56 protein-coding genes (2 of these 56 running past the window's edge) are annotated in these 56,511 nt (G+C 71.7%); 16 read left to right on the plus strand and 40 right to left on the minus strand.

All coding sequences use genetic code 11. From position 1 onward, the window contains the following. On the minus strand, positions 1-88 hold the 5' end (the start) of the coding sequence (gene leuS / locus B1759_RS17375; protein WP_095516352.1) for a leucine--tRNA ligase. 2,729 nt of this gene lie to the left of the window's left edge; the window shows 88 of its 2,817 coding nt (coding positions 1-88); the start codon lies at positions 86-88; its stop codon lies beyond the left edge, outside the window. A gap of 203 nt (positions 89-291) precedes the next feature. Here leuS and B1759_RS17380 point away from each other — a divergent pair, with 203 nt between their 5' ends. After that, complete coding sequence (locus B1759_RS17380) at positions 292-1,071, plus strand: DUF5995 family protein (protein WP_095516353.1); 780 nt, start codon at positions 292-294, stop codon at positions 1,069-1,071. A 6-nt stretch (positions 1,072-1,077) separates the two neighbouring features. Here the strand turns inward: B1759_RS17380 and B1759_RS17385 are convergent, their stop codons facing one another. Together B1759_RS17385 and B1759_RS19480 are read right to left on the minus strand one after the other, a co-directional pair. Next, positions 1,078-1,845 (minus strand): phosphatase PAP2 family protein, encoded by a 768-nt coding sequence (locus B1759_RS17385; RefSeq protein ID WP_143537464.1) that lies wholly within the window; start codon positions 1,843-1,845, stop codon positions 1,078-1,080. Next, entirely contained in the window at positions 1,842-2,453 is a 612-nt protein-coding gene (locus B1759_RS19480; protein WP_143537465.1) for a hypothetical protein, read from the minus strand. The genes B1759_RS17385 and B1759_RS19480 overlap by 4 nt, the downstream gene beginning before the upstream one ends. Positions 2,454-2,497: 44 nt before the next feature. On the opposite strand from B1759_RS19480, the gene B1759_RS17390 reads away from it, so the two are divergent. Both B1759_RS17390 and B1759_RS17395 read left to right on the plus strand, forming a co-directional pair. Next, positions 2,498-2,920 carry a CoA-binding protein gene (locus tag B1759_RS17390; RefSeq protein ID WP_095516355.1) on the plus strand — a complete coding sequence of 141 codons (423 nt, stop codon included), beginning with the start codon at positions 2,498-2,500 and terminating at the stop codon, positions 2,918-2,920. A 139-nt stretch (positions 2,921-3,059) separates the two neighbouring features. Further along, a complete protein-coding gene (locus B1759_RS17395; protein ID WP_095516356.1) occupies positions 3,060-4,796 on the plus strand; it encodes a sulfatase-like hydrolase/transferase in 1,737 nt (578 codons plus the stop codon). 7 nt (positions 4,797-4,803) lie between these two features. Here the strand turns inward: B1759_RS17395 and B1759_RS17400 are convergent, their stop codons facing one another. The 17 genes from B1759_RS17400 to B1759_RS17480 form a co-directional block, all read right to left on the minus strand. Continuing rightward, entirely contained in the window at positions 4,804-5,475 is a 672-nt protein-coding gene (locus tag B1759_RS17400) for an HD domain-containing protein (protein WP_095516357.1), read from the minus strand. Beyond that, positions 5,472-7,178 carry a bacillithiol biosynthesis cysteine-adding enzyme BshC gene (bshC, locus tag B1759_RS17405; protein WP_095516358.1) on the minus strand — a complete coding sequence of 569 codons (1,707 nt, stop codon included), beginning with the start codon at positions 7,176-7,178 and terminating at the stop codon, positions 5,472-5,474. Before bshC ends, B1759_RS17400 begins: the two co-directional genes overlap by 4 nt. Before the next feature lie 3 nt (positions 7,179-7,181). Beyond that, positions 7,182-7,769, minus strand: coding sequence for a bifunctional nuclease family protein (locus tag B1759_RS17410; protein WP_095516359.1), 588 nt, complete (start codon positions 7,767-7,769; stop codon positions 7,182-7,184). A 94-nt stretch (positions 7,770-7,863) separates the two neighbouring features. Beyond that, positions 7,864-9,126 carry a tyrosine--tRNA ligase gene (gene tyrS, locus B1759_RS17415; protein WP_095516360.1) on the minus strand — a complete coding sequence of 421 codons (1,263 nt, stop codon included), beginning with the start codon at positions 9,124-9,126 and terminating at the stop codon, positions 7,864-7,866. Between the two features lie 129 nt (positions 9,127-9,255). Next, a complete protein-coding gene (locus B1759_RS17420; protein ID WP_095516361.1) occupies positions 9,256-10,350 on the minus strand; it encodes a histidinol-phosphate transaminase in 1,095 nt (364 codons plus the stop codon). 70 nt (positions 10,351-10,420) lie between these two features. Then, complete coding sequence (gene hisD, locus B1759_RS17425; RefSeq protein ID WP_369811383.1) at positions 10,421-11,704, minus strand: histidinol dehydrogenase; 1,284 nt, start codon at positions 11,702-11,704, stop codon at positions 10,421-10,423. A 127-nt stretch (positions 11,705-11,831) separates the two neighbouring features. After that, entirely contained in the window at positions 11,832-13,496 is a 1,665-nt protein-coding gene (locus tag B1759_RS17430; RefSeq protein WP_095516363.1) for a serine protease, read from the minus strand. A 43-nt stretch (positions 13,497-13,539) separates the two neighbouring features. Further along, entirely contained in the window at positions 13,540-14,373 is an 834-nt protein-coding gene (locus B1759_RS17435; RefSeq protein WP_095516364.1) for a purine-nucleoside phosphorylase, read from the minus strand. 99 nt (positions 14,374-14,472) lie between these two features. Next, positions 14,473-14,862, minus strand: coding sequence for a hypothetical protein (locus B1759_RS17440; protein WP_143537466.1), 390 nt, complete (start codon positions 14,860-14,862; stop codon positions 14,473-14,475). Continuing rightward, a complete protein-coding gene (locus B1759_RS17445; protein ID WP_095516366.1) occupies positions 14,859-15,575 on the minus strand; it encodes a regulatory protein RecX in 717 nt (238 codons plus the stop codon). The genes B1759_RS17440 and B1759_RS17445 overlap by 4 nt, the downstream gene beginning before the upstream one ends. Before the next feature lie 88 nt (positions 15,576-15,663). Continuing rightward, positions 15,664-18,192 (minus strand): TonB-dependent receptor, encoded by a 2,529-nt coding sequence (locus B1759_RS17450; protein WP_095516367.1) that lies wholly within the window; start codon positions 18,190-18,192, stop codon positions 15,664-15,666. Positions 18,193-18,259: 67 nt separating this feature from the next. Then, positions 18,260-19,393, minus strand: coding sequence for a FecR family protein (locus B1759_RS17455; protein WP_095516368.1), 1,134 nt, complete (start codon positions 19,391-19,393; stop codon positions 18,260-18,262). An 11-nt stretch (positions 19,394-19,404) separates the two neighbouring features. Next, on the minus strand, positions 19,405-19,968 hold the full coding sequence (locus B1759_RS17460; protein ID WP_095516369.1) for an RNA polymerase sigma factor: 564 nt from the start codon (positions 19,966-19,968) through the stop codon (positions 19,405-19,407). A 313-nt stretch (positions 19,969-20,281) separates the two neighbouring features. Further along, positions 20,282-21,091, minus strand: a complete 810-nt coding sequence (locus B1759_RS17465) for an outer membrane protein assembly factor BamD (RefSeq protein ID WP_095516370.1) — start codon at positions 21,089-21,091, stop codon at positions 20,282-20,284. Positions 21,092-21,333: 242 nt separating this feature from the next. Next, positions 21,334-22,737 carry an ABC transporter substrate-binding protein gene (locus B1759_RS17470; RefSeq protein ID WP_095516371.1) on the minus strand — a complete coding sequence of 468 codons (1,404 nt, stop codon included), beginning with the start codon at positions 22,735-22,737 and terminating at the stop codon, positions 21,334-21,336. 101 nt (positions 22,738-22,838) lie between these two features. Beyond that, on the minus strand, positions 22,839-23,207 hold the full coding sequence (locus B1759_RS17475; protein WP_095516372.1) for a CrcB family protein: 369 nt from the start codon (positions 23,205-23,207) through the stop codon (positions 22,839-22,841). Positions 23,208-23,292: 85 nt separating this feature from the next. After that, positions 23,293-24,318: an extracellular solute-binding protein gene (locus tag B1759_RS17480; protein WP_198948998.1), complete on the minus strand. Its 1,026-nt coding sequence runs from the start codon at positions 24,316-24,318 to the stop codon at positions 23,293-23,295. Positions 24,319-24,426: 108 nt separating this feature from the next. On the opposite strand from B1759_RS17480, the gene B1759_RS17485 reads away from it, so the two are divergent. Next, positions 24,427-26,253, plus strand: a complete 1,827-nt coding sequence (locus B1759_RS17485; RefSeq protein ID WP_095516373.1) for a M61 family metallopeptidase — start codon at positions 24,427-24,429, stop codon at positions 26,251-26,253. A gap of 3 nt (positions 26,254-26,256) precedes the next feature. Here the strand turns inward: B1759_RS17485 and B1759_RS17490 are convergent, their stop codons facing one another. The 9 genes from B1759_RS17490 to purD all read right to left on the minus strand — a co-directional run bounded on the left by B1759_RS17490 (position 26,257) and on the right by purD (position 38,274). Then, positions 26,257-26,463 (minus strand): hypothetical protein, encoded by a 207-nt coding sequence (locus B1759_RS17490; protein WP_095516374.1) that lies wholly within the window; start codon positions 26,461-26,463, stop codon positions 26,257-26,259. Between the two features lie 107 nt (positions 26,464-26,570). Further along, positions 26,571-28,112 (minus strand): transglycosylase SLT domain-containing protein, encoded by a 1,542-nt coding sequence (locus tag B1759_RS17495; RefSeq protein WP_095516375.1) that lies wholly within the window; start codon positions 28,110-28,112, stop codon positions 26,571-26,573. Positions 28,113-28,178: 66 nt separating this feature from the next. Beyond that, positions 28,179-29,033, minus strand: a complete 855-nt coding sequence (locus tag B1759_RS17500) for a hypothetical protein (protein ID WP_095516376.1) — start codon at positions 29,031-29,033, stop codon at positions 28,179-28,181. Between the two features lie 75 nt (positions 29,034-29,108). Further along, entirely contained in the window at positions 29,109-30,305 is a 1,197-nt protein-coding gene (locus B1759_RS17505) for a Na/Pi symporter (RefSeq protein ID WP_095516377.1), read from the minus strand. Between the two features lie 82 nt (positions 30,306-30,387). Further along, positions 30,388-31,053: a PhoU domain-containing protein gene (locus B1759_RS17510; RefSeq protein ID WP_095516378.1), complete on the minus strand. Its 666-nt coding sequence runs from the start codon at positions 31,051-31,053 to the stop codon at positions 30,388-30,390. A gap of 21 nt (positions 31,054-31,074) precedes the next feature. Further along, positions 31,075-32,112, minus strand: coding sequence for a hypothetical protein (locus B1759_RS17515; protein ID WP_143537467.1), 1,038 nt, complete (start codon positions 32,110-32,112; stop codon positions 31,075-31,077). Positions 32,113-32,255: 143 nt separating this feature from the next. Next, complete coding sequence (locus B1759_RS17520) at positions 32,256-35,804, minus strand: hypothetical protein (protein ID WP_143537468.1); 3,549 nt, start codon at positions 35,802-35,804, stop codon at positions 32,256-32,258. 104 nt (positions 35,805-35,908) lie between these two features. Then, positions 35,909-36,766 carry a hypothetical protein gene (locus tag B1759_RS17525; RefSeq protein ID WP_095516381.1) on the minus strand — a complete coding sequence of 286 codons (858 nt, stop codon included), beginning with the start codon at positions 36,764-36,766 and terminating at the stop codon, positions 35,909-35,911. A 221-nt stretch (positions 36,767-36,987) separates the two neighbouring features. Further along, positions 36,988-38,274 carry a phosphoribosylamine--glycine ligase gene (gene purD, locus B1759_RS17530; RefSeq protein ID WP_095516382.1) on the minus strand — a complete coding sequence of 429 codons (1,287 nt, stop codon included), beginning with the start codon at positions 38,272-38,274 and terminating at the stop codon, positions 36,988-36,990. A gap of 66 nt (positions 38,275-38,340) precedes the next feature. Here purD and B1759_RS17535 point away from each other — a divergent pair, with 66 nt between their 5' ends. The 7 genes from B1759_RS17535 to B1759_RS17565 all read left to right on the plus strand — a co-directional run bounded on the left by B1759_RS17535 (position 38,341) and on the right by B1759_RS17565 (position 45,178). Continuing rightward, positions 38,341-39,633, plus strand: coding sequence for a hypothetical protein (locus B1759_RS17535; protein WP_095516383.1), 1,293 nt, complete (start codon positions 38,341-38,343; stop codon positions 39,631-39,633). Between the two features lie 73 nt (positions 39,634-39,706). Then, positions 39,707-40,243 carry a hypothetical protein gene (locus tag B1759_RS17540; protein ID WP_095516384.1) on the plus strand — a complete coding sequence of 179 codons (537 nt, stop codon included), beginning with the start codon at positions 39,707-39,709 and terminating at the stop codon, positions 40,241-40,243. A gap of 74 nt (positions 40,244-40,317) precedes the next feature. After that, a complete protein-coding gene (locus B1759_RS17545) occupies positions 40,318-41,283 on the plus strand; it encodes a lysylphosphatidylglycerol synthase transmembrane domain-containing protein (RefSeq protein WP_158225334.1) in 966 nt (321 codons plus the stop codon). Further along, a complete protein-coding gene (locus tag B1759_RS17550; protein ID WP_095516386.1) occupies positions 41,280-42,500 on the plus strand; it encodes a glycosyltransferase in 1,221 nt (406 codons plus the stop codon). The genes B1759_RS17545 and B1759_RS17550 overlap by 4 nt, the downstream gene beginning before the upstream one ends. Positions 42,501-42,580: 80 nt before the next feature. After that, positions 42,581-43,270 (plus strand): polysaccharide deacetylase family protein, encoded by a 690-nt coding sequence (locus tag B1759_RS20505; protein WP_158225335.1) that lies wholly within the window; start codon positions 42,581-42,583, stop codon positions 43,268-43,270. Continuing rightward, a complete protein-coding gene (locus B1759_RS17560; RefSeq protein ID WP_095516388.1) occupies positions 43,267-44,370 on the plus strand; it encodes a glycosyltransferase in 1,104 nt (367 codons plus the stop codon). The genes B1759_RS20505 and B1759_RS17560 overlap by 4 nt, the downstream gene beginning before the upstream one ends. A gap of 280 nt (positions 44,371-44,650) precedes the next feature. Then, the gene (locus B1759_RS17565; RefSeq protein ID WP_095516389.1) at positions 44,651-45,178 is read left to right on the plus strand and encodes a hypothetical protein; all 528 of its coding nucleotides are present in this window, start codon (positions 44,651-44,653) and stop codon (positions 45,176-45,178) included. Positions 45,179-45,184: 6 nt separating this feature from the next. Here the strand turns inward: B1759_RS17565 and B1759_RS17570 are convergent, their stop codons facing one another. After that, the gene (locus tag B1759_RS17570; RefSeq protein WP_198949000.1) at positions 45,185-45,685 is read right to left on the minus strand and encodes a gluconokinase; all 501 of its coding nucleotides are present in this window, start codon (positions 45,683-45,685) and stop codon (positions 45,185-45,187) included. A 67-nt stretch (positions 45,686-45,752) separates the two neighbouring features. Here B1759_RS17570 and B1759_RS17575 point away from each other — a divergent pair, with 67 nt between their 5' ends. Further along, positions 45,753-46,031 carry a hypothetical protein gene (locus tag B1759_RS17575; protein WP_095516391.1) on the plus strand — a complete coding sequence of 93 codons (279 nt, stop codon included), beginning with the start codon at positions 45,753-45,755 and terminating at the stop codon, positions 46,029-46,031. Positions 46,032-46,036: 5 nt separating this feature from the next. On the opposite strand, the gene B1759_RS17580 is transcribed toward B1759_RS17575, so the two are convergent. The 5 genes from B1759_RS17580 to B1759_RS20380 all read right to left on the minus strand — a co-directional run bounded on the left by B1759_RS17580 (position 46,037) and on the right by B1759_RS20380 (position 49,454). Then, complete coding sequence (locus B1759_RS17580) at positions 46,037-46,513, minus strand: hypothetical protein (protein WP_095516392.1); 477 nt, start codon at positions 46,511-46,513, stop codon at positions 46,037-46,039. A 247-nt stretch (positions 46,514-46,760) separates the two neighbouring features. Continuing rightward, complete coding sequence (locus B1759_RS19875) at positions 46,761-46,901, minus strand: hypothetical protein (RefSeq protein ID WP_158225336.1); 141 nt, start codon at positions 46,899-46,901, stop codon at positions 46,761-46,763. A gap of 119 nt (positions 46,902-47,020) precedes the next feature. Further along, positions 47,021-48,553: a flotillin family protein gene (locus B1759_RS17585; RefSeq protein WP_095516393.1), complete on the minus strand. Its 1,533-nt coding sequence runs from the start codon at positions 48,551-48,553 to the stop codon at positions 47,021-47,023. Between the two features lie 20 nt (positions 48,554-48,573). Beyond that, entirely contained in the window at positions 48,574-49,161 is a 588-nt protein-coding gene (locus tag B1759_RS17590) for a protease (RefSeq protein WP_095516394.1), read from the minus strand. A gap of 170 nt (positions 49,162-49,331) precedes the next feature. Beyond that, positions 49,332-49,454, minus strand: coding sequence for a hypothetical protein (locus B1759_RS20380; RefSeq protein ID WP_255380578.1), 123 nt, complete (start codon positions 49,452-49,454; stop codon positions 49,332-49,334). 278 nt (positions 49,455-49,732) lie between these two features. On the opposite strand from B1759_RS20380, the gene B1759_RS17595 reads away from it, so the two are divergent. Continuing rightward, a complete protein-coding gene (locus B1759_RS17595) occupies positions 49,733-50,074 on the plus strand; it encodes a hypothetical protein (RefSeq protein ID WP_143537469.1) in 342 nt (113 codons plus the stop codon). Here the strand turns inward: B1759_RS17595 and B1759_RS17600 are convergent. Further along, on the minus strand, positions 50,071-50,667 hold the full coding sequence (locus B1759_RS17600) for a gamma carbonic anhydrase family protein (protein WP_095516396.1): 597 nt from the start codon (positions 50,665-50,667) through the stop codon (positions 50,071-50,073). The two genes, B1759_RS17595 and B1759_RS17600, sit on opposite strands and share 4 nt — an antisense overlap. A 122-nt stretch (positions 50,668-50,789) precedes the next feature. On the opposite strand from B1759_RS17600, the gene B1759_RS17605 reads away from it, so the two are divergent. Genes B1759_RS17605 through B1759_RS17615 form a run of 3 tightly spaced genes read left to right on the plus strand, consistent with a single transcriptional unit; the run spans position 50,790 to position 52,205 of the window. Further along, complete coding sequence (locus B1759_RS17605; protein ID WP_095516397.1) at positions 50,790-51,071, plus strand: polyhydroxyalkanoic acid system family protein; 282 nt, start codon at positions 50,790-50,792, stop codon at positions 51,069-51,071. An 11-nt stretch (positions 51,072-51,082) separates the two neighbouring features. Then, positions 51,083-51,784, plus strand: a complete 702-nt coding sequence (locus B1759_RS17610) for an EcsC family protein (RefSeq protein WP_095516398.1) — start codon at positions 51,083-51,085, stop codon at positions 51,782-51,784. Positions 51,785-51,818: 34 nt separating this feature from the next. Next, positions 51,819-52,205, plus strand: coding sequence for a hypothetical protein (locus B1759_RS17615; RefSeq protein ID WP_095516399.1), 387 nt, complete (start codon positions 51,819-51,821; stop codon positions 52,203-52,205). A 48-nt stretch (positions 52,206-52,253) separates the two neighbouring features. Here B1759_RS17615 and B1759_RS17620 read toward each other — a convergent pair whose 3' ends face one another. The 4 genes from B1759_RS17620 to B1759_RS17635 form a co-directional block, all read right to left on the minus strand. After that, complete coding sequence (locus tag B1759_RS17620; RefSeq protein WP_095516400.1) at positions 52,254-52,754, minus strand: GreA/GreB family elongation factor; 501 nt, start codon at positions 52,752-52,754, stop codon at positions 52,254-52,256. 96 nt (positions 52,755-52,850) lie between these two features. After that, on the minus strand, positions 52,851-53,096 hold the full coding sequence (locus tag B1759_RS17625; protein WP_095516401.1) for a hypothetical protein: 246 nt from the start codon (positions 53,094-53,096) through the stop codon (positions 52,851-52,853). Positions 53,097-53,295: 199 nt separating this feature from the next. Next, positions 53,296-55,992, minus strand: coding sequence for a DNA mismatch repair protein MutS (gene mutS, locus B1759_RS17630; RefSeq protein WP_095516408.1), 2,697 nt, complete (start codon positions 55,990-55,992; stop codon positions 53,296-53,298). Positions 55,993-56,184: 192 nt separating this feature from the next. Continuing rightward, positions 56,185-56,511, minus strand: the 3' portion of a protein-coding gene (locus tag B1759_RS17635; RefSeq protein ID WP_143537470.1) for a hypothetical protein. The gene runs 633 nt beyond the window's last position; only the last 327 of its 960 coding nucleotides appear in the window; its start codon lies off the right edge, out of view; it ends in the stop codon at positions 56,185-56,187.

Below are 56,511 nucleotides of genomic sequence, written 5' to 3' on the forward strand. Positions count from 1 at the left end.
CGCCGGGTCCGGGCTGGCGGAACGTCTCGTGCTCGGCCCAGAAGGCCTGCCAGCGGGTCTCGATGTCGTCGTGCGGGTATCCGGCCATGCCTGGGAGCGGTCTGTAGAGGAGGCTCGAAGCTACCGCCCGCCTCGGCCGGAGATCCCCTGCGCCCGGCCCGGGGCGGTCCGCCTCGGCGTCTTCGGCGGGGGTTCGCGCGGGCAGCGGCCTGTCGCGCCCGGTCGGTGGATGATGCCTGGGGACCGGATTCGTCGTATGCAGGGGTGAGCCGCCTTCCGCCCCTGCCCCTCGTGTTCTCCTCTCCCGCTGCCACGACCGCCCCAGCACCTGCCGCCGACATCGACGGCGTCGTCCACGCGCTCGACGGCATCGTGGATGACTGTCGCACCCGCGGGTGCCGCCTCGGGCTGTTCGCGGCGCTCTACCGTCGCGTGACGGTCGAGGTGAAAGGGCGCATGGACAAGGGCCAGTTCCGAGACGCCGACCGGATGGAGCGGCTCGACACGCAGTTCGCCAACCGCTACCTCGTCGCCTACGGACAGCACCGCGCCGGGGACACGCCGAGCCGCGCCTGGACTGCCGCCTTCGCCGCCCGCGACGACGATGGCCTCATCGTCCTCCAGCACCTGCTGCTGGGGATGAACGCCCACATCCTGCTCGACCTCGGCGTGACGACGGCCGAGATCGCACGAGCCCACGGCACTGCGGACCTCAAGCACGACTTCGACGCCATCAACCGGGTGCTGGCGGACCTCGTGGACGAGATCCAGGACGAGATCGGGCGAACCTCCCCCCTGCTCCGCACGCTGGACCGCCTCGGCGGCCGGCTCGACGAGCGCCTCCTGGGGTACGGCCTCGCTCGCGCCCGCCGGCGCGCCTGGCGCCACTCGCTCGCGCTCCGCGCCGCGCCGGAACGCGTCGGGCCTCACCTGATCGAGCGAATCGACGGCCGCGTGGAGCGGATCGCGTCCGGCATCCGCACGCCGCCACGCCGGGTCCGCATCGCGCTGGAGACCCTCCGCGAGGCCGAGCGGGAGCCCGTCCGCACCCTGATCGACCGGCTGGCCTGAGGCTGGCTACGCGGCCGAGCCGTGTGGCTGCGGATCTGCGTCATCCGGCCGGTTCCGCTCCTCGCGCACCTCCGACCGGCTCCGATACCGGGTCTCGACGACGTCGATCACGAGCAGGCAGGCGCCGAGCCACGTCGCGCCCGCCAGCCATCCGCCCAGCACGTCGGACAGGTAGTGGACGTTGAGGTAGACCCGGGACAGGCCGACGGAGAGAATCATCAGCGGCCCGATCACCACGGCCATCGCGCGAGCCCACGTCCGCTCGGTGAGGCGGAAGACGAGGTAGACCATCATGCCATAGAACACGGTCGAGGCGAACGCGTGGCCGCTGGGGAAGCTGAAGCCGGTCGCCTGGATGATCTGGTCGGCGGGCCGGTCGCGAGCGAACAGCGCCTTCAGTCCGAGCACGACCAGCCCGCCCAGCCCCGACGCCGCAACCACCCGCAGCGCCGCCCAGTACCGACGCGCGAGCACCAGCGCCAGCGCAACCCCCACCACGAAGCCGATCAGCGTCGCGTTGTTGCCGAACCACGTCACGGCGAGCCCGAGGCGGGGCGACGCGCCGAACGTGTCGTACACGACCTCGTGCGCCATCGCGTCGAAGCGCGCGAGGTCGTCCGCCTCGGTGACCGCGTCGACGACCGACACGAAGCCTGCCAGGGCTGCGATCACGACCAGGAAGGCGACCGTGAAGCCGAGGCCGTACGGCACGCCGCGCGCGATCCGGCGGCGGAGGAACGGGACGATCGGGTGCGGGGGCCGGAGGTCGCTCAAAACAGCAGCACCAGCGCCGCGACGAGCCCGCCCGCGATGACGAGCCCGTTGAGGGCGACCGCCCCCAGCAACGCGAGGGCGAACGGCAGGCTCGCCAGCCGCACGAACCGGAGCGCGCCGACCGCCTTCATCCATCCGCCCTTCGTCAGCAGCGCCAGGCCGCGGGCGGCCCAGAGCGAGCGCACGAGGCGCCCAATGCGGCTCCCCTTGATCCGCCCGGCCGACGCGTCGGCGCGACCGGTCGCCGCCAACGCGGCCTGCTTGACCTGGCCGGGCAGGCTGGCGAGGTCGGCGAGGGTCCAGCCCGCGAGCGCGGTCGCCGCGGCGGGCAGCGCCAGGATCGCGCCGATCAGCGCGAGCGCGCCCGGCGTCAGAGGGGCCACCGCGTCGGCCAGCGCGGCGACGATCACGCCGACCGAGACGAGGCTGACGGCGGCCAGCCGGTACGCGAACCGCACGAGCGCGTCGATGCCGGGCAGCAGGCGCCCCAGCCGGGACAGCGCGCCGGACGAGTCCTCAGGGACGGCAGGGGCGAGGAGTCCCTCCTCGGCCTCGGTGGCAGGGGCGGGCGAGGAAGCGGAGACGGGACGGACCGAGGTGGAATCCACGAGGCGAGTGGTGGGGTTGATGGGACTTCAACGCCACGATGCCCATGCCGAGTTCGCCCGACCTCACCGCCGCCCTCCGCGACGCCCGCACCATTGCTGTGGTCGGGTGCTCGCCGCGCGGCTTCCAGACCAGCCACCGCATCGCGCGCTACATCCAGAAGGTCGGCTACCGCATGATCCCCATCAACCCGAACCACGACGAGATCCTGGGCGAGACGGCGTACCCCTCCCTGGACGCCGTCCCGGACGACGTGGTGATCGACATCGTGGATGTCTTCCGCCGCCCGGAGTTCGTGGCCGACGTGGTGCGCGACGCCATGGAGCGTGCGGGGCGAACCGGCCGCCTGCCGCTCATCTGGACCCAGATCGGCGTCCACTCCGACGAGGCCCGCGACCTCGCCGAGGCGGGCGGGCTACCCTACGTCGCCGACCGCTGCCTGATGGTGGACCACGCCGCGCTGGTCTGACCTCGCGACCGGCAGGGCATCCGGAATGGATCGTGGGTACTCAGACCCTCGTCCTGAATGAGCGGAAAGGGCACGCAGGCGTCCCTCTCGCCCGGAATACAGGGCGCTAAGTTAGCCCAAACTCATCCAGGCCGACTCGATGCCCGACCGCCGTCAGTTCCTCACGTCTCTTGGAGGCGCCGCTATCGGCTCCGCACTCGCGTTCCGCCCAGCGCCGTCGGGCTCTGGGAAGCCGCGCACGGACCCGCCGAACGTGTTCTTCCTGTCGATCGACGACATCAACGACTGGATCGGGGTGTACGGGGGCCACCCGCAGGCGTACACCCCCAACCTCGACGCGCTTGCGCAGCGGTCGACGATGTTCACGAAGGCGTACTGCTCGGTCCCGCTGTGCCACCCGTCCCGGATCGCGACGATGACGGGCATCCGGCCGCACAATTCGGGGGTCTACGTGGCCCAGGTCGGGTGGCAGGAGCAGATCCCTGGCGCGGTGCACCTCGCCGACCACTTCCGGCAGCACGGCTACGAGACGCTGGCCGGGGGCAAGGTGTACCACCACACCGACCGGTTCGGCCCGCCGGGAGAGACGTGGCTCTGGGACCAGCAGCTGTTCCCGCCCCGCCTGGAGCACAACCCCAACATCGACGGCTCGCTCAACGGCATCCCGGCGGTCCGCGGCTTCGACTGGGGCACGCCCCAGGTGCCGATCGAAGAGTACGGGGACGAGAAAGTCGTTGCGTGGTGCCTGGATCGGCTCAACGAGCCCCGCACCAAGCCGTTCTTCTTTGCGGCCGGCATCTTCAAGCCTCACCTGCCGTGGTACGCCCCCCAGGAGTTCTTCGACCGCTTCCCGGTCGAGGACGTCATCCTGCCCACGATCATCGAGGACGACCTGGTCGACGTGCCCCGCATCGGGCGCAACTTCGTCGACCGGTACACGCGGACGGAGCACATCGCCGAGCACGGGATCTGGGACGACGCCGTGGCCGCCTACCTCGCCACGATCTCCTACGCCGACGATCTGGTCGGCCGCCTGCTCGCGGGGCTGGCGGCGAGCCCCTATGCCGACAACACCATCGTGGTCGTGTGGAGCGACCACGGGTTCCACCTCGGTGAGAAGCTGCACTGGGAAAAGAACGCGCTCTGGGAGGAGGCGACCCGGATCCCCCTGTTCATCCAGGTCCCGCCCTCGTTGGGCGGCAGCGGAATCGCGCCCGGTCGGGGCCAGGCGTCCGGGCGGACGGTCGAACTGGTGGACCTCTTCCCCACCCTGACCGATCTCTGCGGGCTCCCGACGCCAGAGCAGTGCGACGGCCGCTCGCTCGCGCCGCTCCTGGCCAACCCCGAGGCGGAGTGGGACCGCCCGGCGGTGTCGACCTGGATGTACAAGAACCACTCGCTCCGGACCGAGCGCTACCGCTTCATTCAGTACCGCGACGGGACCGAGGAGCTCTACGACCACGAGGTGGACCCGCTGGAGTGGACCAACGTGGCGGGCGACCCGGCCTACGCAGCCGTCCGTGACGCGCTCGTGGCGCGGCTCCCCCAGACCAACCGGCCCGTCGACATCGACCCGGACCTGGACCCCGAGACCGGCGAGAACCTGAGCCTGAAGAGCTACCCCAACCCGTCCGCAGGTCCTGTCAACATCGAGTTCGTACTCCGCGAGCCGACCGAGGTCTCGGTGACCATCTTCTCGATGCTCGGCCGCGAGGTCCGCCAGCTCGCCGACGGCCGCTCCTTCGCCCCCGGCGTCCGCTCGATCCCCTGGGACGGCACCGACGACACAGGCGCCCGCCTGCCAGGGGGGATGTACCTCTGCGTCGTCCGGACGCTCGAGACCCACGAGACCCGGCGCATCGTTCTGCTGCCCTAGGCCCGCCTTAGCCCAGCCCGGCCTGGGCGACGAATCGGTCCACCTCGGCCTGAAGGCGGTCGCGGAGCGCACCCAGCCGGGGGTCGTCCCGCGACCCGCTCTCGGCCAGCACGGCCTCGAAGAACCAGCGCTGGTCGGCCGCGCCTGCCGACAGGCCTCGGCGGCCCGGGGCGGACGTGAAGATGTCGATCCCGCACGCCAGGCTCGACGCCATCGAGTAGGCGTTGTGGAGCTTGTCGGCCAGCGACACCGCGACGGCCTCGGTGGGGCCGGCGGCGAGGGACGCCAGGTAGGCCTCCTTGCGAACGCGCCACGGCAACCACCCCCCGTCCGCGTCCACCTTCGGCTCGCTGACGGCCTCGACGATGCGGACGACAGACTCTCCGACCATCGCCTGGAGGGTCTCCCGATCGAGCGTCTCGCCCCGGCCGTTGGGGTCTTCCAGCGCGTCGTGGAGGAATGCGGCGGCGACCGCCTCATCGTTCCACCCGGTCCGTTGCACGGTCATGGCGACGGCGGTGACGTGGGCCATGGCCGGCACGCGAGCAGGCCGCCCGTCGGCGTCGAGGACGCAGGGGTCGGTCCATCGGCCTTTTCGGTAGGTGCCATCGTGCCACTCAGCGGCGATCTCGATGGCGCGTTCGACCAGCGGGGAGAACGGGGCGATGGGGTCGGTCACGTGTGGACGACGTGGTGGAGAGTGGCGTCCAGCGGCACGGCATCCGCCAGTTCCGTCAGGGCGTGGGCGCCGTGTCGGGCGACCACCCCGAGCGGACCGAGCGAGCGCTCCTGAAGCGCGCCCTCCGGCCAGAGCGCCGCCTGCGCCCGCGCGAGCCGCGCCCGCACGTCGTCGTGGTGCCGCTTCTCGACGCGGACTGTCTTGGTCGCCAGCGAGGCCAGCGCTTTCTCGACCTTCCGCCGCGCTGCAGCGACGGCGGAGGTCATCGACCCATCGACCTCTTCCACAACAGGTTCGAGCGCGTCCACGGCGGCGAGCGCCGCGGAGGTGGCTGCTGCGAATGTCGCGTCGAGGTCGAGGTCCGTGGCGTCGAGGGCGAGGCGACGCCAGAGGGCGTGCAGTCGCTGCTGGGCGTCGACGGCGCCCGCGCCGAGGTCAGGCACGGAGAGGCCATAGCGGTCCAGTACTTTCGCGACACCGGGCTCGACGAGCGTCAGGCTCAGCCGAGGCTCGATCACCGGCATCGGCACCCCGAAGGCCTCGTAGACCGGACCGAGTTGCGCGAAGTAGGCCGCCTCGCCGGGCCCCGCGACGTAGGCGGCCGTCGGCAGCAGCGTGTCCTGCAGGAGCGGCCGGAGGACCACGTTCGGGCTGATCGAGGCCGGGTCGGCGTCGATGCGGGCGAGCAGGTCCTCGGCCGAGAGTTCCTCCTCCAGTCCGCGCCGGACGAAGCCGCCTCCCTCGACCGGGTCGAGAGGCGTCCGCGCATCGTCGCTCATCACAAAGAGGTTGACGGGCGTCGGGGTGACCTGGATGTGGAAGCCTGCCGCAGCGAGGGCCTCCGAGCGTTCGGCGAGGCGGGCGAGGGTGTCAGGCCACGCCGTCGCCTCGCGGACGAAGAGCGGCGCCGCGAGTCGTTTGAGGCGGGCGTCGTCGGCCGACATCAGGACGATGTCGGGGACGAGGGCGCGGAAGAGGGCGGCAAACGCGTCCCGCATCGTCCGGCCGGGGACGTACGCGTCCTGCGCGAGGCGGAGTGCCTCCTCCCGTTGCGGGCCAGCAGGAAGCGCGTCGGCCAACTGGCGGATCGCAGCGTCCGTGGCGGCCTCCTCCAACACCATTCGGCCGACGGGACCACGGTCGGCTTCCGGTGGTCGGCCGTCGTCGTAGGCGACATGGCGTACCGCCTCTCCCACCGCGAATGTGGCCCGCTGGATCTCCGCGAAGTCGTGGTCCTCGTCGGCCAGCCAGAACACCGGGACGGCGGGGCGGCCGGTCTCCTCCGTCAGCCGAGCGGCGAGGCGGACCGCGCTGCGCGCCTTCCAGATCGTGTAGAGCGGCCCCGCGAACAGCCCCAGCTGCTGTCCCGTGACGACCGCCACGGCGTCGGGCTGGCGGAGGGTCTCCACGAGATCCAGCACCGCGTCGGTGGCTCCCCAGGCGCGGTTCTGCTCCGCGAGCACGTCGGCGACAGCGTCGCGAGCGCCGCGGGCCGTCGCCGCCTCGGCAGCGACGCGGGCCGCCTCGGCGCGGTGGGCCGGGTCGTGCGGGGACCAGCGGTAGAACGCGAGCGCGGCCGGGTCACCCGACAGCGTGGCCCGGTGCAGCGCCGACGCCCCGAGGGCCTCCGGCGGGAGCGACGTGATGCGGGACGGGACGAGGGCGGGAGGCGTCTCCCCCACCGCTCCGGGCGCATCCGCCATCACTCAGTTCCCCTCCCGCATCCGCGCGATCTCGTCGCGGAGCCGGGCGGCAGCCTCGTAGTCCTCCTCGGCGATGGCCTTCTCGAGTTGGCTCTCCATCCGGTCGAGGCGGGACATGGCCGACGACGCGGCGGCCTCGAACGGCTCCGCCTCGGCGTCCGACTCGACCGGCTCGCCCTCGTCGTCGGCCGGGATGCCGGCCTCGTCGAGCACGCCCGAGGCGACGAACAGGTCGGCGTCGGTGCGGACGGCCAGCGCCACGGCGTCCGACGGCCGGGCGTCCAGCGTCGCCTCCTCGCCGTCGTAGACGTAGCGGATCTTGGCGAAGAAGGTGCCTTCCCGGAGGTCGTCGATGACCACGTCGGTCACGTCCGCGCCGAGGGTCTCGAAGAGCGACCGCAGCAGATCGTGCGTCATGGGCCGCGGCGGCTGGATCTTCTCCAGCTCCAGCGCGATGGCCTGCGCCTCGAAGGCGCCGATGATGATCGGGAGGCGGCGGTTGCCGCCGATCTCGCCGAGCACGAGCGCGTAGGCTCCCCCGGACGAGGGGCTCGTGGAGAGCCCGATGATGTCGACCTGGATGTAGTCCATGGAGGGGAAGTGACGGTCCGAGTGGGGCGTGAAAGGTACAGTCAGCGGGAAACGTTCCGGCCGACTCCTGAGCATCGGCGGGAGCGGGAGCGGATCAGATGAGGCGGACGAGAGCGACCGACTTCTTTCCCTTCCGCAACACCATCACGGCGCCATCCACCGCGTCGGCGCGGGTCACGGTGCGATCGATGTCCTCGACGCGGTCGTCGCCCACGCGGACCCCGCCGCCCTGGATGGTGCGCCGGGCCTCGCCCTTGGACGCCGTCAGTCCGGCCTCCACCAGTAGGTCGATCACCGCGACGCCGTCGCCGTCGAAGCGGTCGGCCGGAAGCTCGATGGAGGGCGCCTCCTCGAAGACCTCCGCGAGGGCCTTGGCGTCGAGGGCATCAAGGTCGCCGCCGAAGAGCGCGCGCCCGGCCCGCTCGGCCGCCTCGGTGGCCTCCTCGCCGTGGACGAGCGTCGTCACGGCGCGGGCCAGCGCGCGCTGGGCGCCGCGCCGTCCGGGGTTGGCCTCCATCTCGGCCTCCAGCGCCTCGATCTCGTCGCGCTCCAGCCAGGTGAAGTACTTCAGGTAGCTGATCACGTCCCGGTCGTCGGCGTTGAACCAGAACTGGTAGAACCGGTAGGGCGACGTGCGCTCGGCGTCGAGCCAGATCGTGCCCGCCTCCGTCTTCCCGAACTTGGTGCCGGACGCGTTGGTCACGAGCGGCATCACGAAGCCATGCGCCTTCCCCCCTGCCGCGCGGCGGATGAGTTCGGTGCCCGCCGTGATGTTGCCCCACTGGTCGCTGCCGCCCAGCTGGATGGTCGCGCCCTGCTCCTCGTACAGTTTCAGGAAGTCGTACGCCTGGAGCAGCATGTAGCTGAACTCGGTGAACGACAGCCCGCTCTCGACGCGGCTCTTGACGGACTCCTTGGCCGTCATGTAGCCGATGGTGAAGTGCTTGCCCACGTCGCGGAGGAAGTCGGTCAGCGGGATGGTCGTCAGCCAGTCGGCGTTGTTGGCCATCTGCGCGGCGTGCTCTCCCTCGAAGTCGAGGAAGCGCTCCAGCTGCTTGCGGATGCCGGCCACGTTGGCGTCGACCTGCTCACGGGTCTGGAGCGTCCGCTCGTCCTTCTTGCCGGACGGATCCCCGATCAGGCCGGTCCCCCCGCCGACGAGCGCGACGGGCGTGTGGCCGTGCCGCTGGAGCCGCGCGAGCCCCATCACCGGCACCAGCGAGCCGACGTGGAGGCTGTCGGCCGTCGGGTCGAAGCCGCAATACGCGATGCGCGATCCTTCGGCGAGGTGGTCGTCGAGGTCGGGCGTCTGGTCGTAGAGGACGCCGCGCCACTTCAGGTCGTCGAGGAGAGTCATGGGAGGATGGGTGAGAGGACTCGGGTGAAGGGCCGGATGCCTCCAGCACGCCTGCGCGTGCGTCTTCGGGGATCGGAGGGTACCGCGGTCGGGCCGGGGCGGACCGCTCACCGGACCACCCTTCACCCTTTACTCTTCACGCAGCACGTGGGACAGAGCCTCCCGGATGGCCTGGTTCTCCGAGGGCGCGCCGATGGAGATGCGGAGCCAGCCGGGTTGCCCGTCCTGGCCTGCGAGCGCCGGGTAGCCGGTCACGTCGCGGACGAGCACCCCGCGTTCGGCGAGGCGGGCCTGGAGGTCCTTCGGGTCGAGCGGCGAGCGCAACAGGAAGAAGTTGGCGGCGCCGGGGAGCACCTCGACGCCGGGCAGCGTCTCGCAGAACGCCTCCATCGCCTCGCGCTCGGCCATCAACTCCGCCACGCGCTGGTCGACGAGGTCGCGGCGGTCGAGGATCGCCAGCCCGATCTCCTCGCCCAGTCGGCCGACGAGAAACGGCAAGCGCGACTTTTCGATCTCCTGGATCAGGTCGGGGTGCCCCATCAGCACGCCGAGGCGGACGCCCGCGAGGCCGAACGCCTTCGAGAACGTCCGCATCACGAGGACGTTGTCGTGCGCCTTGAGCAGGTCGGTCGCCGTCGGGCCGTCGAGGAACTCGTGGTATGCCTCGTCGATCACGAGCACGCCGGGGACGCCCTCGGCGAGGCGTTCGAGGTCGGCGTGCGCGATCGTCTGGCCGGTCGGGTTGTTGGGCGTCGTGACGATGGTGAGCGGGGCGCCGGAGCGGCGGGCGGCGCTCAGGATCTCGTCGGCGTCGTGCGTGAGGTCCTTCTTGGCGGGCACGTCCACCACGTCCGCGCCGTGCATCCGGGCGACGCTGGCGTAGAGCGCGAACATCGGACTCGGCAGGACGACGGGGGTCTCGGCGCCGAGGAAGCACAGCCCGAGCGTGTGCGACAGTTCATTCGACCCGCGGCCGACGATGACGGACCCGGCAGGGAGGCCTTCGCGCGCTTCGATGGCAGCGACGAGCCGGTGCGGACGGTCGTCGGGGTACCGGTTCCAGGGCGTCTCGGCGAACGCGTCGAGGGCAGCACGCTTGATCTCCGCGGGGAGGTCGTACGGGCTCTCGTTCTGGTCCACCTTCGCGTCGGCCGCCAGCGTGGTGGGCACGCGGTAGGCGCGCTCGGCGCGGATCTCGGGACGGACGAGGTGGATGGGGGGCATCAGGGTGATGGGGAAAGGGGGATGAGTGAAGGGCAGAAGGAAGGGCGCGCCGGATGGGCCCTACGGCTTCTCACCCTCCACGCCTCACTCGTACCGCGAGCGCGTGGGCGTCCAGCCCTTCGGCCTCGGCGAAGCGGGCGATGGCCTCGCCGGACTGGCCGAGGCGGGCAGCGGAGTAGCGAATCACCGACTGGCGGCGAAGGAACACCCCCACGCCCAGCGCGGACGCGAAGCGCGCCGTCCCGCCAGTCGGGAGGACGTGGTTCGGACCGGCGAAGTAGTCGCCGACCGGCTCAGGGGTCTGGTGGCCGAGGAAGACGGCGCCCGCGTGACGGATCTGCGCCCAGAGCGGGTCGGCGACGTCCGAGAGGATGACGAGGTGCTCAGGGGCCAACTCGTCGACGCAGGCGAGGGCGTCCTCCATTGTGTCGGTGACGATGGCCGCGCCATAGGCAGGGAGCGAGGCGCGGAGCACGTCGGCGCGGGGCAGCGTCGCGACGAGGCGGTCGACCTCGGCCTGGACCGCCTCGGCGAGGGCGCGATCGGGGGTGACGAGGACGGCGCTCGCGCGCTCGTCGTGCTCGGCCTGGGCGAGGAGGTCGGCCGCGGCGAACGTCGGATCGGCCGACGCGTCGGCCAGCACCACCACCTCGCTCGGCCCGGCGACGGAGTCGATGCCCACCTGCCCGACGACCAGCTTTTTGGCGGTCGCGACGTAGGCGTTGCCCGGGCCGACCACCACGTCCACGCGCGGGACGGACTCGGTGCCGAACGCGAGCGCTCCGATGGCCTGGGCGCCGCCGACGGCGTAGACGTTCTCCATCCCGAGCAACCGGGCCGTCGCCAGGATCAGCGGGTGCGGGAGGCCGTCGGGACCGGGGGGCGAGCAGACGTGGATCTCATCCACACCTGCCACCAGCGCGGGGACAGCGTTCATGATGACGCTCGACGGCAGTGGCGCCGTCCCGGCGGGGACGTACAGTCCGGCGCGCTCGACGGGCGAGATCCGCTGGCCGTACGTCACGTCGTCCCCGTCGTCGTGCGACCACGACGCAGGCATCTCGGCCTGGTGGAAGCGGCGCACGTTGGCGGCAGCCTGCTCCAGCGTGCGCCGCAGGTCCGGGTCGAGCGCCTCCAGCGCCGTGTCGAGACGGGCAGCGGGGACCTTCAGCGCGTCGGGGCGGACGCCGTCGAACCGCTCGGTCAGGTCCAGCAGCGCGGCGTCTCCCCGCTGGCGGACGTCATCCAGGATGGTGCGGACAGAGGTCTCGATCGCGTCGTCGAACACGGCGCGGCGGTCGAGCACGGCACCGAGGCGGGCGTGGCGCTCGGCGTACGGGACGAGGGGCAGCAGCGGCATGCGGCAACCTACCCCGCCCCCCCGACCGCGATCCGCGGTTCACTTCTCATTCTTGGGCGTGAGGCGAAGCCGTACGCCTCGGCACCGAGGCGGACCGAGTCACCCGCGCGCTCCCTATCCGCTACCGCAGGGCCAGCCGGGGGAGCACCTCCAGCGCAGGCGGACGCAACGCCTCTGATTCGACGGGCAGCCGGAGTGCGTCGGCCCACTGGGGGCGGGCGGCGAGCCGGACCGTCAGGGCACGCGCCTCGTCGATGCGACCCTGCGCCAGACGGACGATCCCGAGCAGGTAGAGCGCCGGGGCGAAGCGGGCGTCGTGGTCGAGGACCGTCGACAGCGCGTCCTCGGCGTCTGCGTAGCGGCCCATGCCGATGAGCGCCTGTGCCTGCCCGAAGGCGGCGAGGCGGCGGTACGGACCCGAGGACGCTGTTTCGGCGAACAGGTCGGCCGCGGCCCCGAGGTCGCCCCGGCTCATCAGGTGGTGGGCCAGCGAGTACCCCGCCGGGACGTAGCCCGCCCGGCGCGATGCGTCGAGGGCGCCCGCCGCGAGCCGGTCCTCCCCCACTTCCTCCAGCATCATCCCGGCCGTGTACTGCAGCACCGCGTCGTCCGGGGCCTGGTCGAGCGCCTCCCGGAGCAACGCTACGTGCGGACGCTGGTCCCACCCCGACCGCCGCAGCGGAAGCTGGATGGCTCCCACCGCCGCGTGGGCCCGCGCGGCCGGGTGCGTCCGCGCCGCCTCCGCCAGGGCCCGGGACAGGCGGACCGGCCGCTCGGCGGCTTGGTACTGGCGCACCGCGGGAATCGGGTTCGAGGCCAGCGAGATCGGCTCGCCGAGGAGGTCCTGCACGCCGCCCGTCTGGCGCCCCGACACCACGACGCCGAGCACGCGGCCGAATTCGTCCAGGAGCGGCCCACCGCTGTCGCCCGGCTGCACGGCGTTGGCCGCCATCCGCACGCGCTGGTCGTCGAGGACGAGGTCCGAGAACCGGACCGCGACCGTCCGCTGCCGAACGCGGGCTGGCCAGCCTGTCGTGAACGCAACCCGTCCCTCGGCCTCCTCAGGCGCGATCACCAGCGGACGAAGTCCCTCGCGACGGAGCACGTCCGCGGGCAGGTGAAGCACGGCCACGTCGCGGGCGGGGTCCAGCGCCCACGCCTGCCCCAGCGTGATCTCGCGTCCGCTCGGCAGTTGCACCCGCACCCTCCGCGCGCCCACCACCACGTGGTAGGCCGTCACGAGAGCGTCGTCGCCGACCACGAACGCCGAGCCGATGCTCTCGAACGTGAGCCCGCCCACCTCGACCTCGGCCGTGATCGCGACCACCGACCGCTCGGCCCCGTCGATGGGCGTCGACTCCGCGTAGGTCTGAATGGGGTGGGGCCGGGTGCCGAAGGACCACGTCCGTCCGCCCAGCGGGACCTCCAGGTAGAGCCGCGGCACCGCCTCCACCTCCGCGCCGACCACGCGCACGATCACCCGGCGCTGCATCTCCACCACGTCCCCGGTGGTCTTGGCCATCGGCTCGCCCTCTCGGACGAGGGCGAATTCATCCCCGAGTTGCGCGCCGACATCCCACAGGCGGAACGCCGTCTCCAGCGCACCGCGGGCTCGCTCGCTGGTCGGGACGGCCAGCACTTCCAGGTTGATCTGGAGCAGCCCGCCGACCTCGACCGCCTCTCGGTCGACTCCGCTGAAGAGGTGGACCTGGAGCGGATCGCTCGACGCCGCGGCCAGCGGGGCGACGAGGAGAAGCGCGAGAACGGCAGCGGCGAAGCGAGGCATAGGACCCGAGGCATGTCTCCCGGAGGAGCCCGGATCCACCCGCTCAGAGGCGAGTCTCGGCGACGATGCCGCGGACCCAGGTAGCGAGTCGGTCCCGGACGTTTCGTCCCACTTCCAGCACGTCGGCGTGGTCGAGGGGCGTGTCCTGCAGGCCGGCCGCGGGGTTGGTGATGGTCGAGATCCCGAGGACGGGCAGGCCGAGGGCGGCGGCTTGCAGGGCTTCGGGCACAGTACTCATGCCGACGGCGTCAGCCCCGGCACGGGCGAAAAAGCGGATTTCAGCGGGGGTTTCGTAGGAGGGACCGGAGGTCCACACATACACCCCCTCACGGTACGGAATTTTCTGTGTTATCGCAATGTTACGGGCCTGCAGCCGCCACGTTTCGTCGTACGGGTCGGACATGTCGGGGAACCGAACTTCCCCCTCCCCGACCGCCCCGACGAGCGGGTTCAGGAACGACAGGTTGATGTGGTCGGTGATCAGCATCAGCGTGCCCGGCCCGAACGCCGGGTTGATGCCGCCCGCCGCGTTGGTCAGCACGATGCCCTGCACGCCCAGCGCGTGAGCCAGGCGGACCGGGAAGCCGACCGACCGCAGCGGGTGCCCCTCGTAGGCGTGGACGCGCCCCTGAATCACCATCACCGGCCTCCCCTCCAGTGTTCCGAAGACGAGCCGCCCCGCATGGCCCTCGACCGTCGACGCCGGGTAGTGAGGCACGTCGGCAGTCGACATCACGACGGCGTCTTCGATGTCATCGGCGAGGGCGCCGAGACCGGAGCCGAGCACGAGCGCGAGGTCCGGCTGGAGGTCGGTCTGCGCGCGAATGGCGGCGACCGCCTCGGCGGTCTGCTGGGCGTCGAGAGCGGGGTCGGTCATGGGAGTTCGGAGTTCGGAGTTCGGAGTTCGGAGAAGATCAGCAACCCGGCGGGGCCGCCGGGTGAGTTCAGACGGAACATTCCCGGCGCCAGGCCTGCATCAGCGGGTCTTGCGCGCTGTCCACACGACCCAGGCGACGACGGCGACGGCGGCGAGTTGTCGGACCGGCACGAACACGACGGCCAGTACAGGAGCAGTCGGCCGAGCACCGGAGCGGAGCGCAGCGACGTAGAGAGCGAGGCCCAGCCCGAGGGTCAGCAGGGCTCCCAGGAGCGCGGCCCAGGTCGCGAGCCGGTGGTCGCGAGCCAGGCGCAGCGTCCACAGGAGGCCCAGCGCTGGGAGCGCCGCCGCCATCGCCCCGTCGGCCACCATCCCGCCGTCGATGGCCGCCCCGACCCGCACCGCAGCCACGGCCGGAAACGCCGCGCCGACGGCCAGCACCAGCCCGGCGGCCGCGACCACGCCGAGGCGGAGGGCGTGCGGCGTCACGACAGGCCCCACTCGTCCGACGCCTCCCCCGCTGCGGCCGCCTCGACGGCCGCCCGGGCCGTGTCGAAGCCGAACCCGCGGCGCACCAGGAAGTCGAGGGTCTTCTTCTGCCGCTTGCGCGGGTCCGCCTCCGACGCGAGCGAGCGCCACTTCTTGGCCGCCTGCGCGCGCGCCTCCTCGCCCAGGTCCTCCGCCTCGGTCAGTTCGTCGAGCGCCGCATCGATCACGGACCGCCCGACGCCCTTCCGCATCAAGTCCTGTCGCAGCCGGGCCGGGCCGTAGCCCCGCCCGTTGAATCGGTCGCGGACGAAGGCCTTCGCGTAGGCCTCGTCGTCCACCAGCCCGATGCGTTCCACGGCCGCGACGGTGTCCTCGACGACGGCCTCGGTGAAGCCTTTCCGGAGCAGGGACTGCCGGACCTCATCGGTGGTTCGGGCCCGCTGCGAGAGCCCGGCCAGCGCGGACGCCTTGGCGGCGAACACCTCCTGGCGCACCAGCAGGTCGCGCTGCTGCTGGGCCGTCAACACGACGCCCTTTCGCAGCCCGGCCTCGATCACGAGGTCCACCGCGAGGCCGAACGCGAAGGCATCGTCGATGTAGATGCTCGCCCGGTCGAGGTCCTTTTTTTGCTGGGCGACGCGCGTGATGGTCCCGTCGGCGAGATCGAGATCGGCGGGGTCGGGGCGCTCGCGGCGCTGGGAGTTGAAGGCCATCGGGTCGGCGAGATCGGCGGGCCCCCAGATTACGCGGTCCGCACGACGGCGGTGTGGCACTCTGGCACCCGTCCTCACCCTGGCCGCTCTACCACCGCGCCGAGAGGCTCAGGATGGGCCAGCCGGGTAGGCCGCGCGGGTCAGCGGCGAGCGGCAGGCCTGCATCCCCGACGCCTGCGGACGCCGACGGCGTCGAGGGCCGAGCCGTCGCCTGGGCCAGGGCCGTCCACCGGAGGCCCAGAAGGGTCGCATGGGCGCCGAGCGCACCGCTCGCGCGGACCTGCGGCACGTCGCGCCCGCCGTTCTCTCGGGGCAGCCCCGACTCCACGTCGAGACGGAGGGCGGCCGTCCACGGGCCACGGTTGCGCTGGGCGAGGAGCCCAAGCGTGACCGGACGGTCGTACGTGGACGCCCGCCACGCCCCGCCGGTCTCGGGCCGGACCTCGGTCCGCGAGAGCGCGCCGCTGAAGCCGAGCGTCCACTCGCCGCGGTTCAGGCGAGCCGCCAGTTCCACGCCCGCCCCGCGGCCGTCGTGGGGCGGATGTGTGGCGAGGAGGTCGGCGGGGTCCACACCCGCCTCGCGGTCGGCTCCGAGGATCGGCTCCAGCAGGCCCGTCGACCGACGACCGTACAGGTCCAGGCTGAAGGCGAGCGGGTCCGACGGCGCCCACTCCGCGCCCGCTCCGAGTTGCCACGCGCGGGCGAGCGGGACCTGCCGGTCGGTGAGCAGCCACCGCGACGCCGCGAGTGCGTAGCGCCCCTCGGTGCGATCGCGGACACGCTGAACGGCCTGCGTCTGCCGGCTCACCCCGCCTCGAACGACCAGCCGGTCGGCGTCGGGAGACCACCGCGCGAAGAGACGCGGGCTGAGGTCGAGCCCCAGCACACGACCGTCGTCCACGCGGGCTTCGGCGCGGAGGCCCGGCTGGAGTTGCCAGCCCTCGCCCGGGCGCCATGTGTCCATCAGATACAAAGCCGCCTCGGCCACGCGCTGCTGTCCCGCCTCCTCTCGCATCCCATCGGCCAGCGTCCCGGTCACCTCGCGGTGCGCGACCTGCACCCCGGCGCGCACCTGATGGGCGAGCGACACGAACCGGTCGATATCCAGCGTGACCCCGTGTTCCACCAGGACCTGCTCCGTCTGCGCCAGCCCGCGCTGAAACGCGCGGTCCTCCGACGACGTGTGGCCAGTCCGGTACGCCAGCGCCGTCAGCAGGGTCGTTTGCCCCTGGAGCCCCTGGTACCGTGCCGACGCGGTGTGCGTCCGCCAGCCGTAGTCCAGCCGCCCCCGCTGGCCGGGCAGGTCGACGCGGACGCGGTCGGTCCCGAGGGTTGCGGACAGGTCGATGTGCGCCGTTGGCGCGACGGCTGCGCTCAGCTTGACCGTCGCGTCTCCGAACGCGACGCTCGGGTCCGCTCCCCCCCGCTGGAAGGGGCGCCCCCCGGTGGGATCGAGGACCCACGCGCCGCCTTCGGCCCGGAGGCCGGGCGCGAGGAGCGAACCGAGCACGGAGCGCCGCAGGCCGAGGTGTACGCCAACCCGGTCGCCCAGCGGCACGTCGGCCACGGCACGAGCGGCGACGGCGCCGAGGCCGAGCGTGCGGAGCGTGTCGCCCGCGAGTGCGCTCGTGGTCTCCACGTCGAGCACCGCCGCGAGGCCGCCGCCCAGCGGCGCGGGCAGCGAGCCCCGGTGGAAGCGGACCCTGGAGAGCGCCTCGGGCTGAAACGCCGAGAACAGCCCGAAGGCGTGCCAGGGCTCATACAGCGGCACCCCGTCGCGGATCGTCAACGTCTGGGCCGGGTCGGCGCCACGGACGACGAGCGCGCCCGACGCCCCGCCGGTCCGCGTCAGGCCGGGCAGCCACGAGAGCGTCGCCGCGAGGTCGGCCTCGCCCAGGGCGTAGGGGATGGCCGCCGCCTGCTGAGTCGTCTCACGAGGCGTCAGTTCCGTCATGCCCGGCGTCGGCCCCGGCGGGTCGGGACCGGCGACGACCGGCGTGTCGGGCGTCTCGATGACCTCCGCCTGCAGACGGATGGTCGGCGGCAGGCGCGGCGAGTCGGGGAAGACATCCAGTTCCAGCCGCACCGGCCGGTACCCGACGTGCGACACGCGGACGACGTAGCGCCCGGTCGGCAGGTCGGGCACGGCGAAGGCGCCGTCGTAGGTCACCACGTCGCCCAGGCCGATGTCGACCAGCCAGACGTGGGCGCCCATCAGCGGGACGTTGGTTTCGGCGTCCACCACGCGACCGTCGAGCGTGCCCGTGTAGGCCTCACGGGTCGTCTCGATGTCGGGCCGGAGGTTGAGCGGCTCCTTGATCAGGACGTACTGGCCCTCCCGGATGCGCTCGGCGCGGACGCCCGTTCCCCGGAGCAGGTACCGGAGCGCGCGGTCCGGGTCGTCGGAGGCGCGGTACCGGCCGCTCACGCGGACGTCCTCAACCAGGCGGAGCGCGAACACGAGTTCGAGGCCGGTCGCCTCGGCGAGTTCGTAGAGGGCCTCCGAGAGGGGCGCGCTCACCCAGACGAACTCGACCTCCGCCTGCGCCGCCGCCGGGCGTGCCGCGCCCAGGGCGAGCACGGCCAGCAGCAGGGCGATGGAGGGAGCGAGGCGCATCGGCGAAGGATAGAGACGCCCTCAACGGACGGCCCCCGCCCCTCCGCATCCGGGCCGGGTCAGGTCGCTACTCGACGATGCGGAACCCGGCGCCGTCCGCCTCGACGCGCGCCCCGAGGACGAGCGCCAGCTTGTCGAGCGCGTCCTCCAGGCCGTCGGCGCCGAACTCGCCGGAGACCGCCTCCCCCGCCAGGGCCGAGTCGACCGCCACGGACGTGTCGAAGGCGACGCCGAGGCGCCGAGCGATCTCGCCCGCGGTCAGCTCCTTGGAGAACACGGTGCCTGTCCAGGCGAGCGCAGCGAGATCGGCGGCCTCGGGCGCGGTCGGGGCGTCGAGCGCGAGCACGCGGCTCCGCTCGCCGGGCGCGAGGCGGACCGCCGCATCGGGCGTCGCGCGGGGCTGGAGGGTCACGACGCCGCTGACGAGCGTGACGTCGGTCTCCGCCTCGGTGGCCTCGACGGTGAACGTGGTCCCGAGCACCATCACCTCGGCATTGGGCGTCGTGACCTCGAACGGGTGGGCCTCGTCGCGAACGATGCGGAAGAGCGCCCGGCCGCCGAGCAGCCGGGCCGTGCGAGCGTCGTCCTCGGAGAGTTGGAGGCGAGCGCCCTCGGCGAGTTGGATCGTGGAGCCGTCGGCGAGGGTGACCGTCTGGTCCCCGGCCACGGTCTCCCAGCCCGCATCCCGCATCGCCATCCAGGTGAGGAGCGAGCCGAAGGCGACCACACTCAGCATCGCCGCCACGCGGACCACCCAGCGCGTCGGGCGGGCGGCGCGGAGCGCAGGCCGGTCGGCGGCCAGGCGCGAAGCGTGCGCGGGGCGCGCCGGGACGGCCTCGGGGGCGGACGGCATGGCGTCGGCCCAGGCGGCCTCGAAGGCGTCCCGGTCCGCACGGATGCGGCGGACGGCCGCCGCCAAGCCAGGGTGCGCGGCCAGCGCCGCGTCGATGGCCGGACGCGCAGCGTCGACCTGCGCCTGCTCGTCGTCGGTCAGGAGATCGTCGTCGGCGAGCGCGTAGAGCACCAGCAATGCCCGATCTGGAAGGTCACGCGCCAGCTCGGCGCGGACCCCCGCGCGCAGGCTCTGCCAGCGGGCGAACGCCTCGGCGAGGGCAGGCTGCTCACGCAGGGCCGTGTCGAGGGCGGCGCGCTCGTCCGGGGGGAGCGCGTCGAAGAAGGCGATGGCGTCGGAGTCACTCATGGTGGGAGGAGTCAGGCCGCAAGAGCGGCGAGGACGACGAGGACGAGGGTGGCGGCGGTACCGTCGGCGAGGAGGCCGCGGAGCTTCTCGAAGGCCCGCTTGACTTGCATCTTTACGGCCGCCTCCGTGGTGTCGAGCGTCTCGGCGATGTCGGAGTACGGGTAGCCGAGTTCGCGCATCTCCAGGATGGTCCGCGCGTGGTCGGTGAGGGCGGCGAGCGCCGCATCCAGGTCGAGCCGGAGCCCCACGTCCTCGGCGCCGACCGAGCCCGGCGTCGGGAGGTCGGGGTCGAAGAGCGCCTCGCGCGACGAGTAGCGCCCGCGGTAGAAGTCCTGGAGTTCGAACAGGGCGGCTTTCATGGCGAAGGCCTTGAACCGGTCGGTGCGCTGGAGGGCATCGAGGCCGCGGTGGACGCGGATGAGCGCGTTCTGCACGAGGTCGTCCACCTCGGGCGCGCCGCCGATGCGGCTGCGGAAGAAGGCTCGGATGGGGACCGTGACCGCCGCGAGCAATGCGTCGCGGGCGGCCGCGTCACCGGCCTGGGCACGGGAGACGGTGTCAGGGTCGAAGGGCATGGGCGAGGGGCTCCCCGAGGGGGCAGATCAAGAGCCGCCGCTCGGACCGGCGAGGTCACGCAGGGGGGCGGAGGCCGAAAGAAGAAACCCACCCACAGGATTCCGTGCTACCCGACGCAGCCCCTCCGCCCACACGCGGACTGCAGACCCCGGACGCCGATGGGGGTGTCCCCAGTGCGGCGTCCGTCCTGGTACTCAGGCTCGGCCAGAACCCTTGGGACTCCCCCACGCGCTGCTCCTGGCCAACGCCTCCCACGGGCGTCCCGAGGCGGCCGGGCGCGCCGGCCCGGTCCGCGACTCCGGTCTTCCGACCCTACTCCGCCGCCGTCTCCGCGCCGCCGCTCGCGCGCCAGCCTGCGTAGGCGCGGTCGTAGAGCACCTGCGCCGGGCCGAGGGTCGGGCTCTGCGGGAAGAGGGTCGTCAGCTGGTCGTACAGATCGAGCGCCGCCCGGTAGCGAGTCTGCTGGCGGTCCGGGATGCTGCCCGCCGCGTACGTCACCTGGGCGCGGACGGCGCCGAGGAGCGCGTCGTCGGCGTACTCGCTGGACGGGTACTCGTCGAGCACGTCACGAAAGGCGATCACGGCGGCCTCGTAGTACTCGCGGCGCTCGTACAGACGCCCGGCCTCGTACAGCTTGCGGGCCAGCTTCTCCCGGAGGGTTGCCGCCAGCGCCTCGGCGGCCGGCACGTTGGGGCTCGACGGGTACTGCTGGAGGTAGATCCGGATGTAGCTCAGCGCCTGCCGCGTGTCGGTCTGGTCGAGCTCGAAGCGCGGGCTCAGCTCCGCGTACGCCTGAATCCGCTCGAAGGCCGCCTGCTCGATGCGCGGGTCGGTCCGGTAGAACTCGATGAAGCGCGTGAACTCGCTGCCTGCGAGCAGGTGCTGACCGTCGGCGGCGTAGGCGCGCGCGAGCGCAAGCTGGGCGTCGTCGGCGAGTTCGGAGGTGCGGCCGAAGTCGAGAGCGGCGCGGAAGCGCTCGGCGGCGAGCCCGTGCTTGCCCTCGCTGACGGCCTCGACGCCGCTGTCATACGCCTCCTGGGCCGTTCCGAACGTCGTGGGGCCGGCACCACAGCCGGAGACAGCGACGACGACGAGGGCGAGGAGCCCGGAGCGGAAAGTCATGAACGGTCGGAGAGTGGCGAGGCGCGATGCGGGCACGAACGGGACCGAGGATGGCGTATTGCATCCCAATCTCGCGCCCCCTCCTCCCCCGGCGCCGACGAGAACCGGCGAAGACGGGGCTCGCAGCACGCGAGAACCGGTAAATGCGAACTGGCAGGCACGTCAGACTGCTCCACCGGTTGCCCGATGGCATCCGCCCCAAAGACCGCTCTGCCGGTGCCCACCGGCTGCGTTCCGCCCTCCTACTCCAACAGCACCGCCTGGCCGTCGCGGAAGCCGAGCACGTAGAGGGCCTCGTTGACCTGCCCGCCGCCGAAGCGGAAACGGTGGCCGATGCCGTCATACAGCGACGCGCTGCGGATGCCGTCGGCGAGGTCACCCTCGGCGGCGTCCATCGTCGAGAGGAGGAAGCGGGTAATGTCGTAGCCGATCAGGGCCAGCCGGTCCTGGCCGATACCGGAGAGCTCGCGGTAGCGACGGCCGAACGCGTCGGCGGCGCCCGGCGCGACGAAGAAGTCCTGCGTGAACACCGCGCCGAGGCGGCTCGCACGAGCGGTCGAGGTCGAGAGCCCCTCCCACTCGGTGTTGCCCAGCGGACGGGGCGCGCGGTTGAGCGCGTCGAGGGCACGGAGCGCGTCGGCGGCGTAGCGGGGCGCGTCGCGGCCCGTCACCGGCAGGTAGACCGCGTCGACGGCCTGCAACGCAGACGCGCCCGCCTCACGGTCGAGGTCCTCCCAGTCGGCGGCGCTGGCGAGCGCCGTCTGGAAGCCGACCGAGGCGCCGAGGCGGGCCGCCTCGGTGGCGAACGCCGCCGCCATGTCGGCCCCGAGGGTGCCGCGTTCCGACGCGACGCCGAGGCGGCTGGCCCCGAGGCGGCCGACCGCGTAGCGCGCCATCGCCCGGCCGCGCGCCGGGAAGGTCGGGTTGGCCTGGAACACGAAGCGGCGGCCCTGCCCGACCGCCTCGTCGGTGGCGAGCGGCGCGATCAGCACCACCCCGGCCGCCTCGGCGGCCTCCCCGGCAGGCGCGGCCTCGTCGCTGAACAGCGGCCCCACGACGGCGTCGGCGCCCTCGGCCACGACGCCCTCGACCGCTGCCCGCGCCCCGTCGCCCGTGCCCTGCGAGTCGCGGAAGATCATCCGCACCGGCCGCCCCTGCCCCGACGCGTTGCGCTCGTCGACGGCGATCCGGATGCCGTTGAAGAGGGCCTGCCCCAGGTAGCCGTCCGGTCCGGCGACCGGCAGCACGATGCCCAGGTCGAACGGCCGACCGCGCCCACTCGGACCGCCGTCGGTGGCGAGGCCGATTACCCGCCGCGCGTCCTCGGCGTAGCGGCTGTTCGGGTACTGGCTGACGAGGCGCGTCGCCGCAGCGATGGCACTCTCGAAGTCGCCGTCCGCGTAGGCGGCCTTAGCGGACATCAGCGTGGCCGCCGTCGTCCGCTCGTTGAAGCCGTACTCGTCGGCCGCGCGGTCGAAGAGGCGCTCGGCCTCGGCGTACTCCCCCTGGCGGAACGACGCGAGGCCGTTCTGGAAGGCGGCCTCCGCGGCCGGGATCATCTCCGCGGTCGCGGGCTGACCAGTCGCCGCGAGCGGGACGAGGCCGACGACGGCGAGGGCGAGAAACAGACGGAAGGAACGGACCACGGGACGGTGGGAGCGGACGAGAGAGAGTCGGCAAGATCCGACGGACGGGCGACACCGGCAAGGTCGCACTCTCCACGAGCGCGGCCCTCGCTCCGAATCCTTCAGCCGGCTGCGAGGCGGCGCCCGATCACGAGACCCAGCCCGACGAACAGGAGCCCGACGAGCACGCTCCCGGCTGCGTTGGCCACCGCCAGCCCTCGCCGCCCCGTCTCCCACAGCAGCACCGTATCGGCGCTGTAGGTCGAGAACGTCGTGAACGCACCCAGGAAGCCGACGACCCCGGCCAGTCGCGCGTCGTCGTGGCGGACCAGCGGCAGCACCAACCCGATCAGGAGGCAGCCGAGTGCGTTGGCGCCCCACGTCCCCCACGGAAGGCCCGGACCGCCCCACCGCAGCCCGGCTAGCGCGACGCCGTACCGCGCCACCGCACCGAGGGCACCGCCGAGGGCGACGAGGAGAATGGAGCGCATCGGGTCAGCAGTCAGCGATCAGACAAGGTGCGACATCGAGCCCTTGGCTGCGCGCCCCTCGCACATCGCAAGCCGCGAGGCCTCCTCACTCCCCGTTCTCCGCGAGGTAGGCGGCGCCGCGGCCCTTGATCTGCTCGTCCCAGACCTGCATCCACTCCTGGCCTTCGCTCGCGAGGCGGTCCCAGTCGAGGTCCATCGGGGTGAACGTGCCGTCGGCCATCCAGTCGGGAAGCTGGTCGGCCGGGATGTCGGTCCGCGCAGGGATGCGGTGGTACTCGGCGGCCTGAAGGAGCAGCGCCTCGGGCGTGGTGACGAACTCGATGAACTGGCGCGCGAGATCCGCCTGCGGCGCACCCGCCGGGATGCCGATGGCGTCGACCAGCACCGGGACGCCGGACGTCGGCGCGTGGAAGCCGAAGGGGTAAGTCTGGGCCTGGAGGTACGTGTCGGGCAGGTTCCAGAGCGTCAGGTCGGCCTCGCCGCGCGAGATGCGGAGGTAGAGCTGGTTGGGGTTGGCCGCGTAGCCCTTCGTGTTCACATCGAGCCGTGCGAGCCAGCGGTAGCCGTCCTCGACGGTCGGCTGGCGGAGGATGAGCGCGCCCCAGATGGTCCGCATCGTGCCCGACTCCAGCGGCGAGCGAATCAGGATGCGGTCGGCCCACTCGGGGTCGAGGAGGGCGTCCCAGTCGGCCGGTACGTCCGCCTCGGGGAGCGCGTCGGAGTTGTAGAGCAGCCCCTCGGGCGTCAGGTACGTGCCGAACCAGCGCCCCTGCGCGTCCTTCGCCGAGGCGGGCAGGGCGTCGGCCCAGGAGGGCGCGAACGGCTGGAGGAGGCTGTCGGCAGCGGCCTCCATGAACATGGTCTGCGGCGCCCCCCACCAGACCGACGCCTGCGGGTTGGCCCGCTCGCCACGGATCCGGTCGACGATCTCCTGGCTCCCCAGGTCGATCCACTGCACGTCGACGGTCGGGTTGGCGGCCTCGAAGGCCTCCTCGTAGGCGCGCAGCATCTCCTTGCCGTGGGGCGAGTAGACGAGCAGGGGCGTCCGGCCGTCGCCCGAGCAGGCAGAGAGCGTGAGAACGGCGGCGACGAGGAGGACGAGGCGGGACACGGCGAGGTCGGGAGGGGCCGCACCTATCGCCACCGCACAGGCGACGTTCCCCGAGGCGAAGGGCAGCCCCGCAGAGGCCTATCATTCGGCGTCGCCCTCCCCGCCCCGATGCTCCGCCTCGCCTCCGCCCTCCTGCTGACCCTGGCCGCCGGGTCGCTCGCCGCCCAGCCGGTCGCCTACGACGTCTCGTGGCCCCACGCCGCCGCCCACGAGACGCGCATCGTCGTCACCTTCCCCGGTCTCGGCGACGTGCCCGCCGAGGTGGTCATGAGTCGCACCTCGCCGGGGCGGTACGCGATGCACGAGTTCGCCAAGAACGTGTTCGACGTGTCGGCCATCGACGGCGCCGGGCGTTCGCTGGAGGTCACCCGCCCGACGCCCTACGCGTGGCGCGTCGCCGGGCACGACGGCACCGTGCGCTTCCGGTACACGCTCTACAGCAACCGCGCCGACGGCACGTACGCCGGGGTCGACTCGACGCACGCGCACTACAACATGCCCGCTGCCTTCGCGTGGGCCCGTGGCCTGGAGGACCGGCCCGTCCGCCTCACCGTCGACCCGATCCACGACTGGCGCGTCGCGACCCAGCTCCTCCCCACGGAGGACCCGCACACGTTCACCGCGCCCGACCTCGCGTACTTCATGGACTCGCCGCTGGAGTTGAGCGACCACCAGTTGCTCGCCTGGGAGCAGGGCGGGCAGACGTACCAGATCGCCCTCCACCACACCGGAACGGACGCCGAGGGCGTCGCCTACGCGGCTCTCGCCCGGCGCGTGATCGCAGAGCAGGCCGCCGTTTTCGGCGAGTATCCCACCTTCGACTTCGGCCGCTACCTGTTCCTGGCCGACTACCTCCCCTGGGTCGCGGGCGACGGCATGGAGCACCGCAACTCGACCATCCTGACGAGCACGCTCTCGCTGGCGGACGGCGGCGACCTCCGCGTCCTCGGCACGCTCGCCCACGAGCACTTCCACGCCTGGAACATGGAGCGGCTCCGAGACACCGCGCTGGAGCCGTTCGACTTCGAGGGCGCCAACCCGTCCGAGAACCTGTGGTTCGGGGAGGGCTTCACGAGCTACTACGACGGCCTCACCCGTGTCCGCGCCGGGGCGATGTCGCTGGACGCCTACGCCGCCGACCTGACCGGGACGCTCAACTACGTGCTCCTCTCCCCCGCCCGCGCCACCCGCGGCCCAGCCGACATGAGCGAGATGGCGACGTTCGTCGACGCCGCCGTCGCCATCGACGAGACGAACTACGCCAACACCTTCGTCTCGTACTACTCATGGGGCGAGGTGCTCGGGTTGGGACTGGACCTGCTGCTCCGCCAGCGCTACGCCGTCACCCTGGACGACTACATGCGGGCCATGTGGGAGCAGTTCGGCCGTCACCAGAACGCGACCACGCCCGCCCGGACGTACACCCGTTCGGACCTGGAGGCGGTTCTCGGCGAGGTGAGCGGGGACGCGGCCTTCGCCGCCGCGTTCTTCGACCGCTACGTCGACCACGGCGACGTGCTCGACTACGCCGCCCTCGTCGCGCCCGCGGGCCTCATGCTCCGCCCGGCCGCCTCCGAGGCTGCCTTCCTCGGCCGCCTCGGTCTCGACGCGGACGGCGACGGCCTCCGAGTGATCGCGCCCGTGCCGCCCGGCACCCCGGCCTATGCCGCGGGCATCGCTTCCGGCGACCGGCTGCTCGCCATGAACGGCCGCCCGCTCGGCTCGCCCGGCGCGCTCGCCGAGGCACTCGCAGCCGCGCGTCCGGGCGACATGGCGACGGTGACGTTCGAGCAGCGTGGCGCCGTCAAGTCGGCCCGGGTCGCGCTCGCTGCGGACCCGACTCTGGAGCTGGTCCCCTTCGAGGCCGTCGGACAGCCTGTGACAGAGGACATCCGGGCGTTCCGGGAGGCGTGGCTCGGCTCCAAGGCCGACTGACGGTCAGGCCTGTCCGTGGGGGACGGCGTGGGGGCGCTGGCGCTCGGCGTGCGCGGCGCGCAGGTCGGCCTCGCGCCGCGCCTCGGCGGTGGCCACCTCGAGGAGCGCCTCCTGGACGAGCTCGCGGAACCAGTCACGGTTCTCCAGAAGCGCGTCCGTCATGGCTTCTTTCAGAGCGGTGCGGGCACCGGGGGTATCGAAGTCGATCATACGAGGGAGGTGGGACGCTCAGAGAAACTAGCGGCGCCGCGAAGCCTGCACAGGGCGAGAGCTCGTCCGTGCCGGGGCGAATCCGGGCGCCCTGCGCTGGCTCCGGGTCAACTCGGCAGGTCCTGGCTCGGCACCGACTCGGCGCCCTCCTCCCCCTCCACGAACTGCTGGTAGTGGGCGTAGCGCTCCAGAATGATCGAGACGTAGTGGACGGGTTCCAGGCCGCGGGCGTAGCCGTGGCGCACTTCGGGCCGGTTGTAGACCGCCGGGTCCGACTTCTGGAGCAGCCAGAACGCGACATCCTCCCACAAGGTCGGGTCGCCCCCCTCGGCCTCAGCGAGGCGCTGGGCGTCCATGACGTGGCCCGCGCCCGCGTTGTAGCTGGCGAGGATGAACTTGACCCGCTCCGTGGGGTCCGCGATGGTGTCTCCCCAGTAGTGCGTTTCCAGCCACTTCAGGTAGCGGGCGGCCGCCTCGACGTTGGCCTCCGGGTCGTAGGGGTCCGTCAGGCCGAGGTCGCTGGCGGTGCCGGGCATGATCTGGAGCAGGCCCATCGCCCCGGCCCACGACCGCGCCCGCGGCTCGAAGCGGCTCTCCTGGTACATCTGGCTGCCGAGCAGCCGCCAGTCCCAGCCGACCGTCGGCGCGTAGCGCTTCAGGAGGTCGTCGTAGCCCGAGAGGACCCCCGTCTCGGCGGTCAGGAAGCCGGTCTCGATGCGGTCCCGGAAGCCCTGGCGGTCCACGTAGTACTTGCGGTAGAGCTGGTTCCAGCGGCGCGACTCTCGGTTCTCCACGATCCAGGCGTCGAGCGCGGCCTGCAACTCCGGCGCGTTGTCGCGGACGGCCCAGGCGACGCCGTGCGGCGCCCCGATGGCGGGCTCGACGACGAGGTTCTCGTAGTACCCCTCCTCCAGCCGCGCCACGTTCTCCTGCGCCACCGTGAGTTGGATGTTGCCCACAGCGACGTTGCGGATGAGCGCCTCGCTGGTCGTATCCACCTCCACCACCTGGATCCTGCCCGTGATCTGGTCCTCCAGCTCCACGAGGCGGGTGATGTAGGGGTCGTCGTTGGGGAGGAAGACCTCCTGCCCGGCGAGGTCGGCCGGCCGGCGAATGGGCCGCGCGCGGATCGTCAGGGGCTCGGCGGGGACATCCGTGAGGGTCTCCTCGCGCTCGGCGATGGCCGCGGGGATCTCCGGCGTGACCACCTCGGTGGTGTCGAGGGCACCGGAGGCCTGCACCACCACCGGCTGGGTCTCGTAGAGGTTGCGGGTGAACCCGAACTCAGACGTGTCCTCCTCGACCGGCTGGAGTCGTGCCGCAGCCACGTCGCCGAGGCCCGCGTTGAGGTAGTAGAGCAGGCTGTCGCGCGGCACCACGCGGATGTCGAACACGATGTCCTGGTCCTCCGCGAAGTCGCGCAGCAACTCGTACTCGAAGCCGAACGGCTCGCCGCGGTACAGGAAGTAGCTCGTCGAGGTGTACGAGGTCAGCGCGACCACCGTGTCGCGAGCGAGGATGTCGCCGAGGTCCCGTTCGATGGGGTCGGGGATCTCGATTCCTTCCGGGTCGGCGGTCGAGCGAAGGGCGGCGGCGACGAGCCCCCCGACGATGAGGAGGGCCACGATGGCGAACGTAGAGCGGAGCATGAGGGGGCAGAAACAGAGAGGACCTCCCCTACGGCTCCCCCCCCGTCCGGGGTCCACCGGCCCGGCCTACCGTCGGTTCTCCAGCACGTCCACGAGCGCGTCGATCATGGCCGCCTGCTCCGCGCGGTGCCCGTGCTGCGCCTCCACGTTCACGTACGGCACGCCCTCGCGCGCCGCCCAGACCGACAGCGATCCGTCGTCAGTCGCCGCGTCGTTGTCCTGAAGAACGGCATTGAATCCCTCGCCGACGAGCGCGTCATAGAGCGCCCGGTCGGTCACGAAAAAGAAGTCGTCCGGGTCGGAGCCCGGGTGGACGGTCACCGCCGCCGCGTCGGAGGCGTACTGCGCGCCCGGCTCGTAGGACCGCGCCGAGTAGTTGTCGGGCGTGTTGTTGTGGAGCGTCACCACCACATCCGGGCGGACGGCCGTGTAGAGCGCCAGCACCGAGTCCGCGAACGCCTCCAGCGCCGCCTCGGCGGCCGGGTCGTTGCTCGACAGCGCGCCCAGCGTCCGCGCCCGGCCCGCCTCGGTGAACATGCGGTTGGGGTCGGCCTCGTAGGACCGGCCGCCCACGCGGAACGTGACGTTGCGGTCGCCGGAGTGCACCACCTCGACCACGCGCCCACCGCGCCGCGCGATCACCTCCGCGGCGGCCTCCACCGAGGTGCTCTCGTCGTCGTGCAGGTTGAGGGCGTGGAGCAGGCCGGGCTGCTGACCGTCGAGGCGGACGCGCACGGTGACGGCCCCCTCCCCCAGCGGGATGACGTGGTCCACCACCGCGACCGTGTCCGCGGACAGCGGAGCGGCTCGGGTGATCGCGGAGTCGGCGCGGCGCAGCGACGGCTCGGTTTCTCCGACGGACGACCCGGTCGGCTGGGCGCAGGCGGAGACGGCGAAAGCGAGGCAGAGAACGAGGCGCATCGAAGGGGTCGAGGGACGAGGGACAGGGTACGGCTGGCCGGCCCCTCTTCGTACCCCGTACCTCACCGGTCCCGCCTAGAAGATCAGCTCCAGGATCACCGGGAGGATGTAAAAGAGCCCGGCGACGTAGGCGACCGCGTAGAGCCGGTTCTTGAACGCCAGCTCCCCCACGAACTCGGCCATCCGGATCGGGATCTCGCGGATGAACGGGATCGGGTAGATCAGGATGATGCCGAACACGTTGAACAACGTGTGGCAGATCGCGATCTCCAGGCCGGCGACTGCCGCTGGCTCGCCACTCGTGATCGCGATGGCCGCCGCGAACATGCCCGTCGCCGTCGTGCCGACGTTCGCGCCGAGCATGTACGGGAACACCTTGCGGACCGTCAGCACGCCCGCGCCGATGAGCGGGATCACCAGGCTCGTCGTGACCGACGAGGACTGGACCATGAACGTCAGCACCATGCCGAAGAGCATAGCGACCATCGGATTCCCGAACACGTAGCGGTCCAGCGCCCCCTCGCTTCGGCCCAGCACGAGCGACTTCAGGAACACGACCAGGTAGCGGAGCGCGATGAACAGGAGCGTCAGCCCGATGGCGGCCGTGATCCAGCCGTTCTCCGCGAACACGCTCTCGAACAGGAATTTGGCGAGCTGATCGAACGGCGTCTTGCCCAGCCCTCCGCTGTCGACGCCGGGGATGGCCTCGGCGATGGCCAGCGCGGGCGTCGAGATCACGCCGAAGAGGATCTCCAGCGGCAGCAGGATCAGGACCGCCATCCAGTTGAAGAAGTCGTGGACGGTCGCGCCCGCGATCGCCAGCTTGAACTCCTGGGGCCGCGTGATGTGGCCCATCGACACGATGGTGTTGGTGACCGTCGTGCCGATGTTGGCGCCCATGATGACCGGGATGGCCGCGGGCACCGGCAGCGTCCCCGTCGCCACCAGCGTCACCACCAGCGAGGTCGTCGTGGAGGACGACTGGACGAGGCTCGTCACCAGGATGCCCGTGATGAGCCCCAGGAGCGGGCTGCCGGTCGCCGTCCGCAGGAACCCCTCCAGGTCGAAGCTGCCCTGCCCGATGGCCTTGATGCCGTCCCCCATCAGCTCCAGCGCCACGACGAAGACCGCCATCGTCAGGAACAGCCCCAGCAGTCGCTCCCAGAGGGGGCGCTTGGACGGCGTGTTGGGGTCGTTGTCGAGATCGTCCTCGGAGAGAGGGACCATCCCCGTGGCCGCGTCGAGGTGGGGGTCGTGGGGGTCGTGGGCCATGTCGGGGGGAGATGCCGTCGGGACGACGGGAGAAGTCGGGGGTCGAGAAAAAGCGGAGTCGAGGCGGCAGGCTCGCGCTCGGTCAGTCGTTGTCGGCCCAGTTGGGCGCGTTGCGAACCTGGTCGAACGGCAGCGCGACGGCCGAGACGATGTTGGACAGGTGCGACGAGGTCCGGCCGATCATGCGCGCGGAGATCGACAGCACGACGGCCTCGTTCGAGGTCAGGTCATCGGCCTCGGCGAGCCGCTGGAGGAAGTCCCCCACGTCGATCTTGGTCTGCGCGTGCTCGTCCATCACCACGCGGCCGACCTTGGCATCGCCGACGATGAACGAGCGGCGGACGCGCGGGAAGGCGCTCTGGACGCGGTCCCGGATCTCGCGCAGCGCCTCCACGTGACGCCCCATCCGGGGGGACGAGGCCAGGTCGGCAGCCTTGGCGATGCTCTTGGCGAGGTCGCCGAGGCGCTCGGCGTCCTGCACGATCGAGACCAGCAGCAGGCTCAGCGACAGCTCGGCCCGGGGGTCGGCGAGAATGTGCTCCAGCACCGACCGCCGGATGGTCTGCTCGCGCTCGTTGATGATGTCGTCCTGCGTGGAGAGGTCGACGTGGAGCGGCTCGTTGTCGAGCAGGCTGTTGGTGGCCGCGGCGAACATCGAGTCAGCCGTGTCGAGCATCACGCCGAGGTCGGTCATGCTCTGCTCGACGAGTGGGGGGCGGGAGCCGGTCAGAAAATTGAAGAGGTTCATCGTAGCGGGGAGAGAGGGGCGTTAGAACTGGGCGTAGACCGTCAGGCGTCCGATCATGGTCGCATCGGTCCCCTCCGGCATCGTGACGAGCACGTTCGGAAGGATGCGGATCGGCGGGGCGGGCCGGAAGGAGACGGCGCCGAGCAGGTAATGCTCCCCTGCCCCCTCGCGCCCTGCGGCGCGGTCGATGTAGTCGTACCGCGCCACGACCGAGGTCCGCGGAGCCACGACCAGCGCGCCGTGGACGCTTCCCCCGACCCCGTCGGGGGCCTCCACGCCGACTGGCCCGGTGCCGGTGTCGAGCACGGCATCGGTCTCCTCGGCCACGTAGAATGCTTCCAGGCCGCCGCGGAACCGCTCCCCTACCACCCCGGCGAACGCCGACGTCCGCAGGCTGGTGGTGCGGGCGCCGTCCGCAGGGTCGTTCACCTCGTAGTCGGCACCGACGGCACCGACGAAGGGGCCGTCCGGGTCGAGGATCAGTTCCCCGTACACGATCTTGCCGCGCGCGCCGGCGTCCTCGGCCCGCTCGCGGTTGCCGTTGCCCACCATCGCCGCGTACCGCACCGTGCCATCCGCCAGGATGGGTCCGTCGAGGCGAAGGCCGATGTCGCGAAAGCCGCGGTATCCGGAGCGGTCGATGACGGTCTGGTCGAGGTCGCGGTATCCCCAGACACTCTCCTGGAGGTCGGTCAGGGGCTGAGGCTGGAGCCCGAGCGTCGCGCGGTGTCCGCTCTCGGTGTAGCGCCACTCCACCCAGGCGTCCTTCATGAACGGGGTCGGACGGGCCTGCACCGTCTGGGCGCGGTCCGAGGCTTCGAGGCGCACCCGCGACCGGAATCCGCTCCCGAGATCAGCGTCCGCCGTGAGGTAGATGCGCCGGTAGTCGAACGTCGACGTGCCGTCGATCTCCTCGCTCGGCGACGAGACGGTGTAGGCATAGTCCAGGTACGCGAGGCCGCTCCACCGGACGGCAGGGGCCTGCGCGGCGAGCGGAAGGGGGGTTCCGAGGCCCAGTGCCGTCACGCACAGGACCCGGAGCAGTGAAGAGAGCGACACGCGAGGGAAGAGGTGGAAGGGTCGCCGAACGCGTGGGAGGCGAACCCGGCGAGGAGGGTGAAGATGCCGGATGGCGGTTATGGCAATGTTACTCCGCTGCTGCACAGGCCCTCCCCCGTCGCAATCCTCCCGGTCTTGACGCCTTACAGCGCCGCCGACACCTGCACCCGCACCGTCTGGACCACACGCCCCGCCGACGGCGCGCGGCCATCATAGACCACTGAGCCCCGGAGCCGCTCCGTCAGCCCGATCTGGGCGTCCAGCCCCCACAGTGCCGAGGTGCCCGGCCCGCGCCCGTCCGTCAGTTCGAAGAGCGCCAGCCCGCCGGTCCCCTCGCCGCGAAGGGTTACCGAGGAAACCTCGGCACGCGCGGCGGCCGAGAACCGGCCCGACCGCGTCCACCGGAGCTCGACGGGGACGCGGGCCACGAGCGCGCCCGTCGGTCGGCCGGGACCTGCGAGGGCGTCCGTGCGGTCGGCGAGGGTGGGCGAGACGGCGAGCGTGACGCGGTCCGAGGGCGTCCACCGGAGCGCGCCTTCCAGGCCGAGGCTCCGGAGGTCGTACGTCCGACTGGCGAACGCCTCACTGACCGTCCGCCGCCGCCCGGCCACGAGCGCGAGGCGTCCGTCGAGGACCCCGCCGAGCGGCCCGAACGCCTCCGCCCGTCCCGACTGGATGAGCCGGGTCTCCAGCCCCGCCGCCAGCCGCGAGGTCGACCGCGCGTGCTCGCCGACGAGTCGCCCGCCGCGGTCCGGAAGACCGGGAAACAGGCGGACCTCCTGCTCGATGCGCAGCCGCCCGTCCACCGTGCCCGTCCCGCCAGCGGGACCTCCGCCCTCGGGGCCGCCATCGGCCGACTGGAGAACGCCGGGGTCGAGGAGGAGCACGCGCAGCACGTCCCGCTCGCGCGTCTTTTCGCGCACGTCCACGGTCGTCCGCAACGAGACGGCGCGGAGGACCGCAGCCAGCGTGCCCTCCCCGTCCGCCAGCCGTCCCGGCCGCGCGTCGAGGCGGAGCCCCAGCCCGACGCCGACGGTCGGCACGAGGTCGGTGCCGGGGACGAACGTGCGGAGGTAGAGGCCCTCCAGGGGCGTCGTCTCGGGGAAGAACTCGTCGAGTTGCGCGACGCCGTCCGGCTCGCCCGCTCGGGCCTCGCCCTGGCCGTCGCGCCAGACGAACTCGCCGAGGTCCTGGCCGACCAGCACGTAGGTCTCCTGCAGGATCGGCGAGCGCTCGGTGAGCGCGTCGTACACCAGGCGCCCGTCGACGGCGCCGCCGCCGAGGCTCGTCCGCGAGGCCAGCCGGAGGGCGACCGACTCGCCATCCAGGCGGCCCTGGTCGCGGAAGTCCGCCTCGTAGCGCTTGCTGCGGACCGCCAGCCGCCCCTCGCTCGGGAACAGCCCGCCGCGCACCCGCCCCGACGCCTCCACGGTCACCGACTGCGCCGAGCCGACCAGCGCCTCGCCCATCGGACTGAGCGGCTCGGACTCCTGCCGGAGTTCCACCGTCGCCTCGCCCTCCACCTGGCCCGTCGCCACGCCGAGGCCGGGGCGGATGGTCCAGTAGGCGTACGACGCCGACAGCAGCGGGTCCAGCACGATGCCCCCGAGTTGCTCGCGGCGCTCGTGCTCGACGGCGAGGCTCGGCCGGGTCACGCCCCACGGGACCGCGCCCTCGACGCGCGCCCGACGGAACGCGCCCGTCCCCAGTTGATCGGCCAGCGCCCCCACCCCGCTCGTTTCCGTGTAGGCGCCTTCCACGGCGACCGTCGGACCGGCACCCTGTCCCAGGACCGCGGCGACCGTCGCCCGCGCCGCGTCGACGCCGCCGAGCGCCAGCATTCCGCCGCCCGCTTCCACCGAGGCGCCGTCGCGGACCCAGCGGAGCGTGCCCTCCGTCACCGCCTCCCCCAGCGTGTCGATCCCCACGAGCGGCGTCCCGGCCCGCGCCAGGTTCCAGCGCCGGTTGAACTCGACGTTGCGAACCCGGTCCAGCGGCCGAAACGCATCGGCCCGGGTCCGGTGGACCACCTCGCCCGAGAGCGCACCCGGCCCGAGCGGCACGTCGGCCAGCCGGAGCCCCGCTTCCACCGCGCCCGCCGCGTCATCGCCGTCGCCCAGTGGCGAGAGCGTGTTGGCATCGTCGACCGACCGCGCCACCTCGCCGAAGGCCTCGACGCCGGGGACCACCGTGATGGCCCCTCGTACGTCCAGCAGCGTCCGGCTGGCGGGGCGCGGCAGGATGCGGAACGGCACGAAGTCGCCCTGCCCTGGCCCGACGTACTCGTAGAGGATGCCGTTGAGCGTGCTCCCGCCCCGCCGGTAGCTCCCCTGGAAGGCGCCGACGCGTGAGAAGCGGACGCGGAAGACCTCGGCGTCGGCGGGCGTGGCCGGGACGAAGATGGACACCGTTTCCCCCGCCTCGGTCGTGTCGCGGCGCGTGTACAACACGACCGGGCTCTCGGGGTCGAAGGCGACGGCCTGCTCGCCCGGCACGCGCACGTCGGCGTCGCCCGCGTCGCGCAGCAAGTCGAGGTCGGCGTCGGTCAGCCCGAGGTCGACGGCCCCGCCCAGCGCATCGGCTTCGCGGAAGAGGCGCACGCCGAGCCGCGCCCGCGACCGCTCGGCCGTGCCCAAATCCAGGTCCACGCCCGACGCCAGCAGCGTCTGCGTGAACCCGCCCGAGGTGTACTCGAAGTCGACCGTCAGGCGCCGCTCGGCAGTGATGAGGCGCGTCGGGGTGAAGGTGATCTCGCCGGTCCCGTAGTCGACGGTGTAGTCGGCCCCCGCGCCACGCTCCAGCAGGAGGCCGTCCAGGTAGACCCGCTCGCTGCCCGGCACCACGATCACGAACGCCTCACCCGCGGTGCCCTCCAGCCGGTACGGCCCCTGCACGCCCTCCACCGCCACGAGGTCCTGGCTGCGGAACCGCCCGCGCGTCGCCGAGCCCGAGCCGAGCACGCGCCCGCCGCGCACGATGCCGACCGCGGGCAGCCGCGCGTCTACGACCGCGCCCTGGACCTGCCGCGCGAGTGGGGCGAACGCGGTGCCGGGCAGAACGAGGTCCACGTCGCCCAACCGGGCGCGGACGGCGGCGCTCTCCACCTCGACATAGACGCGGTCGAGGTCACTGAGCTGGCGGGTCGTCCCCTCGGGCAGGATCGGCGTGTCCTCGTCGGTCAGCGCCGCACGGAGGGCGACGCCGGGCGAGATCTCGCCCTCCAGCGACAGCCGCAGCGCGGAGGTCACCGACACGTCGCGGTTGGAGCCCGCCACGACGCCGCGCGTGATGGAGCCGGTCGTCAGGATGGACGGCGGCGGGCGTGCGCTCACCGGGGGCGCACGCCGACGGCCCGTGGTGTCGGGCGCGTAGAGCGCGCGGAGCGAGTCGACCGACGGCACGCGGGCGCGGACCGGCCCGAGCACCGGCGCGGCGCGGTACGCGACCACCACATAGCGGACGCTGTCGGCCACGCTCACCAGCGTCAGCCGCCCCGTCCCGTCCAGCGTGAACGCCGAGGCGGGCAGGGCCACGAACGCGGTGTCGCGGAAGACGGCGACGGTCTCGGTGCCGGGGATCGGCCGCGCGTCCAGCTGCGCCGTCGCCTGACCGGCCGCCAGGGCGAACGTGTCCCGCCGCGCGCTCTGCGCCGACGCCGACGCCGCGAGGACGCCCAGGAGCAGGACCAGCACCAACGACCTCATCGGGCCTGACGGCAGGAAGGCGGACGAGGTGGCGAAGAGCGGGCGTGGTCGGAGATATGAGCTGCGCAACCTAGCAGCGCAACACAGGTGGTTCAATCCACGACCCTGTCCCCGCTGTCGAGGACCTCGATCCGCGTCGCCGTGAGGGCGATCAGGCGATTCCCATCATGAGTCACGCTCCGGTAGGGCTCCGCGGTGTACGCCGACCCGTTGGTCCAAACCGCGTGGACATCCTGCCAGAATCGCCTCTCGACCAAGCCGTCGAATGTGGTCCCTCCTCGTTCGGCGATTCCGGTGACGCCCATCGGTCCGACCACAACTCCGACGAGACGGTCGGGCCCGCCCACCTCAAGGAACCTGCCGACCCCTCCAAATAGGTCGAACGCCTGGAGTCCTCCTCGCCCCGCGTCCGCCACCCACAGCGTTCCATCGTCCGCCACCGCCAGATCGACGGGGTCCGCGACGACCCCCGCGCCGAGGACCCGCACCACGGCGCCCTCGGCGTCCAGTTCGAGGATGTGCCCTCGCCCCGCCTCGGCGACGTAGAGCGCCCCACCGGTCCCCGCGGCTACGGCCACTGGCTGTCCGAGGCGGGAGGACGGGCGCTGGCGGACCACGTCGGCGGGGTCCACGTCGGGGACCGGGATGCTACGCACGAGCCGTCCTTCGGCCGTGAACTGGAGGATCGCACCCGCCGCGCGGTCGGCGACGTAGATCGTCTGCCCGTTGGTCGGGTCCACGTCCACCGGGTCGAGGAACGCGTCGTCGCCCGTGCCGACGCCGCCGATCCGCTGGACGATCAGGCAGTCTCGGAGGGCGAGCACGGCGTCGGCATCCACGACCCAGAGCGTGCCGTCGGGGGTGACGGCGAGCGCACGGGCGTCCTGGAAGAGCGTGTCGGCGGCAGGCGGCGGCCCGGTGCAGGCGGCGAGGGCGAGCAGGACGGCCATGCCGACGCTCGACCGGAAACGACCTGCACCGCCGCGCATCGGGTTTGTACTGCCGCGCAAGGCTTTTGAACCCTCGCGCTCCGGGATTGAACCCCCACGCTCCGGGTTTGAACTGCTGCGCAAAGCGTCTGCACTGCCGCGCATCGGGTTTGCCCCCCCGCGCGAAGCGTTTGCACCGCCGCGCGCCGGGTTTGCACCGCCGCGAGCGGGAGCCGCGCCGCTCACGAGTCCAGCCGCCGCAAGCCTTTCTGGCCGATGTCGCGCCGGAGCGTCTTGCCCGCAAACTGCACCTCGTCCGCCCCGGCGTAGGCAGCCGCGAGCGCCTGCTCCAGCGTGTCGCCGAGACCGGTGATGCCGAGCACGCGCCCGCCGGACGTGACCACGTTGCCCTCCGGCGACCGCGCCGTGCCGGCGTGGTAGACCGTCGCGTGCGCCGCGGCCCGATTCAGCCCCGAGATCAGCCGCCCCGGTGTCGACGGCCCCGGGTAGCCCTCCGAGGCGAGCACCACGCACGCCGCCGCGCCGTCCGCCACCTCGACGGTCGTCTGGCCGACACGCCCGTGGGCGATGGCCTCGAACAGCTCCAGCGGGTCCGACGTGAGGAGCGGGAGCAGCACTTGCGCCTCGGGGTCGCCGAAGCGGCAGTTGAATTCGATCACCGACGGCGTGCCCTGAGCGTCGATCATCAGCCCGACGTACAGGATGCCGCGGTACGGCTGGCCCTCACGCCGCATCCCGTCCAGCATCGGCCGGACGACCTCGGCCTCGACGCGCGCGAGCACGGCCGGGGTGACGACCGGGGCGGGCGCGTAGGCCCCCATCCCGCCCGTGTTGGGGCCGGTGTCGCCGTCGCCGATCCGCTTGTGGTCCTGCGCGGCAGGTAGCAGCACGTAGCCCTCGCCGTCGGTGAGCACGAACACGCTCGCCTCCTCGCCGGAGAGAAACGCCTCCACGACGACGGTCGACCCGGCCACGCCGAAGGCGCCGCCATCGAGCATGTCGGCCAGCGCGTCGCGTGCCACCTCGTGCGTCTCCGCCACGACAACCCCCTTGCCCGCCGCCAGCCCGTCGGCCTTGAGGACGACCGGCAGCGGGTGCCCGTCCACGTAGGCCCGCGCCTCGTCCAGCTCGCCGAGCCCGAACGTCCGCGAGGACGCGGTAGGGACGCCGAAGCGCGCCATGGCGTCCTTAGCGAAGGCCTTCGAGCCCTCCAGCCGGGCCGCCGCCTTCGAGGGCCCGACCACCGGAATGCCCGCCTCGGTGAGCCGGTCGGCCAGCCCGGCCACCAGCGGGACCTCCGGGCCGACGATCACCAGGCCGACGCCGCGGTCGGTGGCGAGGGCCACCAGCCCGTCGAGGTCGTCCGCCGCGACGGCGACGTTCTCGGCCGCCTCGGCCGTGCCGGGGTTGCCGGGGGCGCAGAGGAGGGTCGGGCGGCGAGGGCTCCGGGAGAGGGCGACGACGAGCGCGTGCTCGCGGCCCCCACTGCCGACGACGAGTACAGTCACAGGAGTCAGGAGAGGGAGCGAAAAGATACCGGGCGCGTAGAGGGTCGCACGCCTCATCCCCGGACCGTGCTCGCTCTCCTTCTCCTCCTCGCCGCCCCCTTCCAGACTGCGGGCCCGCTGCCACCGCCCGTCGACTCCACGGACGTCGCGCTCGTGGAGGCCGTGGTGCCGCCCGCGCCCCGCGCGCGGGTCGAGATCGCAGACGAGCCCGAGGGCGACATCGAGTTCCGGCCGCGCGTCGCGCCGTCGGCGCTGTACTCCCCGAACCGCGGGCTCGGCATCGGGGCGGGCGTGGGCATCCGCAACGTGGGCTGGCCGGGCAGCGACCTCACCGCCGACGTGCGCCTCCAGCAGCACTACCAGAGCGCCGACGTGTCGTTCTTCACCGCCGACCCGCTCCGCGCGACGACCCACGGCCTGCTGACCGTCGGCGCCTCGACGACCGACCGGCGGCGGTACTACGGGCTGGGTCCGGGCACGCTGCGCGACTCCGAGATCTTCCTCGACCACGACGCCGCCGAGGCGGAAGCCCGCTTCGGGGCCTACCCGCTCGGCACGACCGCGCTCTACGTCCAGCCGAGCGTCCGCCTCCTGTACGACCGCTCGAACGGCATCAACGACGCCCTCGGGGGCGGCACGCTGGCCGACCTCGACGAGGCCTCCCGGGAGGCGCTCGTCGTCGCCGACGGCACCCGCACGGGCGCCTCCCTCGGGCTCGAACTGGCGACCGACCGCCGCGACTGGGCGCCGTACCCGCGAAGCGGCATGGTCGCGGCCATCGAGCACCGCCGCTTCGTCGCCTTCGACGATTCCGACCTGACGCTCGCCCGCTACGGCGTCTCGGCGGTCGGGTACGTCCCCGTTCGCGGGCGGACCGTGCTCGTGTTTCGGGGCATCGGGCTCGTCACCCGCAGCGGCGACGCCGACGGGGACGGCCAGGACGACCCGATCCCGTACTACTACCTGCCCACCCTCGACGCGCGCGTCGCGACCGCCTACCGCCCCGACCGTCTGACGGGGCGCGATGTGCTCGCGGCGGGCGCGGGCATCCGCGCGCCCGTGTTCGACTTCCTCGGCGTCTACGGGATCGACGTGCTGGCGATGGGCTACCTCGGGAACGCCTATGACAACGTCTTCGAGCAGTTCACGCCGCGCGTCTCGTTCGAGAACGGCGGCGTGGTGGGCGACGACGGGAGCGCGGCGCTCCGTCCGTCGCTGGCGCTGGGCCTCGGGCTCGTCAACCTCGACAAGGAAACGGTCGTGTTGGGCGGCCTCCTCGGCGTCGGCCCGGACGGGGTGACGCTGGCGTCGCTGCGGATCGCCTACGACCTTCGCGACGCTCGCGCGCTGTTCCGGTAGGCCGCCTCGCCGGATGCGGGGAGGCGCGACGCCCAATGGACTGTGAGGTTGCAACCACACCTCCTCCGATCCCATGCTCCGCTCGATCCTGCTGACCGCCCTCCTCGTCGCCGCCCCCTCCGCCTCGGCGCAGTGGTCGATGAGTCAGATGATGGCGGAGGTCGTCCCGACGGTCGTCGAAGCGGCCGCCACGGACTTCTCGGACCTGCGCGGGGAGTTGTTGGCGTCCAACGGAACGGACTCGCTCTGGGTCTCTGCCTACGCGCCGGAAGGGCCGGGTGGCCCACTGTACGCGCAGACCGATCACCGGGTCTCTGCTGGGGAGAGCGCGTTCTGGTTTTCGATCCCTGGACCGGCCGACGTCATCGAGACCGTCTTCTACCAGACGGTGGGGGTCGCGGACACGGCCCTGGGCTCCAACGAAGGCGACGACGGCCTCGGCTGGGCCTACCAGCAGACTGACCTCGATGGGGGACGCCTGGTCTCCCAGTGGTCAGAATGTGGCCAGTCCGGCCGCGTCGTGGAGGCGATCTACACGCCCACCGCGGACGGCGCCGAGCTGCTGTTCGCGACCGTCCGCCACGCCGAGGGCTGCCCCGAGGTCGACTGACCCCGCAGGTTCGCGAACGTTCGACGGAGCCGGGGAGGCAGGGCCGCTACCTTGACGCGTCCCCCTCGTCGTCCGTGCCCCTCCCCACCACTCCACGCTGGCTGTTCGCGCTGAAGGGCGTCCTGGCCGTGGTGGCGGTCGTGGCGCTGGTCCATGTCGTCGAGCCGTCCGAGGTGGTGCGGGCCGTGTCGCACGCCGACCCGCGGTGGGCGCTGCTCGCGCTGGCGCTCGTGCCGGTCAACATCGGGCTGGAGGCGTACCGCTGGGGGCGGCTGGTGCGGCGGCTGGCGCCCGAGGTTCGGCACCGCGACGTGCTGCGGGCGGTCGTCGGGAGCTACCCGCTGGGCCTGCTGACACCGGGCCGCCTCGGCGACTACGTGGGGCGGGCGGTGTACCTGCGCGCGATCCCGGCGGGCGCGTCGGCCGCGCTGACGTTTGGCGAGCGGATGGCGACGCTGGCGGCGTGCCTCGTCGGCGGACTGGTGGCGCTCGTGCCCTACCTCCACGGGCAAGAGGCGGCCTCGCCATTGTGGACCGCCGTCATGGCGATCGGGTGGGTGGCGACCCTCGTGTTGATCGGCATGATCCTGTTCCCCGGCCTCGCGCGGACCACCATCGGCACCCTTCTCCCCTTCGCCCCGATCCGCCGGGCGGTGGGCGCGTTCGCGCAGATCCCGCAGGAGGAGTCCGTGACGCTGCTCCTGCTGTCGGGCGTCCGCTACGTCGTGTTCTCGGCGCAGTTCGCGCTGCTCGCGCGGGCCGTCGCCCCGGCGGCCCCGTGGATGGAGTTGTGCATCGGCGTCGCGCTGATCTTCTTCGCCAAGAGCGCCATCCCGCAGGTCACGCTCGGCGACCTCGGCGTCCGCGAGGGTGCGGCGGTGTACTTCCTCGGGAGCGTGGGGATGAGCCAGGCCGCGGCGCTGGACGCGTCGCTGGCGCTGTTCGGACTCAACCTCCTCCTGCCCGCCCTGGTCGGCGTTCCGCTGCTGCTCCAGCTCCGCCTCCAGCGGCGCGCGGAGCCCACTCCCGATCTCGCATGACGACCGCCCTCGGCCTCTTCCTGCTCGCGACCGGCGTGTTCTACGCCGTCCGCCTGATGCTGTGGCGGCGGGGGCTCCACCTGGAGTTCGAGCGCTCGGACGCGCTCCCGACGCCCCGGGACGCCGCCCTGCCGACGATCACGGTCGTGATCGCTGCTCGCGACGAGGAAGCCACCATCGGCCCGTGCGTCGACTCGGTCCTGGCGACCGACTACCCGCGCGAGAAGCTGGAGGTGATCGTCGTCGACGACGACTCCTCGGACCAGACGGCGGCGATCGTGCGGCAGCGCATGCTCCGCGCCCCGGCCCTCGCCGCGGCCGGCCACGAGTTGCCCGAGGCGGACTGGGACGAATCCGAGGGCGCCGGGCGGCTGCGGCTGGTGCAGATCCCGGAGAACCGCCGCCGCGACCGTGCCCACAAGAAGGCGGCCATCGAGAAGGCCGTCTCCCACGCGCGCGGCGAGATCATCCTGACCACCGACGCGGACTGCCTCGTGCCGGTCGGCTGGGCTCGGTCGATGGCGGCGCAGTTCACCGGGCCGGAGGTCGCGTTCGTGTCGGGCCCCGTCGCGTTCACCGTCCTGCCGGACGACGGGCTGTTCATCAAGCTCCAGGCGATGGACTTCTTCGGCGTCATGGCGTGCGGCGCGGGCGGCATCGGGCTGCGGAAGCCGAGCCTCGCCAACGGCGCCAACGTCGGGTACCGGCGCGAGACCTTCGAGGCGCTCGACGGCTTCTCGGGCATCGACCACGTCACCAGCGGCGACGACGAGCTGCTGATGCAGAAAATCGCATACACGACGCCGCTCGACATTCGCTTCTGCGCGTCGCCCGACGCGCTGGTGACCACCGAGCCGGTGCGGACGCTGCGCGCGTTCAACCACCAGCGGCGGCGCTGGGCCTCGAAAAGCCTCAACTACCCGGCGCACCTGAAGGCCACGCTGGCCGGCATCGGCCTCTTCTTCGGCAGTCTGCTGATCGGGCTCGGGCTGCTCGTGGTTCTGCCGGGGTTGTGGCCGTACCTCGTGGGCGGGTTCGCGCTCAAGGCCGTCGGCGACCTCAGCGTGCTCGTTCCGGCCGCGCGGCGCTTCGGGCAGGTAGCGCTCCTGCGCGTGTACCCCCTGCATCTCTTCCTCCACCCCCCGCAGGCCGTGATCGCCTTCCTGCGGGGGCCATTCGGTGGGTTCGAGTGGAAGAGCCGCCACGTGGACCAGTAGCCTCCGAGGTCCGCGGACACCCGCAGGCGCGTAGGACGCCACGCCGACCCGCGAGGCCGACGCCCCGAGCCCTCCGGTTCGTGCCGACCTTTCTGCTCCCTTCCCTTCGTCCCCTGACCGTCCAGCGCCTCCGCGACTCCCTGCTGCCGCGCGTGCTCGGTCCGCTGGTGCCGGGCGCGGTCGTGCGCGGGCCTGCCGACGCGCGGGCGCCCGCGCTGTATCTCACCGTGGACGACGGGCCGGACGCCGACGGCACCCCGCGCTGGCTGGATGCGCTGGCCCGCCACGACGCGGCGGCTGTCTTTTTTCTGTCGGCCGACCGCGCCGAGCGCCACCCTGACCTCGTCCACGCGATCACCGAGGCGGGGCACCGGGTGGCGAGCCACGGCGACCAGCACCGCAGCGCCTGGCGCATGCGCCCGCGGACGGCGCGCAGGGCGTTCGACCGCGCCGAGCGGGTGCTGGAGGAGGCGACGGGACAGCCGGTGCGGGACGTGCGCCCGCCCTACGGCCGGGTGACGCCGGGGCTCGTCCGCTGGGCGGCGCAGGGCCACCGGCGGATCGTGCTCTGGGATGTGATGCCGGGGGACTTTGTGGCCTCCCGACCGCCCGCGGTGCTGGCCGACGAGATGGTCCGCCTCGCCCGGCCGGGCTCCATCGTGACGCTCCACGATGGGCCTCCTGCACGCCGCGCCGTCGCGGCGCTGGACCTCGCGCTCCCGCGGCTCCGCGCCGCCGGGTGGCGGTTCCCCCTGCTCCCGGCTGCATGACCGTCGCGCTGACCGTCATCATCGTGGGCTACCTGCTGGTGGGCGTCGCCGTGGCGGGGCGGCTGCTGACCCACCGCCCGCCGCCGGTCGTCCCCGACGCCGACCTGCCGCGCGCCGTGATCGTGGTCGCCGCGCGCGACGAGGAGGCCTGCCTCGGGCGTTGCCTGGAGGCGCTCCGGGCGCAGGACTACCCCGCCGACCGGCTGTCGATCGTCGTCGCCGACGACCACTCCACCGACGGCACCGCGGAAGTGGTCCGCGACGCCGCGGCGCGCGACGGCATCGCCATCTCGTACGTCCGCGTTCCGGACCCGACAGGGGCGCTCCGCGGCAAGGCTCAGGCGCTCCACACCGCGTTCTCCGCGTCCGACGCCGAGGTCTTCCTCCTGACCGACGCCGACTGTGCGCCCGTCCCGACGTGGGCCCGCACGCTGGCGTCCGGCTTCGCCGACCCGGCCATGGGCATCCACTGCGGCCTCGCGCGCCTGATGCCGCGGCCGGACCACCCGACCGACGCCATCCAGGCGCTCGACTGGGAGTACCTGATCGGCGTCGTCAGCGCGGCGGCCGAGGCGGGCTTCCCGGCCACCGGCATGGGCAACAACATGGCGGTCCGGCGCGCGGCCTACGAGGCGGTCGGTGGGTACCCGGCCCTGCCGTTCTCGGTGACGGAGGACTTCATCCTGGTGCGCGCCGTCGCGGAGGCGGGCTGGCGGGTGCGCTTCCCGATGGACCGCGCGTCGCGCGTCTGGTCCCTCCCGGCTCCGTCGCTCGCTGCCGCGTATGACCAGCGGCGGCGTTGGGCGCGAGGCGGGCTGAGCGACAACCTGTGGGTGCTCCCGGTTTACGCGTTCGTGTTCGCCGTCCACGTGCTGATGGTCGCGGGCATTGTCCTCCAGCCTCGGCTAGGGCTCGCCGCACTCGGAGCGATGGTACTGGCCGTAGGGATGGTGCTCGGCGTCTTGCGCCACCGAGCCGGCGGTCGCCTCCGTCCGTGGGCGATCCTCGGCACGGTGGCGTTCCAGATCGCCTACTTCACGACACTGCCGGTCGTGCTGCTGCTCCGCCCGCGAATCGGCTGGAAAGGGCGCCGCCTCTGATCGGGGCTTTCCCGTCCCGACATCCCACGGTGTCACCGTTAGCCCCCAGAAATGGCGCCGGGGCCAGGTAGGGCAATCCCCCAACCCATAAGGGCTTACCTGCGCCCCTGGACGACGTTGGTGCCCGGTTTCGGTTCAGGAAGCCCGCAGCTTTGGCACTCGCCACCCTGGAAATTCTGAGTAGTACGTAACGCAATCAGGTTTTTCCGCTTGCGTCGAACGAGAGTAGAGGAGCACACCGTACGTTCTGTGCAGGCACTCTAGCTGGCTCAACCGTCTCATGCCCCGAGCGAAAGGCGTCATCCGAATCGACTCCGACTCCACCCATGGGTGGCAGGTGCGGGTGTACCGAGACGGGAAGACCTTCTCCCGGCTCTTCTCCGACAAGAAGTGGGGCGGTCGGGACAAGGCGTTCGATGCCGCCGAGGCGTACCGCAAAGAACTCGTCGAGGAGGTGTCGCAGTTGCCCGCCAAACCCCGGCGCCGGCGCCTGATCCGGCACAACAGGAGCAACACGAGCGGCGTCGTCGGGGTGTCGCGGACGTACAAGCGCGACCGGCGCGGCATCCGCCACGAGGTCTACGCTGTCTCGTGGAACCCCGAGCCGGGCGTCGCCCGCGGAACGTCCTTCTCGATCAAGCGCTACGGCGAGGACACGGCCTTTCGCCTCGCCTGCCAGCTTCGCTGGCAGAAGATGAAGGAGATCTACGGCGACCGCTACGAGGTCGAGAGCTACCTCGACCTCTACCGCCAGAAAGCCGCCGTGGACGCCCGCGCGGAGGAGCGCCGCCGATCTGACGGCGACTGAGGGGCGCTACACGCCGAGGCCGTCCCGAATGGTCTCGATGAGGGTGTCGACCCCAGTGGTCCCATCCAGGTGCAGCACACCGTCGGGGGGTTCCAGGGTGTCGAGCTGGCTGTCGAGCAGGTCGGGACCCGCGTAGTGACCGGCGCGAGTCGCGAGGCGGTCGGCGAGGACAGCACGGGGCACGTCGAGCCAGACCACCGCGACCTCGTCCGCCTCGGTGCCGAGGAGGACACGGTAGGCCGCGCGAAGGGCCGAGCACGCGAGCACGGTCGAGGGCCCCTCGGTCCGCCGGACCTCAACGAGGGCCGCGAGACGGTCGAGCCAGGGCGCGCGGTCGGCGTCGGTGAGCCCCTCTCCCCTGCCCATCTTGGCACGCGCAGCGTCGGCATGGTACGCGTCGGCGTCCTCGAAGGCCCACCCCAGCTCGGCGGCGAGAGCCTGTCCGAGGGTGGTCTTTCCGGCGCCGGAGACGCCCATCAGGAGGATGATGCGGACGGGTGGGGTCACGGAGGGTTCGCGGAGCGAGGGGGCGGGTCGTGCGTACTCTGACATCTCATCCTCGATCCCTCGGCCCGTGTCCTCCCGTCGTCTGATCCGCCTCGCGGTGTTCTTCGCCCTCGGCCTGCTGGTCGCGTTCGTGCTGAGCGACGTGCTCGGGCTCCGCGCCTCCGAGACGGGGGTCATCAGCCCCAGGGGCTGGCACGGCATCTCGCACGGCAGCCACACCCACTACGTGCCGGACGACTGGGCCGGCTCGGAGGCGACCGGCGTCTCGATCTCAGACTTCCCGACGAGCCCGCCTCCGGAGGGCATGACGGTGAGCGCGACGGGCCAGATCGTGCCTGTGGAGTAACCCAGCTAGCGGCGCTCGACCTGCGTCCACCCGCCCCCGAGATCGGTCGTCTCGGGCAGAGAGGACCGCCGGTGCTGACGCGCGCGCCATTCTGCGTCGGCAGCCCGCCAGCGGACCTGCTGCGGCGTGGGAGGTGCCAGATGTTCGAGCCGGTACGACGCCCGATAGCCGCCACGCAGGGTCGTGCGGCCGAGGCCCCATTCGTGCTCGATCGACTGCACTCGGAGCCGGTGCATGAGGCGGCTCACCTCCGGAGGCTGCGACCGGATGTCCCGAAACCGGACGCCGCACTCGCCTGCTTCGCATCGAGCCGTGACAAGCGCGACCAGGCTCGCATAGTCGGTCGGTCTCTGTCCGAAGGGCACGAGTTCGTCTGCCACCCAGAATGTCCGCCCGACCAGTCCCGTCAGCGCCACCAGCACGCCGACGATCAAGAGGCGGAGCGAGCGTGTCGGTGGCGACCACGTGCGGCGGGCGATCAACTTCTGATACGACCGGGCCCGCTCGAGAACCGAACGCGGCGTGGCAGGGCGGAGACCACCGGACTCGGACCGGAGCGCTCGCTGGAGTTGTGCGGTGGCGACGCCACCCCGCCGATCCCGGTGCTTCGCCCTGGGTGAATGGAGGGGTACGCCGAACATGGGACCGAGGGTGGATGAGTTCCGCCTACGGACTCCTCCCCAGGAGGGTGCATCGATGCCCTCGGTTCGGGTGGACGGCCCCCCTCCCCTACGGCCGAACCATCACCAGCAGCACGACGAACATCACGAGGACCCCGGCGAGCACGGCCCCCACGATGGCGACCGCGCTCCAGTCCACGCGGCCGCGCTCCCGCACGCCCGACGGCCCGTTCCGAAGCCGATCCAGCATACGCGCCCGCGCCTCGGCGTTCGGCTCGCCCCGATCCGCTGGTCGACGAGTCGACCGAGGCGGACCGGGCCTCCGCTTGGGCGTCGCCTGGAACACCTTGAGCTTGTACAGCGACACCGCTACAGCTCGTCCGCCTCGGTGGGCGGCTCGAGGAGCGTGGGCGGGGCGCCATCGCCCGACGCTGCGGGCACGGGCTTGGTCTCACCGAACTGCTGCGCGAGGGCCAGCAGGTCCACGCCCGTGAGGCTCTTGATGAGTTCCGGCGTGGTCGCCATCAGGTTGGCCACCGAGTCGGTGACCCGGCCGACGCCCTGCCCGCCGCCGGTGTCGACGACGGTGAGCTTCTGGATGGACGCCAGCGGCGCGGCGACCTCGCGGGCGAGGGCGGGCATCATGGTCGCGAGCAGGTCGAGCACGGCCGCCTCGCCGTAACGGGCGAAGGCCTCGGCGAGCTTCTCCTTGGCCTCCGCTTCGGCGAGGCCGCGCTGGAGGACGACCTCGGCTTCCGCCAGGCCCTCGGCGCGTGTCGCGTCACCGACGGCTTGACCGTCGAGCCGCTTGGCCTCGGCCTTGGCCTTTGCCTCGGCTTCGATCTCAAACTGACGGGCTTCCGCGCGGCGCATCTGCCGCAGCTTGTCGGCCTCGGCCGCCTGCTCGACGGCGTAGCGATCGGCGTCGGCCTTCTTCTTGACCTCGGAGTCGTACTGCTTCTCGCGGCGCTCGATCTCGAGCTTCTCCAGGTCCACCTCGCGCTGCTTGCGGACGAGTTCGACCTGCATCTGCTCCTCGACCACGACCCGCTGAGACGTCGCCTCCTGGACGGAGTAGGCGAGGTCGGCGGCGGCCTTGGCGGTGTCCTGCTCCTTCTTGAAGGCGGCCACCTTGAGTTCCTTCTCCTTGTTGGCCTCCGCCACGTTCGTGTCGCGGACGAGTTCGGCCTTCTGGCCTTCCTCGTCGGCGTTGGCCTTCTTGATGCGCGCGTCGCGCGTCGCCTCGGCCTCGGCGATGTCGGCGTCGCGCTTGATCGCGGCGATGCGCGGACGGCCGAGCGCCTCCAGGTAGCCGTTCTTGTCGCGGACGTCCTTGATGGTGAAGCTCACGATCTGGAGCCCCATCTTCTTCAGGTCCCGCGCGGCGACCGACTGGACCTCCTGCGCGAACTTGTCCCGGTTGCGATACACCTCCTCGACGGTGAGCGTGCCGAGGATGGCCCGGAGGTGCCCCTCCAGGACCTCGCGCGCCTCCGCGCGGAGTTCTTCGTCCGGCTTGCCCAGGAACTGCTCCGCCGCCGTCGCCACATCCTCCACGGACGAGCCGACCTTGATGACGGCCACGCCGTCGGTCATCACGGGCACGCCTTCGGCCGTGTAGACCTCCGGCGTCATCACGTCCAGCTTGTGGGAGAGCAGCGACATGTGCTCGCGCTGCTGCACAATAGGCACGATGAACGCGCCGCCGCCCCGGACGATCTTGACCTTCCGCGCGCTCTCGTCGGTGAGCACGTTCTTGCTGCCGAGTGCCGCACCCGTGATGATCATCGCCTCGTCGGGCGAGACCGTCTTGTAGCGGCTCGCGACGAGCATCACGAGAAAGACTAGGGAGACGACGATGGCGATGCCGACGATGCCTCCGATTCCGAGTAGTTCGAGCATGGGTCTGAGGGTGTGTGTGTCTATCGAGTCTGAAGTCGTGCGTGAGGGGTCGCGTCGGTCGCCACGGTGAGGTCCTCACGGTCCAGCGGAGCGACGCGCAAGACGCCCTCGCGGTCCACCTCTACCACTACCACGGCGGTGCCCGAGGGGATCGGCGCGCCGGAGAACGAAGCCGCCGTCTGGAAGGTGGTGCTGGCCCCCATGCGGACGATCACTTCGCCGAAGCCGCCTTCGGGAACGCCGGTCGTCAGTTCCCCGGTCTTGCCCGCGTACTCGCGGACGGAGAACCCGGTCGAGTTCTCGCTCGCCTTCATGGGCTTGACGTAGATCAGGTGGAGGGCCACGGCCGCGGCGACACCCAGCGTCGCCGCGACGACCACCTCGGGGATGCGTCCGAGGCCGGCATACGCGTCGAGCAGCAGGCCCGCCCCGCCGAACACGGTCGCTCCGAAGACCCCGGACAGCGGATCGAACACGCCTCCGAGATCGAGCGCATCGAGCGCACCGTCGAGGGCGTCCATCGCGGCTTCCAGAACATCCCCGAGGAAGACGAGCAGCACCGAGAGCGAGAGGCCACCGAGGAGGCAATACCAGTAGACCGTGGTCATCGTCGCGTGTGTCGAGTGAAAGCAGGTCTACGGTGCCGTATGGACCGGGTTACGATCCGAGTCCGGTTCTCGGAAGGTAGAGCGCTCGCCCCACTCTGTCGAACAGAACACGCCCGGGCGGGCCTCCACGGTAAGAGGTCCGCCAGAGCGAGAGCAGTCCGTGGGGCGGACTATCGGTAGATCGAGTCCAGGATCGACTCCCGGGACGGGCTGGCTGTCTTGAGCAGCAGCACCGACGACGCGAGGCAGGCAATCCCGATCGCGGCCATCAGGCGGAGGTTCGAAGGGGTCATGGCGGAACAGGGCGGGGATCTGGGAGCGCTTCCAAAGATCCTGCCATGCCTCTTCGGCACCCCGACGAGGGACTCAGGCGACCTCAACAGCTCACCGAGTGGTCAGACTCGACACATGAATGGCTCCTGGACGTACCGAAATCTCCCCTACCCCCTGCAAGTAATTCTTCTCTCATACCCGCCAAATACACTACCCTTCGGTAGCCGATTCGCACACACTCGGGTACAAAGCGCCAGTCGCGTCCGGCCTCATCTCTCCACCACTACCACCACCTCTCATGGCTAAGTCGTCAAAGACTCCCACCTTCGACATGGACATCGTAGACAAAAAGGCTGCCGCTGGCATCCTCAAGTCGTCCCGTCAGCGCGGGTCCCGTTCGTCCAAGTACACCCCCATCTACGAGAGCATCTCCGGACTGAGCGACGGCGAGTTCCTCGTGCTCCGTTCCATCGACAAGAGCGCCAAGCTGGGCATCTACCAGGGCGTCAAGCGCAACTTCGGCACCGACGTGAAGATGGCGTCGGCGCGGGACCGCGACGCGTCCGGTGAGGCCTACACGCTCGTCATCGGCCGGGCGACCGACCACGATGAGATGCGCGAGCTCGCCAAGCGCGGCTAGCCGGCGTCCGTCATCCGGTCCTCGGGGCGGCCCGTGTAGAACGGGTTGGCTCCGCCACCTCCTTCGGGAGTCGCCTCGGGGGTCTCGACGCCGCGGTACATCCTCGCCATGCGGACGTAGTGCGCGGCGTTCGCTCGGTTTCGCTCCACCTCCGCCTCGGTCAAGGGTCGGACGACACGAGCAGGCGACCCGAGCACCAGGGAGCGCAGGGGGATGCGGGTCCCTCCGGTGACGAGCGCCCCGGCGCCGACCAGTGACCCGGCCCCGACGACGGCGCCGTCCAGAACCACGGCGCCCATCCCGATCAGCACGTCGTCCTCGACCGTGCAGCCGTGGACGACAGCGTTGTGCCCGATGGTGACGCCCGTCCCGATCCAGCAGGGGTGGGTGCCCCGCGAGACGTGGACCGTGGCGTTGTCCTGCACGTTGGAGGACGCGCCCACATGGATCCAGTGCACGTCGCCGCGGAGGGAGGCGCCGAACCAGATGCTGGCGCCGTCACCCAGGGTGACGTCCCCGACGACCGCGGCAGTGTCGGAGACGTAGACGTCGGCCCCGAGGCGGGGGAAGCGGCCGAGAAAGGAGTCGATCATGGGAAGTAGATGCAGGCCGGAGGGCTCGAACGCGCCGGTGGCCATGAGGGGGCGCCTGGGATGGAGGAGGCAGGCGGACCCCCGGCGGGGAGGTGGCGTACGTCTGAGCCGCCGCCCCGAATATGGCCCACATCGTCGTCTCCCGCCCGCATTCCCTCGACCCCGACACGGCACACAAGGCCGTCGACGAGGTCGCCGACCGCCTTCGGCGCGAGTTCGGCGTCCAGACGCGCCGCGAGGGCGGGACCGTCTGGGTGGACGGGCGAGGCGTCTCTGGCCGCTTGGAAGCCACTCCGGACACCCTCCACGTCGAGGCGACACTCGGGCTGGCCGCCCGGCCGTTCCGCCGACTGCTGCGCCGCGAGATCGAGACCGAACTCGACCGCCTCGCCCCTCTCTCCTGACCCCATCGACCATGCCCACCACTGTCCGCCGCTTCGTGCTCGACCGCCTCTACCCGACCGTCCTGAACGGCGTGCCCGGTCTCGGGACGCCACAGGACCGGGCCGCCGACGCCCGACTGGGCGGCGGATCGACCGACGAACAACTCGACCGGTTGGTCCGCCGCCACATCGCCGCATCCGCCTCGGCGGGCTTCTTGAGCGGCCTGGGGGGGTGGATCACGCTGCCCGTGGTGCTGCCCGCCAACCTCGCTGCGGTGGCCTCGGTCCAGCTCCACATGGCGGCCTCGGTCGCGGCCCTCGCCGGGCACGCCCCTGAGTTGCCCGGCACGCGCGAGCGCGTCCTGAAGTGCCTCGTCGGTAGCGGCCCCGCGGACCCCGCTCGCGACGCCGAGCAGGAGACGCTCGACCGGTTCGGGTTGAAGCTGGCCGAACGCGGCCTCAACTTCGTGGTGGCCACGACGGTGGGCGCCGTGAAGTGGGGCGCCAAGAAGGTCGTCGAGGGTGGCGTGAAGCGGAAGCTGGTCCGCGGGATCCCCCTCGTCGGCGGCGTGATCGGCGCGGCGTCCGACGGATACGTGACGATGAAGGTCGCCGAGGCAGCCCGCGCCGAGTTCTTCGGCGGCATCGAGCAGCCGGCCACGCCCGACTTCGCACCGACCTCTGGCGACGGCCTCCCCTCTGGGGTCGTGCCTGCCCCCAGCGACTCTCGCTGACTCCTTTCCATTCTCCTCTCTCCTCCCCTCTCCCATGGACACCATCCCCAACGAAACCGAAGCCGCCGAAGTCGCCGCCACCGTCGACGACCTGGAGCGTGGCTTGGCCCAACTCTCGCTCTCCAAAGCGATCAATCGCATCGACGACTGGAAGCGCAAGCTGATGGCCACCGAGCGGACGGACCTGATGCACATCGGCGCCACCCTCGGAGAACTGCACCAGTCACTCGTCGGCGAGGGCATTGATGGAGCGCGCGTAAGCACCCTGCTCGTCCGCCTCGGCGAGCAGACCGAGGCCGCCGCCAACGACGTGTCGCCGTCCACCACGGGCGACTCGAACGTGGAACTCCAGCAGGCCCTCAAGCGGCTGGGGTCGCTGTTGAGGCATGCCGGCGGAGCACTCGGCGGCACGACCTCCTGATCCTGTGCCCTCCCCCGGGCCGCCTCGGCGGCCCACCCGGGCTGGCCCTCACGGCACGTACCGGACCGCCAGCACGACGAGCGGGCGGTCACCAGCGGGCGTCCGGAGCAGGGCGGTGTCGCCCACGCGTTTTCCCGTCAGCGCCCGTGCGATGGGCGACGTAAATGCCACCGTGCTCGCCTCGGCGTCCGCCTCGTCGACCCCCACGATGCGGACGGAGCGCTCCGTGCCGTCGGCATCGCGGAGTGTGACGGTCGCACCGAACCGCACGTCCTCCCGGTCCACCTCGGCCGGGTCCACGACCTGACTGCGTGCGATGCGCTCGATGAGCCCCTTCAGCTTTCCCGTCAGCATCTCCCGCTCGCGCGAAGCATCGGGGTGCTCGGCGTCCAGGTCCGCGCGGGCCCGTTCCAGGGCGGCCTTCTCGGCACGGAGCGCGGCGAGGCCGGTCGGCGTGACGTAGTTGGGGACGCCTGCGGGGAGCGGCGCGCGGGGTGGGACGACGACGGGGACCTCCGGGGCCCCTTCCTTTACGAAGGCTCTGCTCATCGGGCGACTACGCCTACCGCCTCCCCGAGGTGCCCCACATACGAAAAGGGCGCCCCCCGGAAGACCGGAGGGCGCCCAGAAGGCAGAAGCCGAAGCTTACTGGCCCAGCGCGTCGGCGTCGGGCTCACCGGGCTCGTCAATGATCTCGCCGTCGCCGATGACGTCAGCGGAGTCGCCCGGGGCGGCGGTGTCCTCGATGACCTCGTCGACCATGTCGGCCTGCTCGTCGTAGGAGTCCTCAATCGCGTCGCCCTGGTCCTCGATGGCGTCAGCCTGCTCGGACTGGCACGCGGCGAGGCCGAGGGGGAGGGAGAGGGCGAGGGTAAGAATGAAAGCGCGCATGACGGTTTTCTGTGGGGTGTGGGGTGTGGATGGACTCCAGACGGCGCGAGCGATGGTGCGACGTTCGGGGTCCCGGGGCAGACGCCCCTGATCTCGCAACGTACATCGTTCCGCTCCGCAAGATCCAATGTGGAATTGTGGAACCGCCCACTTCCCTCCCTGAGCGCCTGAAATGGGGGTTCCCCCGGTGACACTCCGCTTAGACTCCTCGCTCTCCGCCTGCGGTCTTCTTCAGGTCCGCCAGCGCCATCAGCGCCTCGATGGGCGTCATGCGGTCTGGCTCGAGTCGGTCGAGGTGGTCGAGCACCTCCGTCGCGATGGGGTCCGGCACGGCCAGCGCGACGGGCAGCGGCGCTCCGGCAGGGAGCGCGCTGACGGACGGGCGCCCGACGGCGGGCATCCCGTCGCCCACCGGCTCGCCATGGACACCCACCTCGGCAGCGACATCGTGGGCTTCCAGGTGCCGAAGGACCCGCTTGGCGCGCGCCACGACCGACGGCGGCAGGCCCGCCATGCGGGCGACCTCGATGCCGTAGCTGTGGTCCGCCCCCCCCGGCACGAGCGTTCGCAGGAAGACCACGCGTCCCTCGTGTTCGCGGACGCGGACGCTGAAACTCTTGACGCGGGCCAGCCGCTCCGAGAGCGCGTCGAGTTCGTGGTAGTGCGTCGCGAAGAGCGTCCGCGCGGCGACGGCGGAAGTCTCGTGGAGGTGCTCCACGATGGCCCACGCGAGGCTGAGACCGTCGAAGGTACTCGTCCCCCGGCCGACCTCGTCGAGCAGGATGAGGCTCCGCGCGGTCGCATTGTTGAGGATGTTGGCCGTCTCGTTCATCTCCACGAGGAACGTCGACTCGCCCGCGGCGAGGTTGTCGCTGGCACCGACGCGCGTGAACAGTGCGTCCACCACGCCGACCCGCGCGCGCGCCGCCGGGACGAAGGCGCCGACCTGCGCGAGCAACACCACGAGCGCGGTCTGCCGGAGCACCACGCTCTTGCCCGCCATGTTGGGGCCCGTGATGAGCAGGATCTGGCCCGCCTCGGTGGCCACGTCGGGGTCCTCGCCCACCGGTGCCCCGAGGCGGACCGAGTTGGGGATGAACGCCTCGCCCGCGGGCAGCATCCGCTCCACGACCGGGTGGCGCCCGTCCACGATGTCGAGCACCGCCGACGTGTCGACTTCGGGGCGGACGTAGCCGTTGCGCTCGGCGACCTCGGCGAAGCCCGCCAGCACGTCGAGCGCCGCGAGCGCCTGCGCGTTGGCCTGGATCGGCTCCACGGCCTCCGCGACCCCTTCGCGTAGCTCTTCCACGAGCCGCGCCTCGATCTGGCCGATCGTGTCCTGGGCGGTCAGGATGGTCTCCTCGTACTCCTTTAGTTCGGGCGTGATGTAACGCTCGGCGTTGACCAGCGTCTGCTTGCGGATCCACTCCTCGGGCGCCTTGTCCTTGTGCGCGTTGGTGACTTCGAGGTAGTAGCCGAAGACCTTGTTGAAGCCCACCTTGAGGCTTGGGATGCCCGTTCGCTCGGACTCGCGTGCCTGGAGTTCGGTCAGGTACTGCTTCCCACTCCCAGCGATCTCACGGAGACGGTCCAGCTCGGCGTCGAATCCCGGTCGGATGGTTCCGCCGGCCGAGAGCTGGGCCGGGGGCTCGTCGGCGAGAGCGGCGGCGATGGCGGCGGCCGTCTCGGAGCAGGGCGTGAGTCGCTCGCGGAGGCGACCGATCAGCCCGGCCTCCTCTCCATCGAGGAGCGCCTGGATGGGCGGGATGCGACGGAGGGTGGTGCCAAGGGCGACGAGGTCGCGCGGCGTGGCGCGGCCGGTGCAGACCTTGCCGCACAATCGCTCCAGGTCCCCGACGTGGCGCAATTCCTCGCGGACGGACCGGCGGAGCCGGGGAGCCAGGAAGAGCGCGTCGACGGCGTCGAGCCGCTGCTGAATGCGCCCCACGTCACGCAGGGGGCGGACGAGCCACTGCCGCAGCAGCCTCCCCCCCATCGGGGTCAGCGTGGCATCCATCACGCCCACCAGCGAGCCATCCTTGCGACCGTCCTGCATCGAGGCGACTAGTTCCAGGTTGCGCTTCGTCGCCGGGTCGAGCGCGATGTGGTCCTCGGAGCGGTAGCGCTGGAGACGCCGGACGTGCGGGATGCGGCCCTTCTGCGTCTCGCCGAGGTAGTAGAGCGCCGCGCCTGCCGCCGTGATGCCGACCGAGAGCCCGTCGACGCCGAAGCCTTTGAGGCTGTGCGTCTGGAAATGACGGAGCAGCGTCTCGGTGGCGAAGTCGAGCCCGAAGACCCAGTCCTCCTGCTTCGTCACCGCAAATGGCAGTTCGCCTCCCTGCACCGCCCGCATGGCGTCGCGGAGGCGGTCCACGTGGCGCTTATCGACCACCACCTCGGCCGGGGCGACCGTCTGCAAGAGGCTCCCGAGGCGACCCACCTCGGCTTCGGTGAGGAAGAACTCGCCCGTCGAGGCGTCCGCGAACGCCACGCCGACCGTCGACGCCTCGCGGCCCTCGCCCCAGGCGACGGCGGCGAGGAAGGTCGAGTGTTTGGCATCCAATAACGGATCACGGAACGCGACGCCTGGCGTGACCACCTCCACCACGCCCCGCTTGACGATGGTGCGCGCGTGCTTCGGGTCCTCCAGTTGCTCGCAGACGGCGACGCGGTGGCCCGCCTGCACCAGCTTCGGGAGGTGCTGGTCGAGCGCGTGGTGCGGGAAGCCTGCCAGCGGGATCTCCTCGGCCGCCCCGTTGCCGCGCTTGGTGAGCGTGATGCCGAGCACGTCGGCGACGGTCACGGCGTCGTCCTCGAACGTCTCGTAGAAGTCGCCCATGCGGAAGAGCAGGATCGCGCCGGGGTGGCGGTCCTTGATCTTCCAGTACTGCCGCATGAGGGGCGTCAGGCGCTGCCGCTTGCGGTCGGTCTCGTTCAGGAACAGGTCGTTTTGCTCGGCCACGGTCGATGGGATCTCGTGCCCCTAAACTAGCGGCGCCCGCCGCCACCTCTGTGACAGCGGGCGCCAAAAGGCCCCGGTCTGGATCCAGTCGGATCGAGCCGACTCGGCCGTCGGCATCGGCGCTTCCTACGGCTTGCCGAGCCCGTAGTCCACCGTATACAGCTTGGGGTTGCTCGGCCGCGACTCCGCCCCACTTGAATCAATCGTCCGCACGTCGAAGGAGACCGCTCCACTGAAGGTCTGGCTCTCCTCCACGACGGACGTGTCGTCCCAGAACTCGGTGCTGGACGTCTCAAAAAAGTCCGTCTGGCCGGAGTCGAGGTTGATTCGCCGAACCCGGTAGCGGTCGGCGCCCCCGATGGGCGTCCAACTGAGCCTCGCACGTCCCTGGTCAATCACCCCGGAGAGGGTCGGCGACATAGGAAGTGTCCGGAAGTAAGCGAGATCCGACCT

The sequence above is a fragment of the Rubrivirga sp. SAORIC476 genome (assembly GCF_002283555.1).
Taxonomy (GTDB): domain Bacteria; phylum Bacteroidota; class Rhodothermia; order Rhodothermales; family Rubricoccaceae; genus Rubrivirga.

Bases quoted from the DNA above. Each gene is read 5' to 3' on its own strand.
- B1759_RS17390 (WP_095516355.1), top strand. From the start codon at position 2,498: ATGCCGAGTTCGCCCGACCTCACCGCCGCCCTCCGCGACGCCCGCACC.
- B1759_RS17395 (WP_095516356.1), top strand. From the start codon at position 3,060: ATGCCCGACCGCCGTCAGTTCCTCACGTCTCTTGGAGGCGCCGCTATC.
- bshC (WP_095516358.1), bottom strand. From the start codon at position 7,178: ATGGCGGATGCGCCCGGAGCGGTGGGGGAGACGCCTCCCGCCCTCGTC.
- B1759_RS17410 (WP_095516359.1), bottom strand. From the start codon at position 7,769: ATGGACTACATCCAGGTCGACATCATCGGGCTCTCCACGAGCCCCTCG.
- tyrS (WP_095516360.1), bottom strand. From the start codon at position 9,126: ATGACTCTCCTCGACGACCTGAAGTGGCGCGGCGTCCTCTACGACCAG.
- B1759_RS17420 (WP_095516361.1), bottom strand. From the start codon at position 10,350: ATGCCCCCCATCCACCTCGTCCGTCCCGAGATCCGCGCCGAGCGCGCC.
- B1759_RS17430 (WP_095516363.1), bottom strand. From the start codon at position 13,496: ATGCCTCGCTTCGCCGCTGCCGTTCTCGCGCTTCTCCTCGTCGCCCCG.
- B1759_RS17435 (WP_095516364.1), bottom strand. From the start codon at position 14,373: ATGACCGACCCCGCTCTCGACGCCCAGCAGACCGCCGAGGCGGTCGCC.
- B1759_RS17445 (WP_095516366.1), bottom strand. From the start codon at position 15,575: ATGGCCTTCAACTCCCAGCGCCGCGAGCGCCCCGACCCCGCCGATCTC.
- B1759_RS17450 (WP_095516367.1), bottom strand. From the start codon at position 18,192: ATGCGCCTCGCTCCCTCCATCGCCCTGCTGCTGGCCGTGCTCGCCCTG.
- B1759_RS17455 (WP_095516368.1), bottom strand. From the start codon at position 19,393: ATGAGTGACTCCGACGCCATCGCCTTCTTCGACGCGCTCCCCCCGGAC.
- B1759_RS17460 (WP_095516369.1), bottom strand. From the start codon at position 19,968: ATGCCCTTCGACCCTGACACCGTCTCCCGTGCCCAGGCCGGTGACGCG.
- B1759_RS17465 (WP_095516370.1), bottom strand. From the start codon at position 21,091: ATGACTTTCCGCTCCGGGCTCCTCGCCCTCGTCGTCGTCGCTGTCTCC.
- B1759_RS17475 (WP_095516372.1), bottom strand. From the start codon at position 23,207: ATGCGCTCCATTCTCCTCGTCGCCCTCGGCGGTGCCCTCGGTGCGGTG.
- B1759_RS17485 (WP_095516373.1), top strand. From the start codon at position 24,427: ATGCTCCGCCTCGCCTCCGCCCTCCTGCTGACCCTGGCCGCCGGGTCG.
- B1759_RS17490 (WP_095516374.1), bottom strand. From the start codon at position 26,463: ATGATCGACTTCGATACCCCCGGTGCCCGCACCGCTCTGAAAGAAGCC.
- B1759_RS17495 (WP_095516375.1), bottom strand. From the start codon at position 28,112: ATGCTCCGCTCTACGTTCGCCATCGTGGCCCTCCTCATCGTCGGGGGG.
- B1759_RS17500 (WP_095516376.1), bottom strand. From the start codon at position 29,033: ATGCGCCTCGTTCTCTGCCTCGCTTTCGCCGTCTCCGCCTGCGCCCAG.
- B1759_RS17505 (WP_095516377.1), bottom strand. From the start codon at position 30,305: ATGGCCCACGACCCCCACGACCCCCACCTCGACGCGGCCACGGGGATG.
- B1759_RS17510 (WP_095516378.1), bottom strand. From the start codon at position 31,053: ATGAACCTCTTCAATTTTCTGACCGGCTCCCGCCCCCCACTCGTCGAG.
- B1759_RS17525 (WP_095516381.1), bottom strand. From the start codon at position 36,766: ATGGCCGTCCTGCTCGCCCTCGCCGCCTGCACCGGGCCGCCGCCTGCC.
- B1759_RS17540 (WP_095516384.1), top strand. From the start codon at position 39,707: ATGCTCCGCTCGATCCTGCTGACCGCCCTCCTCGTCGCCGCCCCCTCC.
- B1759_RS17550 (WP_095516386.1), top strand. From the start codon at position 41,280: ATGACGACCGCCCTCGGCCTCTTCCTGCTCGCGACCGGCGTGTTCTAC.
- B1759_RS17560 (WP_095516388.1), top strand. From the start codon at position 43,267: ATGACCGTCGCGCTGACCGTCATCATCGTGGGCTACCTGCTGGTGGGC.
- B1759_RS17565 (WP_095516389.1), top strand. From the start codon at position 44,651: ATGCCCCGAGCGAAAGGCGTCATCCGAATCGACTCCGACTCCACCCAT.
- B1759_RS19875 (WP_158225336.1), bottom strand. From the start codon at position 46,901: ATGCTGGATCGGCTTCGGAACGGGCCGTCGGGCGTGCGGGAGCGCGGC.
- B1759_RS17585 (WP_095516393.1), bottom strand. From the start codon at position 48,553: ATGCTCGAACTACTCGGAATCGGAGGCATCGTCGGCATCGCCATCGTC.
- B1759_RS17590 (WP_095516394.1), bottom strand. From the start codon at position 49,161: ATGACCACGGTCTACTGGTATTGCCTCCTCGGTGGCCTCTCGCTCTCG.
- B1759_RS20380 (WP_255380578.1), bottom strand. From the start codon at position 49,454: ATGACCCCTTCGAACCTCCGCCTGATGGCCGCGATCGGGATTGCCTGC.
- B1759_RS17595 (WP_143537469.1), top strand. From the start codon at position 49,733: ATGGCTAAGTCGTCAAAGACTCCCACCTTCGACATGGACATCGTAGAC.
- B1759_RS17600 (WP_095516396.1), bottom strand. From the start codon at position 50,667: ATGATCGACTCCTTTCTCGGCCGCTTCCCCCGCCTCGGGGCCGACGTC.
- B1759_RS17605 (WP_095516397.1), top strand. From the start codon at position 50,790: ATGGCCCACATCGTCGTCTCCCGCCCGCATTCCCTCGACCCCGACACG.
- B1759_RS17610 (WP_095516398.1), top strand. From the start codon at position 51,083: ATGCCCACCACTGTCCGCCGCTTCGTGCTCGACCGCCTCTACCCGACC.
- B1759_RS17615 (WP_095516399.1), top strand. From the start codon at position 51,819: ATGGACACCATCCCCAACGAAACCGAAGCCGCCGAAGTCGCCGCCACC.
- B1759_RS17620 (WP_095516400.1), bottom strand. From the start codon at position 52,754: ATGAGCAGAGCCTTCGTAAAGGAAGGGGCCCCGGAGGTCCCCGTCGTC.
- B1759_RS17625 (WP_095516401.1), bottom strand. From the start codon at position 53,096: ATGCGCGCTTTCATTCTTACCCTCGCCCTCTCCCTCCCCCTCGGCCTC.
- mutS (WP_095516408.1), bottom strand. From the start codon at position 55,992: ATGCGGCAGTACTGGAAGATCAAGGACCGCCACCCCGGCGCGATCCTG.